Annotated in this window: 54 protein-coding genes (2 of these 54 cut by a window edge); 37 read left to right on the top strand and 17 right to left on the bottom strand. The window is 67.4% G+C overall.

What is annotated here, in order from left to right:
• On the top strand, window positions 1-1121 hold the 3' portion of the coding sequence (locus ACTHQX_RS04710) for a RelA/SpoT family protein (protein ID WP_440156099.1). 1273 nt of this gene lie to the left of the window's left edge; 1121 of the gene's 2394 nt are visible here — the last part of the coding sequence; its start codon lies off the left edge, out of view; it ends in the stop codon at window positions 1119-1121.
• Here the strand turns inward: ACTHQX_RS04710 and ACTHQX_RS04705 are convergent.
• The 3 genes from ACTHQX_RS04705 to ACTHQX_RS04695 all read right to left on the bottom strand — a co-directional run bounded on the left by ACTHQX_RS04705 (window position 1002) and on the right by ACTHQX_RS04695 (window position 4304).
• Complete coding sequence (locus ACTHQX_RS04705; RefSeq protein ID WP_440156101.1) at window positions 1002-1739, bottom strand: hypothetical protein; 738 nt, start codon at window positions 1737-1739, stop codon at window positions 1002-1004. The genes ACTHQX_RS04710 and ACTHQX_RS04705 overlap by 120 nt on opposite strands.
• 87 nt (window positions 1740-1826) lie before the next feature.
• Complete coding sequence (locus ACTHQX_RS04700) at window positions 1827-3419, bottom strand: DUF349 domain-containing protein (protein WP_440156103.1); 1593 nt, start codon at window positions 3417-3419, stop codon at window positions 1827-1829.
• 72 nt (window positions 3420-3491) lie between these two features.
• Window positions 3492-4304 carry a peptidylprolyl isomerase gene (locus ACTHQX_RS04695; RefSeq protein WP_440156104.1) on the bottom strand — a complete coding sequence of 271 codons (813 nt, stop codon included), beginning with the start codon at window positions 4302-4304 and terminating at the stop codon, window positions 3492-3494.
• A gap of 277 nt (window positions 4305-4581) precedes the next feature.
• Here ACTHQX_RS04695 and hisS point away from each other — a divergent pair, with 277 nt between their 5' ends.
• Window positions 4582-5937, top strand: a complete 1356-nt coding sequence (hisS, locus tag ACTHQX_RS04690) for a histidine--tRNA ligase (protein WP_440156106.1) — start codon at window positions 4582-4584, stop codon at window positions 5935-5937.
• A gap of 47 nt (window positions 5938-5984) precedes the next feature.
• Here hisS and ACTHQX_RS04685 read toward each other — a convergent pair whose 3' ends face one another.
• Window positions 5985-7244, bottom strand: coding sequence for an APC family permease (locus ACTHQX_RS04685; RefSeq protein WP_440156108.1), 1260 nt, complete (start codon window positions 7242-7244; stop codon window positions 5985-5987).
• 99 nt (window positions 7245-7343) lie between these two features.
• Between ACTHQX_RS04685 and aspS the strand changes: the two genes are divergently transcribed.
• The gene (gene aspS, locus ACTHQX_RS04680) at window positions 7344-9131 is read left to right on the top strand and encodes an aspartate--tRNA ligase (protein WP_440156110.1); all 1788 of its coding nucleotides are present in this window, start codon (window positions 7344-7346) and stop codon (window positions 9129-9131) included.
• Window positions 9132-9251: 120 nt separating this feature from the next.
• Window positions 9252-10043 carry a GNAT family N-acetyltransferase gene (locus ACTHQX_RS04675; RefSeq protein ID WP_440156112.1) on the top strand — a complete coding sequence of 264 codons (792 nt, stop codon included), beginning with the start codon at window positions 9252-9254 and terminating at the stop codon, window positions 10041-10043.
• A gap of 35 nt (window positions 10044-10078) precedes the next feature.
• Here ACTHQX_RS04675 and ACTHQX_RS04670 read toward each other — a convergent pair whose 3' ends face one another.
• From ACTHQX_RS04670 to ACTHQX_RS04645, 6 genes are all read right to left on the bottom strand, one after another.
• Window positions 10079-10216, bottom strand: a complete 138-nt coding sequence (locus tag ACTHQX_RS04670; protein WP_440156114.1) for a hypothetical protein — start codon at window positions 10214-10216, stop codon at window positions 10079-10081.
• A gap of 10 nt (window positions 10217-10226) precedes the next feature.
• Complete coding sequence (locus tag ACTHQX_RS04665) at window positions 10227-11642, bottom strand: MFS transporter (protein ID WP_440156116.1); 1416 nt, start codon at window positions 11640-11642, stop codon at window positions 10227-10229.
• A 10-nt stretch (window positions 11643-11652) separates the two neighbouring features.
• A complete protein-coding gene (locus ACTHQX_RS04660) occupies window positions 11653-11982 on the bottom strand; it encodes a Dabb family protein (protein WP_440156118.1) in 330 nt (109 codons plus the stop codon).
• Window position 11983: 1 nt separating this feature from the next.
• Window positions 11984-13666, bottom strand: a complete 1683-nt coding sequence (locus tag ACTHQX_RS04655; RefSeq protein ID WP_440156120.1) for an FAD-dependent oxidoreductase — start codon at window positions 13664-13666, stop codon at window positions 11984-11986.
• A 71-nt stretch (window positions 13667-13737) separates the two neighbouring features.
• Window positions 13738-14499 carry an SDR family NAD(P)-dependent oxidoreductase gene (locus ACTHQX_RS04650; protein WP_440156121.1) on the bottom strand — a complete coding sequence of 254 codons (762 nt, stop codon included), beginning with the start codon at window positions 14497-14499 and terminating at the stop codon, window positions 13738-13740.
• Window positions 14500-14617: 118 nt separating this feature from the next.
• Window positions 14618-15403, bottom strand: a complete 786-nt coding sequence (locus tag ACTHQX_RS04645) for an IclR family transcriptional regulator (protein WP_440156122.1) — start codon at window positions 15401-15403, stop codon at window positions 14618-14620.
• Between the two features lie 133 nt (window positions 15404-15536).
• Between ACTHQX_RS04645 and ACTHQX_RS04640 the strand changes: the two genes are divergently transcribed.
• The 5 genes from ACTHQX_RS04640 (at window position 15537) to ACTHQX_RS04620 (ending at window position 21164) form a co-directional block, all read left to right on the top strand.
• Entirely contained in the window at window positions 15537-17297 is a 1761-nt protein-coding gene (locus tag ACTHQX_RS04640) for an FAD-dependent oxidoreductase (protein WP_440156123.1), read from the top strand.
• Window positions 17298-17317: 20 nt separating this feature from the next.
• Window positions 17318-18070, top strand: coding sequence for an IclR family transcriptional regulator (locus tag ACTHQX_RS04635; RefSeq protein WP_440156125.1), 753 nt, complete (start codon window positions 17318-17320; stop codon window positions 18068-18070).
• A gap of 164 nt (window positions 18071-18234) precedes the next feature.
• Window positions 18235-19521 (top strand): cytochrome P450, encoded by a 1287-nt coding sequence (locus ACTHQX_RS04630; RefSeq protein ID WP_440174545.1) that lies wholly within the window; start codon window positions 18235-18237, stop codon window positions 19519-19521.
• Window positions 19514-20830, top strand: a complete 1317-nt coding sequence (locus ACTHQX_RS04625; protein WP_440156128.1) for an NAD(P)/FAD-dependent oxidoreductase — start codon at window positions 19514-19516, stop codon at window positions 20828-20830. The genes ACTHQX_RS04630 and ACTHQX_RS04625 overlap by 8 nt, the downstream gene beginning before the upstream one ends.
• Before the next feature lie 10 nt (window positions 20831-20840).
• A complete protein-coding gene (locus tag ACTHQX_RS04620) occupies window positions 20841-21164 on the top strand; it encodes a 2Fe-2S iron-sulfur cluster-binding protein (RefSeq protein ID WP_440156129.1) in 324 nt (107 codons plus the stop codon).
• Between the two features lie 99 nt (window positions 21165-21263).
• On the opposite strand, the gene ACTHQX_RS04615 is transcribed toward ACTHQX_RS04620, so the two are convergent.
• Complete coding sequence (locus ACTHQX_RS04615) at window positions 21264-21953, bottom strand: acVLRF1 family peptidyl-tRNA hydrolase (RefSeq protein WP_440156131.1); 690 nt, start codon at window positions 21951-21953, stop codon at window positions 21264-21266.
• 61 nt (window positions 21954-22014) lie between these two features.
• Here ACTHQX_RS04615 and ACTHQX_RS04610 point away from each other — a divergent pair, with 61 nt between their 5' ends.
• The 14 genes from ACTHQX_RS04610 to nusB all read left to right on the top strand — a co-directional run bounded on the left by ACTHQX_RS04610 (window position 22015) and on the right by nusB (window position 35636).
• A complete protein-coding gene (locus ACTHQX_RS04610; protein WP_236803482.1) occupies window positions 22015-23493 on the top strand; it encodes a replication-associated recombination protein A in 1479 nt (492 codons plus the stop codon).
• Window positions 23494-23662: 169 nt separating this feature from the next.
• The gene (gene rpsD, locus ACTHQX_RS04605; protein ID WP_190602692.1) at window positions 23663-24289 is read left to right on the top strand and encodes a 30S ribosomal protein S4; all 627 of its coding nucleotides are present in this window, start codon (window positions 23663-23665) and stop codon (window positions 24287-24289) included.
• Between the two features lie 145 nt (window positions 24290-24434).
• Complete coding sequence (locus ACTHQX_RS04600) at window positions 24435-24809, top strand: DUF948 domain-containing protein (RefSeq protein WP_111905421.1); 375 nt, start codon at window positions 24435-24437, stop codon at window positions 24807-24809.
• A 19-nt stretch (window positions 24810-24828) separates the two neighbouring features.
• Window positions 24829-25059, top strand: coding sequence for a DUF6167 family protein (locus tag ACTHQX_RS04595; RefSeq protein WP_236803481.1), 231 nt, complete (start codon window positions 24829-24831; stop codon window positions 25057-25059).
• Between the two features lie 106 nt (window positions 25060-25165).
• Window positions 25166-27844 carry an alanine--tRNA ligase gene (alaS, locus tag ACTHQX_RS04590; protein ID WP_236803480.1) on the top strand — a complete coding sequence of 893 codons (2679 nt, stop codon included), beginning with the start codon at window positions 25166-25168 and terminating at the stop codon, window positions 27842-27844.
• Between the two features lie 6 nt (window positions 27845-27850).
• Window positions 27851-28453 (top strand): Holliday junction resolvase RuvX, encoded by a 603-nt coding sequence (gene ruvX / locus ACTHQX_RS04585; RefSeq protein WP_236803479.1) that lies wholly within the window; start codon window positions 27851-27853, stop codon window positions 28451-28453.
• A complete protein-coding gene (gene mltG / locus ACTHQX_RS04580) occupies window positions 28450-30147 on the top strand; it encodes an endolytic transglycosylase MltG (protein WP_236803478.1) in 1698 nt (565 codons plus the stop codon). The genes ruvX and mltG overlap by 4 nt, the downstream gene beginning before the upstream one ends.
• Entirely contained in the window at window positions 30144-31004 is an 861-nt protein-coding gene (locus tag ACTHQX_RS04575) for a shikimate dehydrogenase (protein WP_440156134.1), read from the top strand. Before mltG ends, ACTHQX_RS04575 begins: the two co-directional genes overlap by 4 nt.
• 26 nt (window positions 31005-31030) lie before the next feature.
• The gene (aroC, locus tag ACTHQX_RS04570) at window positions 31031-32230 is read left to right on the top strand and encodes a chorismate synthase (RefSeq protein ID WP_440156135.1); all 1200 of its coding nucleotides are present in this window, start codon (window positions 31031-31033) and stop codon (window positions 32228-32230) included.
• Window positions 32230-32871 (top strand): shikimate kinase, encoded by a 642-nt coding sequence (locus ACTHQX_RS04565; protein WP_440156137.1) that lies wholly within the window; start codon window positions 32230-32232, stop codon window positions 32869-32871. Before aroC ends, ACTHQX_RS04565 begins: the two co-directional genes overlap by 1 nt.
• On the top strand, window positions 32868-33956 hold the full coding sequence (aroB, locus tag ACTHQX_RS04560; RefSeq protein WP_111905429.1) for a 3-dehydroquinate synthase: 1089 nt from the start codon (window positions 32868-32870) through the stop codon (window positions 33954-33956). The genes ACTHQX_RS04565 and aroB overlap by 4 nt, the downstream gene beginning before the upstream one ends.
• A complete protein-coding gene (locus ACTHQX_RS04555) occupies window positions 33956-34474 on the top strand; it encodes a tetratricopeptide repeat protein (RefSeq protein ID WP_440156138.1) in 519 nt (172 codons plus the stop codon). Before aroB ends, ACTHQX_RS04555 begins: the two co-directional genes overlap by 1 nt.
• Window positions 34475-34662: 188 nt before the next feature.
• Complete coding sequence (gene efp, locus ACTHQX_RS04550) at window positions 34663-35226, top strand: elongation factor P (protein ID WP_102972375.1); 564 nt, start codon at window positions 34663-34665, stop codon at window positions 35224-35226.
• A complete protein-coding gene (nusB, locus tag ACTHQX_RS04545; protein ID WP_003800750.1) occupies window positions 35226-35636 on the top strand; it encodes a transcription antitermination factor NusB in 411 nt (136 codons plus the stop codon). Before efp ends, nusB begins: the two co-directional genes overlap by 1 nt.
• 87 nt (window positions 35637-35723) lie before the next feature.
• Here the strand turns inward: nusB and ACTHQX_RS04540 are convergent, their stop codons facing one another.
• Complete coding sequence (locus tag ACTHQX_RS04540) at window positions 35724-36968, bottom strand: PrsW family intramembrane metalloprotease (protein WP_236803472.1); 1245 nt, start codon at window positions 36966-36968, stop codon at window positions 35724-35726.
• Window positions 36969-37146: 178 nt separating this feature from the next.
• Here ACTHQX_RS04540 and pyrR point away from each other — a divergent pair, with 178 nt between their 5' ends.
• The 13 genes from pyrR to ACTHQX_RS04475 all read left to right on the top strand — a co-directional run bounded on the left by pyrR (window position 37147) and on the right by ACTHQX_RS04475 (window position 52370).
• Complete coding sequence (gene pyrR / locus ACTHQX_RS04535; protein ID WP_236803471.1) at window positions 37147-37731, top strand: bifunctional pyr operon transcriptional regulator/uracil phosphoribosyltransferase PyrR; 585 nt, start codon at window positions 37147-37149, stop codon at window positions 37729-37731.
• A complete protein-coding gene (locus ACTHQX_RS04530) occupies window positions 37728-38723 on the top strand; it encodes an aspartate carbamoyltransferase catalytic subunit (RefSeq protein ID WP_236803470.1) in 996 nt (331 codons plus the stop codon). Before pyrR ends, ACTHQX_RS04530 begins: the two co-directional genes overlap by 4 nt.
• Entirely contained in the window at window positions 38723-40096 is a 1374-nt protein-coding gene (locus tag ACTHQX_RS04525; protein WP_236803469.1) for a dihydroorotase, read from the top strand. Before ACTHQX_RS04530 ends, ACTHQX_RS04525 begins: the two co-directional genes overlap by 1 nt.
• Window positions 40096-40614 carry a PH-like domain-containing protein gene (locus ACTHQX_RS04520; RefSeq protein WP_236803468.1) on the top strand — a complete coding sequence of 173 codons (519 nt, stop codon included), beginning with the start codon at window positions 40096-40098 and terminating at the stop codon, window positions 40612-40614. Before ACTHQX_RS04525 ends, ACTHQX_RS04520 begins: the two co-directional genes overlap by 1 nt.
• Window positions 40595-41926 (top strand): glutamine-hydrolyzing carbamoyl-phosphate synthase small subunit, encoded by a 1332-nt coding sequence (gene carA, locus ACTHQX_RS04515; protein WP_440156141.1) that lies wholly within the window; start codon window positions 40595-40597, stop codon window positions 41924-41926. The genes ACTHQX_RS04520 and carA overlap by 20 nt, the downstream gene beginning before the upstream one ends.
• A complete protein-coding gene (gene carB / locus ACTHQX_RS04510; protein WP_236803466.1) occupies window positions 41926-45270 on the top strand; it encodes a carbamoyl-phosphate synthase large subunit in 3345 nt (1114 codons plus the stop codon). Before carA ends, carB begins: the two co-directional genes overlap by 1 nt.
• Window positions 45263-46123 (top strand): orotidine-5'-phosphate decarboxylase, encoded by an 861-nt coding sequence (gene pyrF / locus ACTHQX_RS04505; RefSeq protein WP_236803465.1) that lies wholly within the window; start codon window positions 45263-45265, stop codon window positions 46121-46123. The genes carB and pyrF overlap by 8 nt, the downstream gene beginning before the upstream one ends.
• Before the next feature lie 98 nt (window positions 46124-46221).
• Window positions 46222-46545 (top strand): integration host factor, actinobacterial type, encoded by a 324-nt coding sequence (gene mihF, locus ACTHQX_RS04500; RefSeq protein ID WP_043418338.1) that lies wholly within the window; start codon window positions 46222-46224, stop codon window positions 46543-46545.
• A gap of 43 nt (window positions 46546-46588) precedes the next feature.
• A complete protein-coding gene (gene gmk, locus ACTHQX_RS04495) occupies window positions 46589-47185 on the top strand; it encodes a guanylate kinase (RefSeq protein WP_236803464.1) in 597 nt (198 codons plus the stop codon).
• Window positions 47186-47200: 15 nt separating this feature from the next.
• Window positions 47201-47461, top strand: coding sequence for a DNA-directed RNA polymerase subunit omega (rpoZ, locus tag ACTHQX_RS04490; protein ID WP_003800778.1), 261 nt, complete (start codon window positions 47201-47203; stop codon window positions 47459-47461).
• A 40-nt stretch (window positions 47462-47501) separates the two neighbouring features.
• Entirely contained in the window at window positions 47502-48794 is a 1293-nt protein-coding gene (locus ACTHQX_RS04485) for a bifunctional phosphopantothenoylcysteine decarboxylase/phosphopantothenate synthase (RefSeq protein ID WP_236803463.1), read from the top strand.
• A gap of 76 nt (window positions 48795-48870) precedes the next feature.
• Window positions 48871-50106 carry a methionine adenosyltransferase gene (gene metK / locus ACTHQX_RS04480; RefSeq protein ID WP_440156144.1) on the top strand — a complete coding sequence of 412 codons (1236 nt, stop codon included), beginning with the start codon at window positions 48871-48873 and terminating at the stop codon, window positions 50104-50106.
• A gap of 128 nt (window positions 50107-50234) precedes the next feature.
• Window positions 50235-52370: a primosomal protein N' gene (locus tag ACTHQX_RS04475; protein WP_236809328.1), complete on the top strand. Its 2136-nt coding sequence runs from the start codon at window positions 50235-50237 to the stop codon at window positions 52368-52370.
• Window positions 52371-52432: 62 nt separating this feature from the next.
• Here the strand turns inward: ACTHQX_RS04475 and ACTHQX_RS04470 are convergent, their stop codons facing one another.
• The 5 genes from ACTHQX_RS04470 to ACTHQX_RS04450 all read right to left on the bottom strand — a co-directional run bounded on the left by ACTHQX_RS04470 (window position 52433) and on the right by ACTHQX_RS04450 (window position 56815).
• On the bottom strand, window positions 52433-53509 hold the full coding sequence (locus ACTHQX_RS04470; RefSeq protein ID WP_236803461.1) for a glycosyltransferase family 4 protein: 1077 nt from the start codon (window positions 53507-53509) through the stop codon (window positions 52433-52435).
• Complete coding sequence (locus tag ACTHQX_RS04465) at window positions 53506-54435, bottom strand: alpha/beta fold hydrolase (protein ID WP_236803460.1); 930 nt, start codon at window positions 54433-54435, stop codon at window positions 53506-53508. The genes ACTHQX_RS04470 and ACTHQX_RS04465 overlap by 4 nt, the downstream gene beginning before the upstream one ends.
• Before the next feature lie 14 nt (window positions 54436-54449).
• Window positions 54450-55316 (bottom strand): aldo/keto reductase, encoded by an 867-nt coding sequence (locus ACTHQX_RS04460; RefSeq protein ID WP_236803459.1) that lies wholly within the window; start codon window positions 55314-55316, stop codon window positions 54450-54452.
• Between the two features lie 89 nt (window positions 55317-55405).
• A complete protein-coding gene (locus ACTHQX_RS04455; protein ID WP_236803458.1) occupies window positions 55406-55768 on the bottom strand; it encodes a VOC family protein in 363 nt (120 codons plus the stop codon).
• A gap of 84 nt (window positions 55769-55852) precedes the next feature.
• A complete protein-coding gene (locus ACTHQX_RS04450; protein WP_236803457.1) occupies window positions 55853-56815 on the bottom strand; it encodes a sugar-binding transcriptional regulator in 963 nt (320 codons plus the stop codon).
• Between the two features lie 141 nt (window positions 56816-56956).
• Here ACTHQX_RS04450 and ACTHQX_RS04445 point away from each other — a divergent pair, with 141 nt between their 5' ends.
• A protein-coding gene (locus ACTHQX_RS04445; RefSeq protein ID WP_236803456.1) for a glycerol-3-phosphate dehydrogenase/oxidase crosses the window boundary here: on the top strand, window positions 56957-57551 show its beginning. Its footprint extends 1193 nt past the window's final position; the window shows 595 of its 1788 coding nt (coding positions 1-595); the start codon lies at window positions 56957-56959; its stop codon lies off the right edge, out of view.

Genomic DNA, 57551 nt, shown 5'->3' with positions numbered 1-57551 from the left:
ACATGGGCTGGCTCCGCTCCCTCGTGGACTGGCAGCAGGAGACCTCCGACCCCGGCGAATTCCTCGACTCGCTGCGGTTCGAGATCAACGCCCGCGAAGTGTTTGTGTTCACCCCCAAGGGCGAGGTCATGGCGCTGCCCGCCGGGTCCACGCCGGTGGACTTCGCCTATGCCGTGCACACCGAAGTGGGCCACCGCACCATCGGAGCCCGCGTCAACGGCAAGCTCGTGCCGCTCAACAGCGAGCTGAACCATGGCGACTGGGTGGAGATCTTCACCTCGAAGGCCGAGGGCGCCGGGCCCAGCCAGGACTGGCAGCACTTCGTCAAGAGCGCCCGGGCACGCAACAAGATCCGGCAGTGGTTCAGCAAGGAACGCCGCGAAGAGGCGATCGACCGCGGCAAGGAGCTGCTGACCCGCGCCATGCGGAAGCAGAACCTTCCCCTGCAGCGCCTCATGACGCACGACGCGCTGGCCGCCGTGGCCGAGGACTTCAAGTACGTCGACATTTCCGGCCTGTACGCCGGAGTGGGCGATGGCCACACCTCCGCACAGTCCGTCATGGAAAAGCTGGTCGAAAGCCTTGGCGGCAATGAAACACCTGATGACGACCTCACCGAAGTCAGTATTCCCACCCAGGTCAGCAAGGCCCGGTTCTCGGATTCCGGCGTGGTGGTCCGCGGCGTAGGCGACGTCTGGGTGAAACTGGCCCGCTGCTGCACCCCCGTACCGCCGGACCCGATCCTCGGCTTCGTCACGCGCGGCTCTGGCGTGTCGGTGCACCGCACCGACTGCACCAACGTCGCCGGCCTCAAGGACCAGCCTGACCGGATCGTGGACGTGGACTGGGCGCCAACGCAGTCAAGCGTCTTCCTGGTGGAGATCCAGGTGGAGGCGCTGGACCGCAAGTCGCTCCTCTCCGACGTGACGCGCATTCTTTCGGAGAATCACGTGAACATCCTCGCGGCGAGTGTCCACACGTCCACGGACCGCGTGGCCATCTCAAAGTTTGCCTTCGAGATGGGCGACCCCAAGTACCTCAGCCACGTGCTCAGTGCCGTGCGGAGGATCGACGGGGTGTTCGACGTCTACCGGACCACGGGCAATCACCGGAGGAGCTAACAGCGACAGCTTCTCCAGGGCTGCGTTCTTGTGCGGCAGCCGTGGCATCGCCTCGACCGCCAGAACCAGGAGCCGGAGCCTGACGTCGAGTTCGGGCTTGGCCAGGAGCAGCCGCAGGGCAGGAACTGCCCTCTCGGCCTCCACGTGCAAGGCGATGTCCAGTGCCGTCCGGAGCGGACTCGAGACCATCAGGCCACCCAGGCTGACGACGTCGAACGGTCCGAGCCGGACTTCGTGGAGTGTGCAGCCGCGGGTGGACCGCAGGCTGGAGATTCGGCGTTTGGCGTCCACCAGGAGTGCCAACCGGTCCGGCTCCCGGGCGCACCCGTAAATCCAGGCCGCCGTCATCCGCCCCGCCACCACGCGCCGTCGCACCGGCGCCGGCACGCCGTGGGCAGCGGCACGTGCCCGCAGCTGCGGGGAAGCCGCCGTCCCGGGAACGGTGTAGCCGTGCTGATAGAGCTGCGTGAGCACGCCGTCGGACGCCATGGACTGGAGCTCCGGCCAGGTGAAGGGCAGCCCCGGCGAGTAGAGCTCCAGCAGCTGTGCGGGGGAGTCCGGGGGCGAGGAGTCGCCCCGTGTCTGCGAAAAGACAGGGGGCTGGGAGAACGGTGCCATTCCGTCATCCTGCCGGACGGCGTCTTAACAGGTAAGGCCCCGCCCCGGTTATGTGGATAACCGGGGCGGGGCCCTTAGGGCTGCTGCCTAGGAGAGCTCGCTCGCCGAACGCTGAATCTGGTCAAGCCATGCCTGGCGGGCTTCCAGGGCTTCCCGGGCGGCCTTGATCTTGCGCTGGTCGCCCTTCTTCTCTGCCTCCGCCAGGTCATCCTTCAGGCCGGCGATGGCGGATTCGAGCTGGCTCAGGGCACTGTTGGTGCGGGCCTTCGTCTCCGGGTTGGAGCGCTGCCACTTCTCGTCCTCGGCCTGGCGGACGGCATCCTCGATCCGGCGGAGACCGGCTTCGATCCGGCCCATGTCCGCACGCGGAACCTTGCCCGCCTCTTCCCAGCGGTCGTGGATGGACTGCAGGGCCTTCTTGGCGGCGGCGATGTCCTTAACCGGAACGATGGCGGATGCCTCCTCAAGGAGCGCCTCCTTGACCACCAGGTTTGCGGCGTATTCCTGGTCGATCTCGTCGTTGGCGGCCTGGCGCGAGCTGAAGAAGACGTCCTGTGCGGCACGGAACCGGGCCCACAGTGCGTCGTCATCCTTGCGGCTGGCACGCGGTGATGCCTTCCACTCGTCCATCAGCCGGCGGTATTCTCCGGCAGCGAAGCCCCAGTCGGTGGACGTCGACAGCGCCTCGGCCTCGGCAATCAGCTTCTCCTTGGCCGACTTCGCCGCCGAGTTGTTGCTGTCCAGCTGGGAGAAGTAGGCGCGGCGATGCCGGTCGAAGACGGTCCGGGCGGCGCGGAAACGCTTCCACAGCGCGTCCTCGTTGCTGCGGCCCAGCCGTACCCCGCTCTTCTGCGCGGTCTTCCAGCTTTCAAACAGCTCGTTCATACGAGCGCTGGACGTCTTCCACTGCACCTGTGCCGGATCAGTTCCGGAAATAGCCTCGGCCTCGGCCACGATGGCCTCACGGGCGGCCAGCTCGGCGGCACGAACGGCGTCGTGCTGTGCCTTTTCAGCCTTCTCCAGCTCGGTGATCTGGGTGGACAGGGTGTCCAGCCGGTTTTCTGCGGAACGGATGTCGCCCACCATGTTCCGTTCAGCGAGCTGCTCGCGCAGGTGCGTCACGGTCTTCTGCATGTCAGTGGTGGGGGCCTTCGAGGCGACGCGCTGTTCCAGCAGGACAATCTGGGCGACGATGTCGTCATACTTCCGCGCAAAGTAGGCAAGTGCCTCGTCGTTGCTGACGTCCGGGTACTGACCGACCGGGTGCTCTTCGCCGTCGATGGTGAGGAAGACGTGGCCGTCACCCTCAACGCGGCCCCAGCGGGCGGCTTCGGCCAGCGACGTCGAAGGCGGTGCCTGCACGGGAGCCGCAGTGGCGGCCGGACCTGCCTTGGGCCGGGCGGCAAAGGCGGCGGGTGTCGGCGCGGGCCGGGGTGCCGGCGTCGGACGCGGTGACGGTGCGGGGCTGGCTGCGGGCTTTTCCTGCACAGCCTCCGCCTGCGGGTTTTCCTCCGTGGTTTCGGGCGCTACCGCCTCGTCGGGCTGCGTCGCCTGCACAGGCTCGGCCGCTTCCACGGTCTGTGCTCCGTCCACGGTCTGTGCCGCCTCCACTGATTCGGGGGAAGCCTGGACCTCGGTCACTTCGGCTGCTGTTTCGTCGGATTTCTGACTGTCTGTCACCGCTAAAAGTCTTTCGCTTGGAGGAAAATACTCATTCGCAAGTCGCCGGTGGCCGCTTGCGCCACAAGGTTCCTACTTCAGAGAAAATGAGTCTATCGTGACTGGTTCCGCAGGTGCGCCGTCCGTGTCGTTTTCGCCCGCCTTAAGACCTGCCGCCGCAATCTTGGTTACTGTGTCCAGGCCAGAGGTCACCTTTCCCAGGACGGTGTAGCCGCCGGCGGAGTCGGCCGGAATGGCCGTGTCCTTGTAGACGATGAAGAACTGCGTGCCGTTGCCGTAAGCGTTGTTGCCTGTACGGGCCACCGCGATGGTGCCGGCGGGATATTTGTTGTCTGCCGGTGTGTTCTCCAGCGGCCCCCAGGTGTAGTTGGGATCGCCCTGGCCATCGCCGGTCTTGGAGCCGCACTGCAGGACGCCGAAGTTCTCACCAGTGGTGAGGCGGTGGCAGCTGACGCCCTTGTAGTAGCCCTGGTCGGCCAGGGACTTGAACACCGCGGCTGCCTGTGGGGCCTTGGTGCCGTCCAGCTGCACGCCTAGGGTGCCCCTGTTCAGCTTCAGTTCGCCGGTGAACGTCTTGCCGGCCGCCGTCGCGGGCTTCGGGATGTTCGCAGCATTGGTCGGCGCCGCTGACGGCGTGGCGGATGCGGAAGCGGACGGCGTGGCAAGGCCAGCTTCGGCGGCGGCAAATTCCTCTTCGGTCGGGTTCCCGGCAAACACCGTCAGTTGAAGCACGACGGCGAGCAGCACCGCTGCGGCTCCCGCACCTCCCGCTACCAGGTTGTCCCGCTTGCGGCGCTTCTCCTGATCACGGCGAAGCTCGCGTTTGGCCTCCATCTGCTGGATGCGCCTCTTGGCCTCGCGTGTTTCGCGTGGACTGGCCGCCACGGGTCCTCCTCATCGATCGTCCCTGCCGGACCGGGCAAGCCCCTGAAGGAACTCTCCGGCTGCAGATTGCGCTGTGTCAGATCTGAACAGCGGCAGCCCGCCACCGCCCGCCTCCCGCATTAGAGATGCAGGCGCCGAAAGCATAAACTGACTGCCGCACTTAGTTTATGCAGAACAGGCTGGACTCCCGCCGCTGCCGCCGCCGTTTGGTTCACATGTCGACGCGGAATATGGCGCGGCGGCTCCGGCCTTCGTTTACCCGAGGAGAACATCCCCCATGGCACGCACCGCCTCCCTGTCCGGATTCCCCGAGTGGCTTCCCGAGGAGCGGCTGGTGGAGCAGCACGTCCTGGACTCGCTGCGCCGCACCTTCGAACTGCACGGCTTCTCTTCCATTGAGACCCGCGCCGTCGAAACCGTGGGCCAGCTGCTCCGCAAGGGCGAGATCGACAAAGAGGTATACGGGCTGAGCCGGCTCCAGGACGACGAGGGGGAGGAAGCCGGCAAGGGCAAGCACGATCCGCACGCCCTGGCGCTGCACTTTGACCTCACCGTGCCGTTCGCCCGGTACGTCGTCGAAAACGCCGGCTACCTGGCCTTCCCGTTCCGCCGCTACCAGATCCAGAAGGTCTGGCGCGGGGAGCGCCCGCAGGAGGGCCGCGCCCGCGAGTTCACCCAGGCTGACATTGACGTGGTGGGCGACGGCGAGCTGCCCTTCCGCTACGACGTCGAGATCGCCCTGGTCATCGCGGAGGCGCTTGGTGCGCTTCCGATTCCGGAGTTCCGGCTGCGCATCAACAACAGGAAGCTCGCCGAGGGCTTCTACCGCGGTATCGGCCTGACCGACACCGCCGGCGTGCTGCGCAGCATCGACAAGCTCGAGAAGATCGGACCGGCAAAGGTAGCTGAGCTGCTCAAGTCCGAGCTCGGCGCCACCGACGAGCAGGCGCAGGCGGCGCTGAAGCTGGCCGGCATCAAGACCGAGGACACGTCCTTCGTGGCGCAGGTCCGGTCGCTTGGGGTCAGCAACGACCTCCTGGAGGAGGGCCTGAACGAACTCGAACAGGTGATCGAGGCTGCTGTAAAGCGGGTTCCGGGCAAGGTGGTCGCAGACCTCAGCATCGCCCGCGGACTGGACTACTACACCGGAACCGTTGTGGAGACCGTCCTGGTGGGCCACGAGCAGCTCGGGTCGATCTGCTCCGGCGGCCGCTACGATGCCCTGGCGAGCAAGGGCAACCGGAAGTTCCCCGGCGTTGGGCTGTCCATCGGCGTGACCCGGCTCGTCTCGCGCATCCTCAGCCAGGACCTGGCCAAGGCCTCCCGTTCCGTGCCCACGGCAGTGTTCGTGGCGCTCACCTCGGACGAGAGCTGGGGCGAAGCGCAGGACGTGGCCACGGAGCTGCGCAGCCGCGGCATCCCCGCCGAGGTGGCCGCCAAGGCCGAGAAGTTCGGCAAGCAGATCAAGTTCGCGGACCGGCGCGGCATCCCCTTCGTCTGGTTCACGGACGAGGACGGCAAGCACCAGGTGAAGGACATCCGCTCCGGCGAGCAGGTCGACGCCGATCCCGCGACGTGGACGCCGTCGGACGAGGACATCCGTGTCCAGGTCGCGGCGGCGCCGGCAAGCTGATCACCGCCGCGCGGGCTTCCTGAGCCGGCCCCGAATCAGCGCAGCCGTCACTTCCGCGAGTGTCGCTTCCGCAACGCAAGGACGACCACGCGCCCGGCGAGCCCGGCCGCTATGACGGCTGCCATGCCGAGCGCCGAGGCCGCCGGAAGTGTGAATGCCAGGATCAGGCACCCGGCCAGCCCTGCGGCGTTGAGCCACCTGGGCGCATGCCGGGGCCGGTCCCGGAGCGTGAACGCGGCGGCATTTGTCACCGCGTAATACAGCAGGACGCCGAAGCTGGAAAAGCCGACCACCGTCAGCACGTCGGTGGTCAGCAACAGCAGGACGACGACGGCGGCCACCGCCAGTTCGGCGGTCACCGGCACGGGATGGCGCCCGCCCACCCTGGCCAGGGGGCCGGGGAGGTCCCGTTCGCGGGCCATCGCCATGGCCGTGCGTCCCACCCCGGTGATGAGGGCCAGCAGTGCGCCGAGCGAGGCGGCTGCGGCGCCTGCCTGGACAAGCGGCGCTCCGGCGGCCAGTCGGGACTGTTCCACGGCGTCGAGCAGCGGCGCCGTGGAGCCGGCAAGCACATTCACGGGAAGATGCGCCAGGAGCAGCGCCCCCAGCAGCAGGTAGATGACCAGGGCGCCGGCCAGGGCTCCGAGGACCGCGCGCGGAATGACGCGCGCCGGGTCCTTGACCTCCTCGCCGAGCGTGGCGATGCGCGCGTACCCGGCAAAGGCGAAAAACACCAGCCCCGCGGCGGGCAAAATGCCCCAGCTGCTGCCGGCCTGTCCGGAGGCCGTCCCGCCGTCGGCAACATGCGGCCCCACAACGCTCGCCGCAGCCACGAACGCCAGGGTGGCCAGGACCACGGCCAGCAGGATGCGCGTCAGGAAGGCGGTCCGGGTGATACCCAGCAGGTTCACGCCGGTCAGTGCGGCGACCGCGGCTACGGCCACGGGAATGGCGAACCCCGGCGCAACGTACTGGCCGAAGGTCAGGGCCATGGCCGCGCAGGAGGCCGACTTGCCCGTTACGAAACCCCAGCCGGCGAGGAAGCCGGGCCAGTCACCGAGCTGCTTCCGGCCGTAGACGTAGGTGCCGCCGCTTTGCGGATACTTTGCCGCGAGCTGGGCCGAGGCGACGGCATTGCAGTACGCCACGGCGCCGGCCAGGGCTATGGCCGCAAGCAGCAGCCCTCCGGCCAGCCGGACTGCCGGTGCGAAGACGACAAAAACGCCGGCGCCGAGCATGGATCCGAGCCCGATCGCTGTTGCGTCGGCCACACCGAGCCTTCGTTGGAGCTGCTGGTGCTTGGTCATGGCGGGGCGGGAACCTTTCAAACGGGTAAACTCGGACGGGATCGTTTCCGCAACGATCGTCTTTAAACTTCATTCTGTCTTCCTTCTGAAAGGAATGCTGTGCTGCGCACACATGACCTCGGATCCCTCCGTTCCGAGCACATTGGACAAACCGTAACCCTGGCAGGCTGGGTTGGCCGCCGTCGTGATCACGGTGGTGTCGCATTCGTCGATCTGCGTGACGCCTCGGGCGTGGCGCAGGTGGTGGTCCGTGAGGAAGAGGTCTTCCACGGGCTGCGCAACGAATACGTGCTCCAGGTGACCGGTACGGTCTCCAAGCGCCCGGAAGGCAACGAGAACGCTGCCCTGGCCACGGGCGAGGTGGAGGTCATGGCGGACAAGGTGGTCATCCTCAACACCGCCGACGCGCTGCCCTTCCAGATCGACGAGCACGTGGAAGTGGGGGAGGAAGCCCGGCTCAAGCACCGCTACCTCGACCTGCGCCGCCCCGGCCCCAGCCGCAACATCCGCCTCCGGTCCGAGGCCAACCGTGTGGCCCGCGACCTGCTGCACGACGAAGGCTTCGTCGAAATCGAGACGCCGACCCTGACGCGCTCGACGCCGGAAGGCGCCCGTGACTTCCTGGTCCCCGCCCGCCTGGCGCCGGGTTCCTGGTACGCGCTGCCCCAGTCCCCGCAGCTGTTCAAGCAGCTCCTTCAGGTGGGCGGCTTCGAGAAGTATTACCAGATCGCCCGCTGCTACCGCGATGAAGACTTCCGCGCGGACCGCCAGCCAGAGTTCACCCAGCTCGACATCGAGGCCAGCTTCGTCGAGCAGGACGACATCATCCGGATCGGCGAGAACATCGTTAAGGCCGTCTGGAACCTGATCGACGTCGAAATCCCGACGCCGATCCAGCGCATCACCTACGCCGACGCCATGGCGCGGTTCGGCTCGGACAAGCCGGACCTCCGCTTTGGCGTGGAGCTGACCGAGCTGACTGAGTTCTTCAAGGACACCAATTTCGGCGTCTTCAAGGCCCCGTACGTCGGCGCCGTGGTCATGCCCGGCGGGGCATCCCAGCCGCGCCGTACGTTGGACGGCTGGCAGGAATTCGCAAAGCAGCGCGGTCACAAGGGACTGGCGTATGTCCTGTTCAAGGAAGACGGCGAGCTGGCCGGTCCGGTGGCCAAGAACCTGACGGACACTGAGCGTGAAGGCCTGGCCGGTGCCGTAGGCGCCAAGCCCGGCGACTGCATCTTCTTCGCCGCCGGCGAGAAGTCCGCAGCCCGCGCCCTGCTCGGTGCCGCCCGCGTCGAGATCGGCCACCGCACCGGCCTGATCGACCCCAGCGCCTGGGCCTTCTGCTGGGTGGTGGACGCGCCGATGTTCGAGCCGGCCGCTGCAGCCGTGGCCTCCGGCGACGTGGCCGTGGGCGCCGGCAAGTGGACGGCCGTCCACCACGCCTTCACCTCGCCCAAGCCCGAGTTCCTTGACACGTTCGACAAGGACCCGGAGTCCGCACTGTCCTACGCCTACGACATCGTCTGCAACGGCAACGAGATCGGCGGCGGTTCCATTCGCATCCACGAGCGCGATGTCCAGGAACGGGTCTTCGAGCTGATGGGCTTGGACCGGGCAGACGCGCAGACCAAGTTTGGTTTCCTGCTGGAAGGCTTCAAGTTCGGGGCCCCGCCGCACGGCGGCATCGCCTTCGGCTGGGACCGTGTGGTGGCCCTCCTGGCAGGCGTGGAGTCCATCCGCGACGTTATCGCCTTCCCGAAGACCGGCAACGGCTACGACCCGCTGACCCAGGCTCCCGCGCCCATCACCGGACAGCAGCGCAAGGAGGCCGGCGTCGACTTCAAGCCCGAGACCAAGAAGCCCGAAGAGAAGAAGGCCGACTAGCTTCAATAAAGCTGGTTGGCTGAACGCAGCAAGAGCTCCCCGGAAACGGGGAGCTCTTGCTCTTTACTGCACAGCTGCTCTTTACTGCACAGCTGTTTCTTTGCCGCACAGCTGCGGCGGATGGAGGATACCCGCGTGGAAGCGTTGTCTGCTCTGGAGGCGTTGATGGATGCCGCCTGGCCTGCGCCCGAACGCCACGACACCGGCGAATGGGTTCTCCGCGCCGCCGGCGGCGTAACGCAGCGGGCGAACTCAGTCTGGCCGCGGGTGCCTGCCGCAGACGGCGCCGCCGCTGTCCGGGACGCCGCTTCCTGGTACCGGCTCCGGCGGCTGCCGGTGATCTACCAGATCTTCGACCACGACGGCGCCGCCCCGCTGAATGCCGTGCTGGACAGCCTGGGCTACACCAGGCAGTCGGAAACACTGGTCATGTCCCGGCGTGCGGAGCCGCAGGACGGTCTTCCGGCAAGTGCCGGCGTCGACATCTCCGAGCATCCCTCGCCGGAATGGCTGGAACTGTGGTGGTCCGTTGACGGCCGCGGCGGCGCCCCGGAGCTGGAGATCGCCCGTGAGATTCTCACAGGCTGCCCGGCGCTGTACGCCTTGGTGAGGGACGACGACGGCGGGCCGGCCGCCGTCGGACGCCTTGCCGTTGTTCAGGGCTCGGCAGGCAGCTGGGGCGGGCTGTACTGCATGGCGACCCGGCCGGACCTACGGCGCCGCGGCCACGCCACACGGATCCAGCAGGCCTTGGTCCGTGCGGGTGCGGAGCGGGGGCTGGCCGGTTACTGGCTGCTGGTGATGGCTTCCAACGCCCCTGCCCGGGAGCTTTACGCCCGGGCAGGTTTCCGTGAAGTGTCCCGCTATTGCTACCGGCAGGAGCGGCCGCGGCGATCGCTGACCGGCTGCTGACTGTGCCTCCATCCCGCCGCGGAAGCTGCGGGGTGTTACGGGCCTTCGGGCAAGTAGTGCAGGCCCAGCCACGGGGCGGTGGTGAGCTCGCCGGGCTCCACCGATTGTGAGGGTGCCGCAAGCGCCGGCTCGGAGGCGGACGCCTCGGCGGCTTCGTTGTCGTGGGCGTTCATGGCGTGCAGGTTAGCGCACATCGACGGACGGCTGCCGCGACGGTGTTTGCTGCCCTGCTGCTTCGCCCTGCCGCCGCCGTCCAGTGCCTTCCAGGTATGGTCCTCCGAGCTCCGCAATGGGCGTGGCGGCAGTCTCCCTGGACCAGAACGCGCATCCTGCCGCAATGAGCATGCAGACGGTGCCGAAGACGGCCACCGGCACCCAGCCCCAGACTCCGGGAGCCAGCAGCATCCCGGCGATCATCGGGCCAAAGCCGGCGAGGACCAGGCCGAACTGGTTCCCCAGCGCCATACCGGAGTACCGGACGGGCGCCGCGAACTGTTCGGCGAAGAATGCCGGCCAGGTGCCGTTGAAGCCCGAGTACAGCACCGTCATGTTCACGAAGGCGGCAAGGAAGACCAGCACGATGTTTCCGGAGGACAGCGCCAGGAAGTAGAGGAAGATCGTGACGGAGCAGCCGATCGCGGCCGTCAGCAGGAGAGGGCGGCGGCCGATCCGGTCGGACAGCCTGGCCGCCAGCGGCATGGCGAACATGGACAGGCCGATGGCCACTGCGTTCACAGTCAGGATGGCGGCCCGGTCGAATCCCGCGCCGGAGGTGGCGTAGGCGAGTCCAAAGACCGTGAAGATGGTCTGCATCACGGACATGATGGACATTCCCGCCACCCGCAGCACGTCTGGAGCCTGGAAGCGGAGCACTTCCTTGACGGGCATGGGGGCCACCTGGCGGCGTTCCTGGGCCTCCTCGAAGACTGGTGTTTCGTCCAGATGCGTGCGGACCCAGTAAGCGATGGCCAGCACCACGATGGAGAGCCAGAACGGGATGCGCCAGCCCCAGCTCATCATGGCCTCCCGGGGCAGTGCCGTAACCGGGATGAAGACCAGGGTGGCCAGCACCATGCCGGACGCGTAACCCGTCATCACGAAGCTGGTGAAGAACCCGCGCCTGCCTTCGGGCGAGTGTTCCAGCGTCAGGGTGGAGGCGCCCGCCGATTCCGCGCCGGCGGAGAAGCCCTGGGCCAGCCGGCCTGCCACCAGAAGGATGGGGGCCCAGACGCCGAGCTGCTCGTAGGTGGGCAGGAATCCGATGCCGAGGGATGCCAGGCCCATGATGCCGAGCGTCAGCAGCAGGATTTTCTTGCGGCCCAGCTTGTCGCCGAAATGGCCCATCACCAGTCCGCCAACAGGCCTCGCCACATACGCGACGCCGAAGGTGGTGAAGGCGCCGATCAGACCGATGGCCGCGTCCGCGGAGGGGAAGAACAGATGGGGGAACACAAGTGCGGCGGCGGTGCCGTAGATGAAGAAGTCGTAGTACTCCAGCGTGCTGCCGAGGAAGGAGGCCAGGGCTGCTTTTCGGGGCGTCTTCCGCGCGGGCGGCTGGGAAGCCTGCAGCGGAACCTGCGGTGATGGGGTAGTGGTCACGGGAATCTCCTTAAGACTGCGTTGTCTCAATGGGTGCCGGCGTAGTGTCCGGAAGGTGGAAGTCCACCGCGAGGATCTGACGGCTGTTGGGGAACGAGTACGCCTTTAGCGGCTCGTGGAGGGGGTGCGTGTTGTAGACGGCGATGTCCTCGACGCTTTCAAAGTCGGCCACGATGGCGTAGTCGAAGGAGCGTTCGGTGTTGAGGACGTCCGGGCCGTGGCTGAGGCTGAGCATGCCGGGGATCTTCCCGGCCATGGTGTTGAGCCCGTCAATCCAGGCCTGCCGGTCGGCGGGCGGGAAGCCGGGCTTGAACTGGAAGAGCACGGTGTGGCGGATCATTTCAGACGCCCACCTCGACAAGCTCGACCACCGGTGACCGGTACTCCGGGGACTTGCCGGCCAGGGTGCAGCCGGCGAGGTAGCCCATGGTCATGATGGGCCCGAGGGTGGCGCCGGCTCCGGGATAGCCTGCCGCATAGGCGTTCTCGGTTGTGTTGCCGGCGGCGAAGAGGCCCGGGATGGGGCGGTTGTCGACGTCGAGCACGCGGGCTGATCCGTCGGTGGCCACGCCGCCGTTGGTGCCGAAGGCGCCGTTCACCACCTCCAGCGCATAGAACGGGCCGGACTCGAGCGGGCCCAGCGACGGGTTCGGCCACGGGCAATCGGCGTCGCCCCAGTACTTGTCGTAAGCGCTTTCGCCGCGGCCGAAGTCAGGGTCTTCGCCCCTGGCCGCGAACCCGTTGAACCGGGCCACGGTGGCTTCCAGGTTTTCGGCGGGAACGTTGATCTCCGCGGCGAGGTCCGCCAGGGTGGGCGCCTCGATCAGGTAGTCCGGCGTCGGCTGGCCGGCTCGGTGGGCAAGGATGCCGTAGCGCTCCAGGTAGCCGCGGTCCACGATCACGTGCGCCGGCGTATTCAGCGTGTGGTTGGCGGCGGAGTCCCAGGACTGCAGGCTGCGGGCGAGGTCGTTGTAGTTCTGGGATTCGTTGGCGAAGCGACGGCCGTGGCGGTTCACCATGATGGACCCCGGGCCCTGCCGCTCGAACCGGAGCAGGGTGCCCACCGGCTGGCCGTCGCGGGTGTCGCCGGTGACGGACATCGGCGCCCACCAGGCCTCGCGCGTGCCGCGGGTCTGGCCCCCGATGCGCTGCGACATCCGCAGCCCGTCGCCGGTGTTCGAGGGCGGGGAGCACATCGTGTAGAGCCGGGACGCGAGCATGGAGTCGGCCAGGGCCTTGTCCCATTCGAAGCCGCCGGTCGCGAGCACCGCGCCGTCGCGGGCCTGGAACACTTCGCCGGTTTCGAGTTCGACGCCGGTCACCCGGCCGCCGTCCGCGGGCAGGCCGTCGGTGAGCAGCCGGTGCGCCCGTGCCCCCGTGACGAGGGCGGCCCCGTCGCGGACCAGGCTGGCGAGCAGCATCGAAACGAGCGCCTGCCCCTTGGCAACCAGGCCGTCCCTCTGCCGGCCGGCCAGTTCCTCCCACGGGAATTTGGTGAAGGCGCCCCACTCCTCGTATTCCTGCATGGTGAACGGGGCACGGCCGTCGCTGCGCACATGCTCCCTGAGGCCGCCCAGGGCTTCGGTGCTGTTGAACAGCTCGGGTTCCACGGTGCGTCCGCCCGTCATTGCGCCCGGGAGATCCTGCCGGTAATCGGGAAAGTTGTCGAGGAAGATGAAGCGGACGCCGCACTCCTCCTCGACGAAGCGGAGCATCTGGTCGCCGTAATTCAGCGCAGCGTCCAGCAGTTCCTCCCGGCCCCTGCCGCGGGCGACGGCGCGGACATACTGCGCGGCCGCTGCCTTGGAATCGGTGATCCCGGCCTTCCGCGCGTGGTGGTTGTCCGCCACCCACAGCATGCCGCCGGACACGGCTGAGGTCCCGCCAAGCAGGTCACTCTTTTCGAGGACGACGACGGACTTGCCGGCGCGGGCGGCGGTGGCTGCGGCGGTGAGCGCGCCCGCACCGGAGCCGACGACGACGACGTCGTAAGTTTCCGCGGGGGTGCCGTTGACAAATTTCATGGGGTGTTGCCTTTCAAAAGGAAGATGATGCGTGCGGCGGCAGTTTGGGTGCTGCCGGGGAGGGGGCGGCGTCAGACAGCCGTGTAGCCGCCGTCGATGACCAGCTCGGAACCCGTGGTGAAGCGCGACTCGTCCGAGGCCAGGTAAAGGACGCCGTAGGCGATCTCGTCGGGTTCACCCTGGCGGGGCAGCGGATTGGAGCCCACCAGCTGCTTGTAGTAGGCCTCGGGACCGATCTCTGACTGCTCCGCAGAGCGGCGGCTCATCCGGGTGTTCATGGACCCAGGGTGGATGGAGTTCACCCGGATTCCGTAGCCGCCGTAAGCCGCGGCGTCCGACTTGCTCAGGAGCCGCACGGCGCCCTTGGTGGCGTGGTATAGCGGCACGTTCCGGCCGCCGGTGAGGCCGTGGATGGAGGAGAAGTTGACGATGCTTCCGGTGCCTTTTTCGATCATGCCGGGCACCACGTGCTTGGTCATGAGCCAGACGCCCTTGACGTTGACGTTGAAAATCGTGTCGAAATCGGCCGTCGACGCGGTGTGTGACGCGCCTGCCGGGCCGATGATGCCGGCGGCGTTGACCAGGATGTCCGGCGTGCCCAGTTCGTCACGGACCCGGCGGATGGCCTCGGCGACGCTGGCCTCGCTGGTGACGTCGACGTCGAACTCACTGATGTTTTCGTGGGCGGCGGCGGCCGGGATGCCGGCAACGTCCAGGCTGGCGACCTTCGCGCCGTGTTCGGCAAGGAGGGCGGCGGTGGCTGTGCCGAGGTCTCCGCGGCCTCCGGTGACGATGGCGGTCTTTCCGGCCACGCGGTTCTGGATGGGATTCATGTGGTGCTCCTCGTGATCCTGCAGCCTCTTCGCTGCTTCCCAGCCAGCGTGGCAGAGGGCGTGTGAGCGGAACCACACGATTACCGATGAACGGCAAAAGCGCCCCTAGTGGCTCTGTTCAGTGGCTCTGGCGAAGCGTGCCCTTCAGCTCGCCCCGCCAGCCCAGGGCGCGCGAGATCCCGCGGGCCGCCGCCATCAGGACGGGCACCCGGGCAGGTGCGTTCTCCTCGTTGCGGGGCACCACCACGCTGAGCGCGGCGCGGACCGTGTTGTCGGGGCCGAAGACCGGCACCGCGATGCCGCTGGACTCGGGCACGATCACCCCGGGCATGGCAGCGAAGCCGCGCTGCCGGATCTCGGCCAGGTGGCGCCGGAGCGCGGCCGGCTCGGTCAGGGTGGTCTCGGTGAATTTGGTCAGGGGCCGCGCCAGGAAAGAATCCTGGTACGCGGCGGAGGAGTGCGCCAGCAGCACCAGTCCGGAGGACGTGGCGTGGACCGGCAGCCTGCCGGCGATCTTGGTGATGTCCACGATGGTCTTGTCCGAGCCGAGCCGCTCAATGTACAGCACCTCGTCGGAGTCGAGGATGCCCAGCGTGGTGGAGTGCTGCACCACGGCCTGGACGTCCTCCATGAACGGCAGGGCTGCTTCCCGCAAACCGAGCATCTTCGAGCCACGCGACGCCAACTCCCACATCCGCGTGCCGATGTGGATATCCCCGCCAGGCTCGCGTTCCAGCAGCCGCTCGAGCAGCAGGTCGTTGACCATGCGGTAGGTGGTGGTCACCGGCAGGCCGGTGCGGCGCCCGAGCTCGGCAACGCTCATGACGGGGTGACGGTCATCGAAGGCGCTCACGATCTTTACGAACCGGCCGATGATCGACTCGCCGGATGCGGAGTTGGCCACTGTTCCTCCTGTCGATTCCCGCTCAATGGTAATCCTCCTCCCGGGCGGCAGCGCCCGGGGGTCTACTGGGGGTTTGTCAGTCAACGCCTGCCGCCGCACAGGAGTGGTCCGCAGGCAGAACGGAGCAGGAACCATGACAGAAACCGCAAAGACGGCGGTCTGTGACGTCCTCGTCATCGGCTCGGGCGTGGCCGGGATGGCCGCGGCCTTGAAGGCCGCCTCGCAGGGAATGAGCGTGATCGTCGCGGAGCAGGAACAGTACTTCGGCGGAACCACAGCGATTTCGGCGGGCTGGGCCTGGGTCCCCGGCAACAGGCGCGGAGTGGCGCAGGGCGACACCCGCGACGACGCCGAGACCTACCTGAAGCACCTTGCGCCCGAGACCTTCAACGAGGCCGGGGTACGGAACTTCCTGGACACCGTCCCCGAGGCGATCTCGTTCTTCGAAAACGAAACCGACGTGAAATTCACCTATCCGGAGAAGGCCCCGGACTACCAGATGGACCTGCCCGGGGCGAAGCTGTCGGGCCGGGCCATCCTGCCGCAGGATGTGGACGCACGCGTGCTGGGGGACAAGCGGCTCCTGATGCAGCCGTACATGAGTTCCTACACAGTCTTCGGCTACATGCCGCAGGTGGGGCCTGACATCAATGAGTTCTTCCACGTAAACCAGTCGCTCAGGTCCTTCATCTACGTCGCAAAGAAGCTGCTTCGCACCTGGGCCGATGCCGCCCGCTACAAGCGTCCGGTCCTGCGCTCCAACGGCAATGCCCTGATGACTCGCATGGTCAAGAGCGCCGACGACCTGGGCATCCGGCTGTGGAAGTCCTCACCGGCGCTGTCCCTCACCAGGGACGACGCCGGGACCGTCACCGGTGCGGTCATCGGGGGAGAGCACTCCGTCACCGTCACAGCGCGCGCCGGCGTCATTCTCGCCGCCGGCGGATTCTCCGGGAACAGGGAACTGCGGCAGCGTTATTTCCCGCATGACGCCGGCGGTGACGACCACTTCACGCCCACCGTGGGCCACGGCGGAGACGCGGCCACGCTGGCGATGGACGCCGGCGGCTACATCGACGACTCCGTGTTCAGCGTTGGCTCCTGGGCGCCGGTGACCGTGTTCAGGTACCTCAACGGGGAACAGCGGCTCTTCCCGCATCTGCGAGCTATAGGCCTGCCCGGGCTGATCGCCGTCGACCGCCACGGCAGGCGCTTCGGCAACGAGGCCCTGAGCTACCACGACTTCGGCGGGGCCATGATCGAGCACAACAAGGACGAGGACGGAACCTTCGGCTACGTGATCGGCGATGCGAAAACGATGCACAAATACGGCATCGGCTATGCCAAGCCCTGGCCGATGCCCCGCGGCTACTTCTACCGGACCGGCTACCTGGTCAAGGGGAATACCCTTGCTGAGCTGGCCGGAAAGCTCGGCATCGATGCAGCGGGCCTGGAAGCCACCGTCGCCGGATTCAACCCGGCTGCTGAGCGCGGCGAGGATCCCGACTTCGGCCGCGGCTCCACCCAGTACAACCACTTCCGGGGCGACCTCGAGCACAAGCCGAACCCGAACCTCGCGCCGGTGGGCAAGGGCCCGTACTATGCGGGGAAGATCCAAATGGGCGATCTGGGCACGTTCGCCGGCCTCGCCGTCAACGAAAACTCCGAGGTGGTCACGGCCGACGGGTCGGTGGTTCCCGGACTCCTGGCCGTGGGCGCCGCCGCGGTGAGCGTCTTCGGCGGCGGGTATCCCGGCTACGGCTCCCACATCGGGCCGGCTTTGGTGTTCGGCTACCGTGCCGGACGCGACATCGCCAGGCTTGCGGGGGAGCGCAACTCGGACCGGACGGGGGACCACGCCGGGTCACGGACTGCCAACGCAGCGGCGAACTAGGCGCCGGGCCGGAGACAGCCATGGCCAACTCGACATCGGGGGAATCGGTAATCAGCCGCGTGGTGCGGCTCATGGGCGCCTTCGACCGGGACCTGCCGGCCATGACGCTCTCCGGCCTTGCCCGCCGCGCCGGCCTCCCTCTGACCACCGCGCACCGGCTCGTGGATGACCTGGTTCTCCACGGCCTGATTGAGCGGCTGCCGGACGGGAACCTCTGCTCCGGGATGCGCATGTGGGAGCTCGCTGCCCGCGGCTCGCGTGCGCTAAACCTGCGCGAGCTGGCGCTGCCCTTCATGGAGGATGTCCAGGCCGCCGTCCACCAGCACACCACCCTGGCCGTGCTGGACCACGGCACTGTGCTGTACGTAGAGCGGCTCTCCTCTCCGCACTCCAGCCTGGACGCCGCCCACATTGCGCAGCGGATGCCCGTCCACGCCGCCTCGTCGGGCCTGGTGCTGCTGGCGTTCTCGCCGCCGGCAGTCCAAGCCGGGGTGCTCGCGGAGCCCCTGAAGGCCGTCACCCCCGAGACCATCACCGATCCTGCGCTTATCCGCAGGCACCTGGCCGATATCAGGCAGCGCGGCTACGTGGCCCTGCCCGGCATAGGCGTCACCGAATGGACGGGCGTCGCGGTGCCTGTCTTCGGGCCCGGGAACACGATCGCTGCGGTGCTTAACGTGATCGTGCCGCGGCAGGAGGCGGCGGTTCCGTTGATCGTCCCCGCCCTGCTGACCGCTGCGCACGGGATCTCCCGCGCGCTGAAATCCGTTTAGTTGTACTGCCTGGCGGCTTGAATCCGCCCGGCCCGGCCGGCCGGCAGACATTCGCAACCGATGAACGGAAGACCTGTGGGGGCGGGTGCGGCGGATCCCGCACTGTGGAGTGAGAGGCGGATCGCATCCGATGACGCCGAAGCCAACCGGAAAGAAGGACGATGATGTCTTGCCCACTGACAGCAACACCCCCGGTCTCCGCACTGTCCCCGACCACAGTGCCGCAGACGGCGCTGCCCCCGTACTCGCACGAACTTGACTGGCCGGAGGGCCTGGCGCCCTTCAAAGTGGTGGACGACGGGACCCAGGGCGATCCCTACCGCCACTACCAATGGATGCGCGAGAACGCGCCGGTGCTCCGTGCCCATTCGCCAGTATCGGATGTCTGGTTCATCTCCCGGTACGACGACGTCCGCCGGGCCACGCGGGCACCGAAGGTCTTCTCCTCGCAGGTTGTGGCCCCGGTCCCGCTGACGTTCCTGACGCTGTTCGACGCCCCCAACCACACGAGGCTCCGCCAGGTGGTGGCGCAGGCCTTCATCCCCAAAGCCATCGCGCGATTCGAGGACCGGGTGCGGGAGAACGCCGAAAAGTACCTGGCGCCGATGCTCGCCGCAGGCGGCGGGGACGCCGTGGACGACTACGCCATCCCGCTGAGCATGTCCACCATCAGCGCCCTGCTGGACGTTCCGGCTGAGGACTTCGAGAAGATGAAGTTCTGGTCTGACGAGACCTTCAGCTACTTCGGCCGCCTGGCCCGCAACGCCCAGGGCACCGGCACCGACGAGCAAAGCACCTTCGAGTTCTTCGCCTATCTCAAAGACACCATGGAGCGCCTGTACCGCGAGGAGAGCGACTCCGTCGGCGGACACATCGCCCGGATGTGGAAGGAAGGCCTGCTCAGCGAGAAGGAAGCCAAGGAACTGTGCGCCTTCGTGTTCGTCGCAGGGCACGACACCACCACCATCCTGCTGGCCAACGCCTTCCGGATCTTCAGCGAACACCCCGACCTGCTGGACCGCATCCGCCGGAATCCGGACGACGCCGACCTCTTCGTCGAGGAACTGGCCCGCTACCGCGGCACCGTCCAACGGGCGAGCCGGATCACCACGGAGGAGGTGGAGGTTGCCGGCGTGACGATTCCCGCCGGCGCCATCGTCCGGCTGCTGCCCGCCGCCGCCAACCGGGACAGCAGCAAGTACCCCGACGGCGAACGCTTCGACATCGACCGCAACACCGACGGCCACCTCGGCTTCGGGCACGGCGTCCACAGCTGCCTCGGCGCGCCCCTCGCCAGACTTGAGGTCCTGGTCACCGTGAAGCTGCTCGCGGAAAAGCTGGCCTCGCTAACGCTGCACCCGGACAAACCCATCGAGTACGTGCGCGGCAACAACCTGACGAACTCCGGCCCCGAGCACCTGCACGTAGTTCTGGAGGAAACCAATGCATAACGGGACAGGCACAGAGGGCTGGGCAGACACACAAGCGCCGGCAGGGGCCAAGGACCCGGTGGTCATCATCGGCTCGGGACACTCCGGCGTCGCTGTCGCAGCGGGGCTCCGCACCCGCGGCTGGGAAGGCGGCATTCTGCTGATCGACGCCGAGAGCGGTCTGCCCTATGAACGGCCTCCGCTCTCCAAGGAACTCCTGAAGGACGGCGCCCCCGACGACCCAGCCGTGCTCCGCAAGGAGAAGTTCTATGCGGAGAAGGGCATCGCCAGGCTTACCGGCGTCACCGCGGAGTCCATCGACAGGGACGGCCGGACCGTGCTGCTGTCTGACGGGACGCGGCAGGCCTACCACCGGCTGGTCATCGCCACGGGTTCACGGGCGCGGCCCTTCACCATGCCGGGGGCCGGCCTTCCCGGAGTGCGGTCCCTGCGGACCCAGGACGACGCCCTCGAACTCAAAAGGCTTCTGGTGCCGGAAGCCCGCGTGGCCATCATCGGCGCCGGGTACATCGGACTGGAGGTGGCCGCAGCGGCGGCCGCGAAGGGCTGCGAAGTCACGGTGCTCGAATTCCAGGACCGTGTGATGAGCCGGGTAACGTCAGCCCCGGTCTCGCGCCACTTCGAACAGCTCCACGGGCGGCACGGGGTCCGGTTCGTTTTCGGCGCTGCGGTCACGTCGATCGACGGCGCCGAACGGGCCGAAAACGTGACCGTCGCCGACGGCACCGCCTTTCCCGCCGACGTCGTCCTCGCCGGCATCGGCGTCCTGCCCAACCAGGAGCTGGCCGCGGATGCCGGCCTCGAGTGCCGGGACGGCATCCTCGTGGACGGCGACGGCCTAACCTCCGATCCCGCCATATACGCCAGCGGGGACGTCACGCGGTTCACCAGTCCCATAGACGGCGCCAGCCAGCGGCTCGAGTGCATCCAGAACGCGCTGGCGCAGGCAGGCAGGGTGGCAGCGCACATCACCGGTCAAGCAGCCGCCGAACCGGAAGTTCCGTGGTTCTGGACCGTCCAGCACGGTGTCCGGCTGCAGACCGCCGGCGTCCGCCATCCCGAGGACGAGGTGGTCGTCCGCGGCGAACCCGCCGGTGGCAAATTCTCCGTGGTATACCTCCGCGACGGCGCCCTCGCCGCCGTCGACTCCATCGCCAACCTGGCCGAGTTCCGCGCGGCCAAACGGCTTATAGCCCAGGGAGCCCGGATGGACCCGGTGCTCGCCGCGGACCCCGCCATACCCCTCGCCGAAGCCGTCTTCGGCACACCCAACCATGCAGCCGCTGACCTTGCGGCAGCCCGATCCTAAGGAAACCGGCATGAGCAACAACAAACTGACCGTCGTCGACCGCGAAGGCGCCACCCATGACCTCGAATGGGAGCCGGACCAGAGCATGATGGAGGCCCTGCGGGACAACGACCTCCCCGTGCTGGCATCCTGTGGCGGCACCGCCTCCTGCGCCACTTGCCACGTGTTCCTGGAGCAGGAGGTCTTCGACACCCTCGAGGACCGCAGCGAGGACGAACTCGAGCTGCTCGTGGAGGCCGAAGGCTACCGGGAATGCGGCTCGCGGCTCTCCTGCCAGGTGGGCTTCAGCCGGGACCTCAACGGGGTCACCGTGACGCTGGCGCCAGAGGGGTAGACTGCTGCGCTCCGTTTCGACGGTTCCCTGCCCACACGACGTTGCGCAGCGTCTAACGGGCGGGGAACCGTCGAAATGGCGGTGGCTCCGGCGGCAGGGCTACCGGGGAGGCGGGTCCGTCACCGTCACCCGCACCGCGCAGGCGTCCGCCGCGGCCTTCTTCAGGACGGCGGCCCGGGGATCGGGGACGTCGAGGTAGGCCAGGCGCGGCAGGCCTGCCCAGGGCTTCAGGGCAGGGTGCGCCAAAACTTCGTCAGCCAGGCCGCGGTCGCCGCCCGGGAGGATGTATTCGAAGACCTGGCCGCCAAAGATCAGCCGCGCCTGCTCCGCCACGGCCTCCACCATGGCGTCCGCCTGGTTGCCGCGGCGCCGGGCGAACCGCTGCTGCGACTGGCCGCCCGCGGCGGTGCGGGACTGCACATACTTGGAACCGGTTTTGGCAGCGAGGATGACCCCCTCGCTGGCCACGGCCACGCCATACCCTCCGCGGCGGACCAGCAGCAGGCCCACCGTGCGCGGCTGGGATGCCAGGGAAGCCAGCCGTTCCACGAGGCCGGATCCCCGCCCCGGCCGCCCGTCGTCGGGCCACGGCGCCACCAGCAGCGCGGTGGCGCCGTCCGCGGCAGCCAGCCGTACGCCGTCGTCGTGGTCCTCATAGCCGAGGTCACCGTGGCTGGCGGCGAACCGTTCAACCCAGCCGGCCAGCCGCGGGCCGGGGACGAACGCAGTCCTCGTGGACGCTGCCCGTCCTCGCACTGCATGTCCCTGTTCCGGACGGCTGCCTGGCATTCCCGATTCCCCGCTTTCGTGGCCGGATTTTTCCTGCTGATTCTGGAAGTAGCCTATCTATGTGGATGATCTCTTTGGTTCGGCGTTACAGGACAGCGACGACGGCGACAACGACGACGCCGCCGAATCGGCCCAGTCCCGGTCCGGCCAGGCCCGTTCCGCGCAGGCCCGTTCCACCCAGCCGCGCGGCCCGCTGGCCGTCCGGATGCGTCCCCGCACGGTGGACGAGGTGGTGGGCCAGCAGCATCTGCTGGGCCAGGGTTCCCCGCTGCGGCAGCTGGCAGCCGGGGCCGAAGCCGCCGGGCCGGCCGGCCCCAGCTCGCTCATCCTGTGGGGGCCGCCGGGCACCGGGAAGACCACGCTGGCCCACGTGATCGCGCGGGGTCCCGGGCGCAAATTCGTGGAACTGTCCGCCATCACCGCCGGCGTCAAGGATGTCCGCCGCGTCATGGACGACGCCCTGACCGCCCGTGACCTGTACAAGACCACCACCGTCCTGTTCCTCGACGAGATCCACCGCTTCAACAAGGCACAGCAGGATGCGTTGCTGCCCGGCGTCGAAAAGGGCTGGGTGGTGCTGGTGGCGGCCACCACGGAGAACCCGTCGTTTTCGGTGGTGTCGCCGCTGCTCTCCCGCTCCCTGCTCCTGACGCTCAAGCCGCTCACCGACGCGGACATCGAGGGCCTGCTGGTGCGGGCCGTTGAGGATCCCCGCGGGTTGAACAACGACGTCCGGCTCAGCGACGAGGCACTGGAACATCTCGTCAGGCTTTCCGGCGGGGACGCCCGCCGGGCGCTGACGGCGCTGGAAGCCGCCGCCGGCGTTGCGTTCGGTGACGCGGACGACGTCGACAGTTCAGTTGCGGCGGAAGGTGACACTGCTGCAGATGTGCCGGGCCAGCCGGTCACCGTGGAACTGCGGCACACCGAGCGTGCCCTGGACGCCGCAGCAGTCCGCTACGACCGCGCAGGGGACCAGCACTATGACGTGGCCAGCGCGTTCATCAAGTCCATCCGCGGGTCAGACGTTGACGCAGCACTGCACTACCTGGCGCGGATGCTGGAAGCGGGGGAGGACCCGCGCTTCGTGGCCCGGCGGATCGTGATCTCGGCCGCGGAGGACGTGGGCATGGCGGATCCGACCGCCCTGCAGACCGCCGTGGCCGCGGCGCAGGCCGTGCAGCTCATCGGAATGCCAGAGGGCCGCATCGTCCTCGCCGAGGCCGTGGTCCACCTAGCCACAGCGCCGAAGTCCAACGCGGCCTACATGGGCATCAACAAGGCCATCGCAGACGTGCGGGCAGGACTGGGCAACGGCATCCCGGCGCACCTGCGCGATGCGCATTATCCCGGGTCCAAGCAGCTCGGCCACGGGGTGGGCTACAAGTACGCCCATGATGCGCCGCATTCGGTGGCCGCCCAGCAGTATCCGCCGGACGACCTCGTGGGCCGCGACTACTACGAGCCCACGGCCAACGGCGCGGAGCGGGACATCGCCGTCCGGCTTGAGCGCCTCCGGAAGATTGTCCGGGGCCAGTGAGGTTCTGGTAAGATTGATCCTTGTCTGGCAAGGCTCGGACGCACAATCCCACCAATTCACGTTGATGAGGTTATGCCCTGCGCCCAGTAGCAAAAGGCAGCGGTTGGCCGATGCTCTCCATCTTGGAGGCCAGTAACACTGACACACCGCAGATATTGGAAGGACACAAGTGGCTAACAACACTCGTGCTCGCCGTACCGCACGCCTCTCGCGTGCACTCGGCATCGCTCTGACCCCCAAGGCCGCCAAGTACATGGAGCGCCGTCCGTACGGCCCCGGCGAGCATGGCCGTGCCCGCAAGAAGCAGGACTCCGACTACGCCGTACGTCTGCGCGAAAAGCAGCGTCTGCGCGCCCAGTACGGCATCCGCGAAGCCCAGATGACCCGTGCCTTCGAAGAAGCACGCCGCACCAAGGGCCTGACCGGTGAAAACCTGATCGAACTGCTCGAAATGCGTCTCGACGCCCTCGTGCTGCGTGCAGGCTTCGCCCGCACCATCGCCCAGGCCCGCCAGCTGGTTGTGCACCGCCACATCCTGGTTGACGGCATCCGCGTTGACCGCCCGTCGTTCCGCGTCGGTGAAGGCCAGCTCGTCCACGTACACAGCCGCAGCGAGACCATGGTCCCGCTCCAGGTTGCAGCAGCCGGCGCACACCGCGACGTCCTGCCCGCCGTGCCGGCTTACCTGGACGTCAAGCTGGACGCCCTGCAGGCCCGCCTGGTTCGCCGCCCGAAGCGCTCCGAGGTCCCCGTGACCTGCGAAGAGCAGCTCGTCGTCGAATTCTACGCACGCTAAATTCCGGCAGCGTATCCAAAGAAGCCCGTGGCAAGCGCCGCGGGCTTCTTTGTATGTAAGGTACTTGGGGGACATTTGCGGCTCCACTACTTTTGCCGCCGCGCGCCCCGTACGGTTCCACGGAGTTTCAAGGAGATGAACGTCTATGTCTGGTGGCGATATTGCCGGCCTGATCGCGGCCGGGGTATTTGCGCTCCTGGTCCTGTTGCTTGCTGTGCCCATCCTCAAGCTGGGGCGGGTGTTCGACGAGGTGCGGACATCCATCCGCTCCATCAGCGACGGCGCCACCCCGCTCATGGACGAGGTCACCGCAACGGTCTCCACCACCAACCAGCAACTGAAGAAGGTGGACGGCATTGCGTCCAACGTTTCGGACGCCTCAGCGAACATCTCCGCGCTGTCCTCCCTCGTGGCCGCAACCGTCGGCTCGCCGCTGATCAAGGTGGCCGCGTTCAGCTACGGCGTCCGCTCCGCGTTCGCCGCCCGCAAGAAGCCCGCCACCGGCCGCCGCAGCCGCTAAGCCCACCCGGAGAACTGAAATGAAACGACTTGTCTGGATGGGAATCGGCGTGGCCATCGGGGTCATCGCGTTCCGCAAGGTCACCGAGGCGCAGTCCGCGCTCGGGCCCGAGGGCCTGAACCGGGCCGTGGGCCGGCTCGCCGACGGCGTGTACGACTTCGCCGACGCCGTCCGCGCCGGCATGCGCGAACGGGAAACGGACCTTCGCACCGCGCTGGGTGTTGAATCCCAGGACCTCGCCCGCCGCTAAACGCGCGAGAATTAAAACCTGCAGTGCCGTCCGACACCGGGACTGCCTTTGAATCAAACTCTCACGCGCCAGCATGCGTGAACCAAGAAGGGTAAGTAATCAGCTCATGAAGTCGCAGGAGATCACAAAGCGCTGGGTGGATTTTTTCGTCAGCAAAGGCCACACGGCGGTTCCCTCCGCATCGCTGGTCTCCAGCGACCCCTCCCTGCTGTTCACGGTTGCCGGCATGGTTCCGTTCATCCCGTACCTGACCGCACGCGAGGAACCGCCCTACTCCCGGGCCACCAGCGTCCAGAAGTGCATCCGCACCGGTGACATTGAGGAAGTGGGCAAAACCGCCCGCCACGGCACCTTCTTCCAGATGTGCGGCAACTTCTCCTTCGGGGACTACTTCAAGGAAGACGCCATCAAGTTCGCGTGGGAGCTGCTCACCACGAGCGTCGCCGACGGCGGATACGGCCTTCCGCCGGAGCTGCTGTGGGTGACCGTGTACGAAGAGGACGATGAGGCCGAGGAACTCTGGCTCAAGAACACCGGAGTCCCCGCCGAGCGCATCCAGCGCATGGGCAAGTCGGACAACTACTGGTCCACCGGCCAGCCCGGCCCGGCCGGCCCCTGCTCGGAGATCTACTACGACCGCGGCCCCGCCTACGGCGCCGAGGGCGGACCCATTGCCGACGAGAACCGGTACGTGGAGATCTGGAACCTCGTGTTCATGCAGTACCAGATCGACAACGTCCGCTCGAAGGTCGAGTTCGACATCATGGGCGAACTGCCCAAGAAAAACATCGACACGGGCCTGGGCATGGAACGCCTCGCCATGATCCTGCAGGACGTCGAGAACATGTACGAGACCGACCAGGTGCGCCCGGTCATCGACATGGCCGCCAAGCTCTCGGGCAGGGAATACACCTCCGCCGAGACGGAGGACGACCCGCACCACACCGACGACGTCCGCATGCGCGTTGTTGCCGACCACATCCGGTCCTCCCTGATGCTCATCGCCGACGGCGTCACGCCCTCCAACGAAGGCCGCGGCTACGTGCTGCGGCGCCTCATCCGCCGCGCGGTCCGCTCCATGCGCCTGCTGGGCGTGGAACAGGCCTGCCTGCCGGACCTGCTGCCCGCCTCGCGCGACGCCATGAAGGGCGTGTACCCCATCGTGGACACGGACTTCGACCGCATCAGCCGGATCGCCTACGCCGAAGAGAAGGCGTTCCTGCGCACCATCGCCTCCGGCACTGCCCGCCTTGAGGATGCCGTCAAGGAATCGAAAGCTGCCGGGCGTTCCCTGTCCGGCGCCGACGCGTTCGCGCTGCACGACACCTACGGCTTCCCCATCGACCTGACGCTCGAAATGGCCGAGGAAGCCGGCCTGAAGGTGGACGAGCCCGAGTTCCGCAAGCTCATGCTCGAGCAGCGCCAGCGCGCCCAGGCCGACGCCAAGGGCAAGAAGGGCGGCCATGCCGACCTCTCCGCCTTCCAGGAACTCCTGGCAGAAGGCGAAACCGTCTTTACGGGCTACACCGACCTCGAGGGCGAATCCCGGGTCCGCGGCATCCTCAGCGCCGGCAGCAAGGTGTCCCAGGCAGCCACCGGCGACGAAATCGAACTGGTGCTCGCCGAGACTCCGTTCTACGCTGAGGCTGGCGGCCAGGCAGCCGACACCGGCCTCATCACCGGTGACGGATTCGTCGTCGAGGTACTGGACGTCCAGCGTCCGATCAAGGGCCTAAGCGTGCACAAGGCCATCGTCCGCGAAGGCGAGATCGCTTCTGACGCACTGGTCCGTGCCGCGGTGGACCGCGAACGGCGCCACGCTGCACAGCAGGCGCACACCGGAACGCACATTGTGCACGCGGCGCTGCACCAGATTCTCGGCCCGCAGGCCACCCAGCGCGGTTCGTTCAACAAGGCCGGGTACCTCCGGTTCGACTTCGCCTGGGGTGAAGGACTGAGCGCCGCCACCAAGTCCGAGGTCGAGGAAGTCTCCAACCTCGCCATCCGCAACAACTTCCACGTGGAGACCAAGGTCATGGGCCTCGCCGAGGCCAAGGCCCTCGGTGCCATGGCGCTGTTCGGCGAGAACTACGGCAGCGAGGTCCGGGTTGTGGAGATCGACGGCGCGTGGTCCCGCGAGCTGTGCGGCGGCACCCATGTGTCCAACACTTCCCTGATCGGCAGCCTGTCCCTGCTCGGCGAACAGTCCGTCGGATCCGGAAACCGCCGCGTCGAGGCCTTCGTCGGCATGGACGCCTTCCGGCATCTGGCCGCCGAACGCGCCCTCGTGACCGAACTCACCGAGATGCTCAAGGTGCCCTCCGGGCAGCTGGCGGACCGCATCTCCGCGACCCTCACCAAGCTGAAGGCCACGGAAAAGGAACTCGAGCGGCTCCGCAAGGAACAGCTCGCGGCCGCTGCTGCCCAGCTCGCCGGAACCGCCGTGGACGCCGCTGGCGTCCGGGTTATCGCGCACGACGCCGGCCAGGTCAGCGGTGCCGACGACATCCGCGGTCTGGCCCTGGACCTGCGCAGCCGGCTCGGCTCCGACGCCGCCACGGTTGCCGTGGCCGGCGTCAGCAACGACCGCCCGGTCATCCTGGTGGCCACCAACGAAGCCGCCCGTGAAGCCGGAGTCAAGGCCGGCGCGCTGGTCCGGCTCGCTGCCGGGATCCTCGGCGGCGGCGGTGGCGGCAAGGACGACGTGGCGCAGGGCGGCGGCACCGACGCCTCCAAGGTGGGCGCCGCACTGTCCGCCGTCGTTGATTCAATCACCAGGCGCTAACAAACCGTGACTTCTTCCGCTGAGCCGCACGTCCACCCCCGGGGCATCAAACTGGGGGTGGACGTGGGGACCGTCCGCGTTGGCGTCGCCATCTGTGACCGGGACGAGATCCTGGCCACACCGCTGAAGACACTGGACCGCAATGCCAAGAAGAATTTGGACGTCCGGATCATCGCCGCGCTGGCGGCGGACCGGGGAGCCGTGCAGATATTTGTGGGCCTGCCGCGGACCATGAAAGGCGAGGAACACGCCTCAGCCCGGATGGCCACCGAGTACGCACAGCTGCTGGTTGAAGAGCTGGAGCGATCCGGTTCGGACGTCCCGGTACACCTGGTTGACGAACGGCTCAGCACCGTCACGGCCCACCGCAACCTTCACGAAGCTGGCATGAGCAGCAAAAATCACCGTAAAGTGGTGGATCAGGTTGCGGCTGCGGGAATATTGCAGCACGCCATCGACATGCAAAAAGCCAGGGGAACGGATGTGGGGAGCCGTGTGCACGCGCTTCCCCGTACGGGGCTGCCCGGACACGCCGCCGCAACAGAAACTGCTGCACGGCCGTCTCCGGAAAAGGAAACACGATCTTCAGAGGATGGAAAGCTACAGTGAGCCCGGTCAATAGCGACGACTCCTCCGGCGACCCCTTCACGGACGCCGGACTGCCCCTGACACGCAAGGAGATCCGCGCCCGCGAGAAGGCCGTCACCGGCGATGCCGTGCCCGAGCAGGCCTACGAGTCCGGCGATGCCGTGCCCGAGCAGGCCCACGAGTCCGGCGAAGAGGTGCACGCTGGAGCGGGAGCCGCACAGCGGACCGGGGCTTCCGCTTCAGTCTCCGCTCCGGCCCCGGTTTCCGGTTCGAACGCCCCCCGGACGGCGGCCATGCCGGCTGCTCCGGCGGCGAAGCCGGTTCCTGCTGCCGAGCCTCTTTCACCCGATGAGGTTCCAGACGCTCCGCCGGTTCCGCCCACCATCCACGATCCCGTCGCGGATGCGGACGCTGGGCCCGAGGTCCACGACGCCCAGTCGGAGGTCCACGTCGCCCAGTCGGAAGATGCGCCGCACTTCGCCGAATTCGCGCAGGGCCACCATGCCGAGTTCGAGCCCGGCCACCTTTACGAGGATGGCCACCACTACGACGAGCACCACGAAACTTACGAGGAGCATGAGCACTACGAGCAACAGGCCGCGGGGCACCAGCTCTTGGCCGGCGCCCAAGACGTAGCCACGGTGGCCCGGCCATCCAAGAAAGTCCGGCGCCGGCGCCGCCTTGTGGCGCTGCTGCTGACGCTCACGCTGTTCGTCACCGCCACCGTTGTCGGTGCGCAGTTCCTGAAGCCGCTGCTGGGGAACGACAAGCCGGGCGACTTCCCAGGTCCCGGCACCGGCCAGGTCAAGGTGTCGGTCGATCCGGGCGAAGGTCCGGTGTCTGTTGCTGCCAAGCTCGAAGACGCGAAGGTGGTGGCCAACGCCGAAACCTTCATAGCAGCCCTGACCGCATCCGGCGGTACCCTGTCGCCGGGGGAGTACGACTTTAAACAGGAAATGAAGAACTCCGACGCCGTCTCCGTACTTCTCAACGAGGGACAGGCGAAGGTCATGTACTTCGCCCTCAACGCGGGCCTGCGGATTGATGAATCCCTGCAGGCGATCTCGGAGGGGTCCGGTCTTTCGCTGGCGCAGCTGAAGGCACTCAGTGACGCGCCCAAGCAGTTCGGACTGCCCGCGAAGGCAAAGAACCTGGAAGGGTTCCTGGCGCCGGGGGAGTACCGTTTTCCGCTGGAAACCACCGCCAGGGAGATCCTCACCAAGCTGGTGAAGACCACCCAGGATGAACTGAAGGCACAGGGCGTCACGGATCCCGCCAAGCAGTACGACGCCGTCACCGTTGCCAGCATCGTGCAGGCTGAGGGCGGCCAGGCCGAGTACAAGGACGTCGCCGGCGCCATCTACAACCGGCTGAAGCCCACCAACACCGAAACGAATGGCCTGATTCAATCGGACGCCACAGTGACGTACGGCCTGGGCAAGAAGACGTTCCACATCGACGAGGCCGAGAAGGCAGACAAGTCCAACCCGTACAACACGTACGCCATCCAGGGCCTGCCCGCCGGGCCGATCGGATCGCCGGGCAAGAATGCCATCGACGCGGCCGCCAAGCCGAACGACAACGATTACCTGTACTGGGTGACCATCAACCTCGACACCAAGGAGACGAAGTTCTCCAAGACGCTGGCCGAGCACAACGGCTACGTCGAGCAGTACAACGCCTGGTGCGAGGCCAACCCGGGCCGCTGCGTATGAGCCTGCGGGCAGCCGTCCTGGGGCACCCCATCGGCCATTCGAAGTCACCGGCGCTCCACCTTGCCGCTTACGCGCGGCTGGGCGCGGACATCGGCTACAGCGCCATTGATGTGACTGAAGAGTCACTGCCGGCGTTCATGGACTCCATCCGCGCCGAGGCCGGCTGGCGGGGATTGTCCGTCACCATGCCGCTGAAGAAGGCCATGGTCTCCGAGGTGGACGAGGTCCGGGGCGTGGCCCAGGTCCTGGGCGTCATCAACACCGTGGTGTTCGAAGGTGCCGGGGAGGCCACCAGGCGGATCGGCTACAACACCGACGTTGCTGGGATAGTCAACGCCCTCCGCAACGCCGGCGCCGCCGACGGACCCTCGGGCGTCATTCTTGGCGGCGGCGGCACCGCCGCCGCGGCAGTGGCTGCCCTGCAGGAGCTTGGCGCGGTGTCCGTGGACCTGTATGTCCGGAACACCGCCCGGGCCGAAGAGGCCAAGGCCGCAGCCAGCGGGCTCGGCATGGACATCACCGTCCATTCCCTCGAAGGTGCGGTCGACGCGATGGCGGGCGCCGGCGTCGTAGTCTCCACGCTGCCGCCGCGGGCGGCCGACGGGATGGCCACAGAGCTGGAGGCGCTCGGGCGGCGCACTGACGGCGTCATGCTGGACGTCGCCTACGATCCCTGGCCCAGCCGGATTGCCGCCGCGTGGCACGCCGGCGGCGGAACAGTGGTTCCCGGCCTTGAGATGCTGCTCTACCAGGCGGTGGAGCAGGTCCGGCATTTCACCGGCCTGGCAGAGGCCGGCAGCGCCGGCGTCATAGATGTGATGTGCGACGCAGTCGGGGCACCCCGGCGGGTGTCCTGACCGCCAGACATGGCAGGATGGTTTTTATGTTGCGTTGGTTGACCGCCGGTGAGTCCCATGGCCCGGCACTGGTCGGAATTATCGAAGGCGTCCCCGCAGGTGTTGAACTCACCAGCGGGCAGATCGCCGATGCCCTTGCCCGCCGGCGGCTCGGCTACGGCCGCGGGGCACGGATGAAGTTTGAGCAGGACGTCGTCACGATCCTCGGCGGTGTCCGCCACGGCATCACCCAGGGCGGCCCCGTCGCCATCCAGGTGGGCAACACCGAATGGCCCAAGTGGGAACAGATCATGTCCGCCGATCCTGTAGCCCCCGAGGAACTCGAGGGACAGGCCCGCAACGCCCCGCTGACCCGGCCGCGCCCGGGGCACGCCGACTTTACCGGCATGCAGAAGTACGGCTTCGACGAGGCCCGTCCCGTGCTTGAGCGCGCCAGCGCCCGTGAAACCGCCACGCGTGTAGCCATGGGCACCGTTGCCGCACAGTTCCTGAAGCACCTGGGCATTGAGCTTGTCAGCCACACCGTCTCCATCGCCAGCGTGACCGTTCCCGAGGGCCGGCCGCTGCCGGTGCCGGACAACGTGATCGCGCTCGACGCCGATCCGCTGCGCTGCTTCGACCGGGAAACGTCCGACGCCATGGTGGCGGAGGTGGACGCCGCCCACAAGGAAGGCGAAACCCTCGGCGGCGTGGTGGAGGTTCTTGCCTACGGACTGCCCCCGGGACTCGGCAGCTACGTCCACTGGGACCGCCGCCTCGATTCGCGCCTTGCCGCCGCCCTGATGGGCATCCAGGCCATCAAGGGCGTTGAGGTGGGCGACGGTTTCCTCACCGCCGCACGCCGCGGGTCCGCCGCCCACGACGAGATCGTCAAGGAAGCCAACGGCAGGATCATCCGCACCAGCAACCGCGCCGGCGGCATCGAAGGCGGCATGAGCATCGGGGACGTCCTGCGCGTCCGCGCCGCCATGAAGCCCATCGCCACCGTGCCGCGCGCCCTGAAGACCATCGACATCAGCACCGGCGAGGCGGCCAAGGCCCACCACCAGCGCTCGGACGTCTGTGCGGTTCCGGCCGCCGGCGTGGTGGCCGAGGCCATGGTTGCTCTGGTCCTGGCTGAGGCCGTGACCGAAAAGTTCGGCGGCGACTCCGTGGCCGAGACCGCCCGCAACATCAGGGGCTACCTCGAGAACATTCCGGCGTCGCTGGATACGATCGGACTCTAGTGCCCCGGAGCAAGACACCCTGCGCCGCAGGGGACCGGCCCATTGTGCTCATTGGGCCCATGGCGGTCGGCAAGTCGGCGATCGGGCAGCAGTTGGCGCAACAGCTGGACGCCCCGTTCGTGGACACCGACGCGGTCATTGTGGAGGGCCACGGTTCCATTGCGGATATCTTCGCCAGCCGCGGCGAGCGTGCCTTCCGGGAGATTGAGGCCCGGACCGTTGCCCGCATCATCGAAGCCGCTGCCGGCACGCCCACGGTGGTCTCCCTCGGCGGCGGCTCGGTCCTGGACTCCGGCACCCAGCAGCTGCTGGATCGGTGCACGGTGGTCTATCTGGAGTGCGATGCCGATACCGTCGCCGCACGGATCGCCAAGAATTCCGGGCGTCCGCTGCTCGCGGGTGACGGCATCCGCCGCTGGAAGGCGCTGTTCGCGACCCGGAAGCCTGTCTATGAACGCCTCGCGGACATCGTGCTGGATGTCCGGCAGGGAACCGTGCCGCAACTGGGCCTGAAGCTGGAGGCAGCGCTGTGCGACTTCGCCACCGGCAAGTCAACCGGACCCACCACCGGCAAGATCAACAAAACCGCGACGACGGCAGCCAACGGAAGCGCCGCCGCGAAACAGGAAGTTGAAAAGTGAGCGAATCAACCGTCATCAAGGTCACCGGCCAGTCTGCCGGGGACAACTACGACGTCGTAGTTGGCCGCGGCTTGCTCGGCACCTTGCCGGGACTGCTGGGGGAGCGCGTCCGCCGCGTCCTGGTCATCCACCCGCGGGCCCTCCGGCTCACCGGCGACACGGTCCGGGATGAACTGGCCGCTGCCGGCTTCACCGCCGTCACCGCGGAAATCCCTGACGCTGAGGAAGGCAAGCACATCCAGGTGGCCGCGTTCTGCTGGCAGGTGCTCGGTCAGAACGACTTCACCCGCTCCGACGCCGTGGTCTCCGTCGGCGGCGGCGCCGTCACCGACCTCGCCGGTTTCGTGGCAGCCACCTGGCTGCGCGGCGTCAAGGTCATCCACATGCCCACCAGCCTCCTCGGCATGGTGGATGCGGCGGTGGGCGGCAAGACCGGCATCAACACGGCCGAAGGCAAGAACCTCGTGGGCTCCTTCCACCCGCCCGCAGCCGTCCTCACCGACCTCGACACCCTGAAGACCCTGCCCCGGAACGAGATCATCTCCGGCATGGCCGAGGTGATCAAGTGCGGCTTCATCGCCGATCCCGCCATCCTGGACCTCGTGGAGAAGGATCCCGAGGCCGTCACGGATCCCGGCTCCGACGCCCTGCGTGAACTCATCGAACGGGCCATCGCCGTCAAGGCCCGCGTCGTTTCGGAAGACCTCAAGGAATCCGGGCTCCGCGAAATCCTCAACTACGGCCACACCCTGGGCCACGCCATCGAACTCGTGGAACGCTACTCGTGGCGGCATGGCGCTGCCGTCTCGGTGGGCATGATGTTCGCGGCCGAGCTGTCCCGCAGCGTGGGCCGGCTCAGCGACGCCGACGCGGACCGGCACCGCAGCATCCTCGAATCCCTGGGGCTGCCCGTCACGTACCGGCGCGACCGCTGGCAGGGGCTCCTCGACGGCATGCGCCGCGACAAGAAGTCGCGCGGCGACCTGCTCCGCTTCGTAGTCCTGGACGGAATCGCCAAGCCGGGAATCCTGGACGTGCCGGACACCTCTCTGCTCTTCGCCGCCTACCAGGAGATCGCCTCCTGATGCGCGACGACCAGGGCGGAACCACCGAATGGCCCGACGGCGGATTCCCGGGAATCCGGATCAACCCTGTATCACTGCTTCCTGAGATCACCAGCGAGGAGGCATGTGCCGCCGCGCTCGAGGCGTCCACCGACCCCGCCGACCGGGTCCTGGTGCTGCTGGTGGAGGGTCACGCCGGCGACGCGGCCGAAGTGCTGGCCGAGGCCCGCTACAAGGACCCCGAATCCTTCCGGCTCCGGACCTACGAGGCGGATGTCCTGCGCGTGGCCCACCGCTACGACCGTGCCATTGAACTCTTCCGGCAACTCCTCGGAGAGGCGCACGGCACGGCCAACGAGGCCCTCGCCCACCAGTACCTCGGACGGACGCAGTTCGTCGCAGGGAACATCGGTGCCGCGGTGGAATCCTTCTCCCGCGCGCTGGACCTGCGCGTCGCCCAGTCCGCCGATGCGGCCCTCATCTATTCCTCCACGGTGGCGCTGCAGCGGGCCCGGGACGTTCTCGAACTGGCCTCCTGACGGGTCTTCCTGCTGTACCTGACTGGTCCTCCGGCCGTGCCGCCAAAAGGCCCCGAAAACTGTGCCTGCCTTTTCCGCTAGAATAGTTTCTGGATTTTTGATAACTACACGCTGGCGCGCCGTTCGGCATGCCTGCTTGAAATAACAGCTGGCAGCCAGAACCAGTCAGACACAACCAGAGGAAACCAGTGGCAACCACAAACGACATCAAGAACGGAACTGTCCTGAAGCTTGAGGGCCAGCTCTGGAACGTCATCGAGTTCCAGCACGTCAAGCCGGGCAAGGGTGGCGCGTTCGTGCGCACCAAGATGCGCAACGTCATGTCCGGCAAGGTCGTCGACAAGACCTTCAACGCCGGCCTCAAGATCGAGACCGCCACCGTGGACCGCCGCGACTACCAGTACCTGTACCAGGACGGCGCCGACTTCGTCTTCATGGACACCTCGGACTACGACCAGATCACCGTTTCCGGCGCCACGGTGGGCGACGCCACCAACTTCATGCTCGAAAACCAGATGGTCAACATCGCCATCCACGAAGGCAACCCGCTGTACATCGAGCTGCCGCCGAGCGTTGTCCTCGAAATCACCTACACCGAGCCGGGCCTGCAGGGCGACCGCTCCTCCGCCGGCACCAAGCCCGCCACCCTGGAGACGGGCTACGAGATCCAGGTGCCCCTGTTCGTCGAGAACAACACCAAGGTCAAGGTCGACACCCGCGACGGCAGCTACCTGGGCCGGGTCAACGACTAGTGAGCGCCCGCGGTAAAGCCCGCAACAGGGCTCTTGAGGTCCTCTTCGAGGCCGAGCAGCGCTCTGTCTCGGCCTTCGACGTGCTGCGTGCGCGCCGCGAGAGGACCGACCAGATTGTCAATCCGTACACCCTCGAGATCGTTGAAGGCGTGGTGTCGATGCAGGCCACCATCGACGAATTCCTGGAGACCTACTCGCAGGGCTGGACCCTTGAGCGGATGCCGTCCGTGGACCGCATCATCCTGCGGATCGGCACCTGGGAGCTGCTCTACAACGACGACGTTCCCGACGGCGTCGCGGTCAGCGAAGCTGTCGCGCTGGCCAAGACGCTCTCCACCGACGAGTCGCCGTCGTTCATCAACGGCCTCCTGGGGCGCCTTCAGCAGCTGAAGCCGTCCCTGCTCGCCTGAGCTGAGTATTGCGCAGAAAGCCCTGCCGGGTTCCCGGCAGGGCTTTCTGCATTACTGCTGGACGCCCAGTTACTGCTGGACTGTTCCTTACTGCTGGACGGCGGCCCGAAGTTCGGTCAGGTGGCGCAGCTGCTGCACCTCGTCCTGCTGGTGGGACTGTACATCCCTGCCGCTGAGGATCCGCTGCCGGGTGAACGCCAGGCGCGTCGCCGCCTTGACGAACTCCTTCATCTGATCGCCCCGGTTGTAGGACCCCGCCCAGCGCACGGCCTGCCGGCGGCCTCCGGGAGTGGACAGCAGCTCCACCTCGGCCGGCGCGAACCATCCCGCGGCGGCGTACTCCTGAAGGCGCTGCCGGGTGAGGCGTGTTTCCGCGACCCGCAGCACCACGATGCAGGCCACGGCCAGCAGGAAGATTGGGACCTGCACCAGCACGTACTGGGCGAGGAAATCCTGTCCCATGCTGTTCCACCGGTTGTGCAGGATCATGGCGGGAACCAGGCCCACGAAGAAGGCGAGCACGGAGACGCCGGAATGCCAGCGCCGCGCTGCCAGGCCCATGATCAGGCCGGTGGTCCCGGTGAAGATTGCGTGCGCAAACGGCGACATCACCCCGCGCAGGAAGAAGATCTGGACAAGGTCGCTGCCGGGCGTGCTGGACTCGGCGATCGCCCGCCCGAAGTACAGGATGTTCTCGGTGAAGGCGAAGCCGCCCGCGATGGTGAACGCAAACACCACCCCGTCCACGGGGCCGTCAAAGTTGCGGCGGGCGAAGAGGAGGAGCAGCAGCAAGCCCAGGGACTTCGCGAATTCCTCCACTACCGGTGCCTGCACCGTGGTCATGAAATCGCGGAATGACGCCTCATCGGTGGCCGGGGCCGCGAGGGCGAAGACCGGCTGAATGAGCAGTGTCACGGCAATGGACACGGCTGCGCCCCAGGTGAAGGCGAACACCAGCAGGCGCTTGGGCTCGGGTTCCCAGCGGTCAATGACGGCGACGGCGAACAGCACCGCCGCCAACGGGATGAGGGAGGCAACAAAACCGATGACGAAGCCGGTGACGCCGGTGCTGGACAGGAGGAACGGCACCACGAGGAAAAGGCTGACGAAGGCAAGGATCCCGCCACCCACCACGAGCCCCAGCGTCCCTGCCCCCGGGCGGGCGGCCACGGTGGACGCGGCCTCCGGGATGACCTGGTACACGGCACCGCCGCGGTGCCCGGGCGCCGGCCGGTAGTTCTGCGGCTGGACGTGGCCCATCCAGCTGGGATTCGTGGGCTGCCCGTTGAACTCAGGTCCGGGGAACTGCCTCTGCTGCGGGTTCATCGACATAGACAGAGCCTATGTGCCCCGCTGTGGGCAACAAAGCACAGGGTTACGAGAAGCCCCGCGGTGTGACGGACGACGCTCTCTGCCGGGGGTCGGGGACAGACGCCCGTGTGGTAATTTTGGAAGGCAAATGTTCCTTTTTTAATTCCGTCCCGTGAGGCGGGGAAAGGGGAGACGAGCGATGACTTCTGTCACGCAGGCACCGGTTCCGGCCAGGGTTGTTCTCAACCAGGCGGACATCGACCGTGCCCTCACTCGTATCGCCCATGAAATCCTCGAGGCCAACAAAGGCTCCCAGGACCTGGTGCTGCTGGGCATTCCCCGCCGCGGCTACCCGCTCGCCGTCCGGCTCGCCCAGAAAATCGCCGCCGCCGATCCCACCGTGGACGCCGCAGCCATCGTCGGCCAGCTGGACGTGACCATGTTCCGGGACGACCTTTCCCACCAGCCCACGCGGCCGCCGCACCGTACACAGCTGCCGCTGACGGGCATCGACAATAAGGTAGTCGTGCTGATCGACGACGTCCTGTACTCCGGCCGGACCATCCGCGCTGCCCTGGACGCGCTCGTGGACCTCGGCCGGCCGCGCATTGTGCGCCTGGCCGTCCTGATTGACCGGGGCCACCGCGAACTTCCCATCCGCGCCGACCACGTGGGCAAGAACCTGCCCACGTCCTCCGCCGAGAAGGTTCGGGTCCGGCTCGAGGAGACCGACGCCATCGACGGCCAGGAAGTCAACGAAGTGGTAATCGAGGGCGGCGCATGAAGCACCTGCTCTCCACTGAAGACCTCAGCCTGTCCAACGCCGTCCGCATCCTCGACACCGCCGAAGAGATGTCGACCGTGGGGGAGCGCGAGGTCAAGAAGCTTCCCGCCCTGCGCGGACGGACAGTGGTGAACCTCTTCTTCGAGGATTCCACCAGGACCCGCATTTCCTTCGAAGCCGCAGCCAAGCGGCTCTCCGCCGACGTCATCAACTTCGCGGCCAAGGGATCGTCGGTCTCCAAGGGCGAGTCCCTCAAGGACACCGCCCAGACGCTGTCCGCCATGGGTGCTGACGCCGTCGTGATCCGCCACTGGGCCTCCGGTGCACCGCACCGGCTGGCAGCCACCGACTGGATCGACGCCGCAGTGATCAATGCCGGCGACGGCACCCACGAACACCCCACCCAGGCGCTGCTTGACGCGTTCACCATGCGGAGGCACTGGACCAAGCTCTCCGGCCTGCCGTCCACGGGTGCGGACCTGCGTGGCATGCGCGTCGCCATCGCCGGCGACGTCCTGCACTCCCGCGTGGCGCGGTCCAACGTCTGGCTCCTGCGCACGCTCGGAGCCGACGTGACCCTGGTGGCGCCACCCACACTGCTGCCCATCGGCGTCGAACGCTGGCCCTGCAGCATCAGCTACGACATTGACGAGACCTTGGAAAAGGGCGTCGACGCGGTCATGATGCTGCGCGTCCAGGGCGAGCGGATGAACGCCTCCTTCTTCCCGTCCACCCGGGAGTACTCCCGCCGCTGGGGTTTCGACGACAACAGGCTCCGCGCGCTGGACAGCCTGGGCCTCAAGGACACCATCATCATGCACCCCGGCCCCATGAACCGGGGCCTGGAAATTTCCGCGGCCGCCGCCGATTCGCCCCGTTCCACCGTGCTCGCGCAGGTGAAGAATGGTGTGTCCATCCGCATGGCCGCCCTGTACCTGCTGCTCTCCGGGGATACCCGTGAACCAGCCGCCACCCTGAAGGAGAGCAACTGATGGCTGAAGAAACCACGTACCTTATCCGCGGTGCAGCGATCCTTGGCGGCGACGCCGAGGACCTGCTCATCCGCGGCGGCGTGATCACGGCCCGTGGCGCCAACCTGTCAGAGACAGTCACAGCTGCGGACGCAGCTGAGGGCGCCACCGTGATCGACGCCGGCGGACTCGTCGCGCTGCCGGGCATGGTGGACGTCCACACCCACCTCCGCGAACCGGGCCGCGAAGACGCCGAAACGGTGGAAACCGGAACCCGCGCCGCAGCCCTCGGCGGCTTCACGGCCGTGCACGCCATGGCCAACAGCACCCCGGTGGCGGACACCGCCGGCGTGGTGGAGCAGGTGTACAGCCTGGGCCGTGCCGCCGGCTGGGTGGACGTCCGCCCGGTGGGGGCCGTCACTGTGGGTCTTGCCGGCGAGCAGCTCGCCGAACTCGGCGCGATGGCCGACTCCCGCGCCCAGGTCCGCATGTTCTCCGACGACGGCATCTGCGTTCACGATCCCGTCCTGATGCGCCGCGCCCTTGAGTACGTCAAGGCGTTCGACGGCGTCGTGGCCCAGCACGCGCAGGAACCGCGCCTCACCGCCGGTGCCCAGATGAACGAGGGCGAAGTCTCCGCGGTCCTGGGCCTGACCGGCTGGCCGGCAGTGGCCGAGGAAAGCATCATCGCCCGCGACGTCCTGCTGGCCCAGCACGTGGGCTCCCGGCTCCACGTCTGCCATGTGTCCACCGCAGGCTCGGTCGAGATCATCCGCTGGGCCAAGAGCCGCGGCATCAACGTCACTGCCGAAGTGACCCCGCACCACCTGCTGCTCACGGATGACCTGGTCCGCAGCTACGACCCCGTCTACAAGGTCAACCCGCCGCTGCGCACCAACGACGACGTCCAGGCGCTGCGCGCGGCCCTTGCCGACGGCACCATCGACGTCGTCGGCACCGACCATGCCCCGCACCCGAGCGAGCACAAGGAATGCGAGTGGGCACAGGCGGCCATGGGCATGACCGGGCTGGAAACGGCGCTGTCCGTGGTGCAGCACGCCATGATCGAGACCGGCCTGATGACCTGGGCCGACTTTGCCCGGGTCACCTCCATTGCGCCGGCCGGCATCGGTCGCCTCTCGGACCAGGGCCGGCCGCTCGAGAAGGGCGAACCCGCCAACATTGTCCTCGTGGACCCGGCCGCGCGCTGGACCGTGGACCCTTCCGCGATGGCCACCATGGGACGCAACTCGCCGTTCCGCGGCATGGAACTCCCGGGCAAGGTAGTGGCCACGTTCTTCAAGGGCCACCCCACGGTCCTGGATGGCAAGCTGAACACGCCCTACCGCTACCCCTCGGAAGCGCCGGTTGCCGGCGCCGCGGGCGCGAACTGATGGAAAAAGTCCTTCCCGGACTTGCGATGCTGGCGGTAGTCGCCGTCGTCTTTGTCCTGATCTGGATCGGCTGGCGCAACCGGCTCCGGCGGCAGTCCGACATCGCACAGCTGCCGGCGGTTCCTGCCGGGCTGGGCGAGCCGCTGGTTTCGGCGGACGGCCAGTACGTGGCCTCCACCACGGCGGGGGACTGGCTGGACAGGATTGCCGTGCACGGCCTCGGCATCCGCACCAACGCGCAGATAACCATCCACCCGGAGGGCGTGCTGCTGGACCGCTCCGGCGCAGGGCCGCTGTTCATCCCGGCGTCCTCATTGGCCGGTGTTCGGCAGGACAGCGGGATGGCCGGTAAATTCGTGGAAAAGGACGGGCTGCTGATCCTCAGCTGGACGCTCGGAACCCACGCCCTGGACACCGGCTTCCGCACCCGCCGCGCCGCGGACAAGCCGGCCGTCCTTCAACAACTTCAGGAAATGATCTCCCCAGGCCCCCAGGCAGGTGCCCATAGTGGAAAGTAATAAAGTGACGGAAACCGAAGTGACAGTAAACGCAGGAACTGCGCCGCAGGCCGCAGCATCCGCCCCCGCCGTCCTGGTGCTCGAAGACGGCCGCCTCTTCCGCGGCCGCAGCTACGGCGCGCAGGGCACCGCCCTGGGGGAAGCGGTCTTCGCCACCGGCATGACCGGCTACCAGGAGACCATTACCGACCCGTCCTACGCACGCCAGCTGGTGGTGCAGACGGCCCCGCACATCGGCAACACCGGTGTAAACAGCGACGACGCGGAATCCCGCCGCATCTGGGTGGCCGGCTACATTGTCCGGGACGCCGCCCGCCGCCCGTCCAACTGGCGCTCTGAGCGATCTCTTGACTCCGAACTCGTCGAGCAGGGCATCGTCGGCATCCAGGGCGTGGACACCCGGGCCATCACCCGCCACCTGCGCGAGCACAAGACCATGCGCGCGGGCATCTTCTCCGGCGAGGCCGCCAAGGCCACGGACAAGGACCTCGTCGACGCCGTGCTCGCCAGTGAGCCGATGGAAGGCGCCCGGCTTGCCGAGGAAGTCAGCATCGACGAAGCCTACGTGGTGGAGCCGAAGGACCACGGCTGGGACGGCGACGCGCGCTTCAGCATCGCGGCGATCGACCTCGGCATCAAGGCCATGACGCCGGTGCGCTTCGCCGAGCGCGGCGTCCGCGTGCACGTGCTGCCCGCCACGGCCACCATCGACGACGTCAAGGCCGTCAGCCCCGACGGTTTCTTCATGTCCAACGGCCCCGGCGACCCCGCCACCGCCGACAACCAGGTCAAACTGCTCCGCACCGTCCTGGACGAGAAGCTGCCGTACTTCGGCATCTGTTTCGGCAACCAGATCCTGGGCCGCGCCCTCGGCTTCGGCACCTACAAACTGCGTTACGGCCACCGCGGCATCAACCAGCCCGTCATGGACCGCCGCACGGGCAAGGTGGAAATCACCTCGCAGAACCACGGTTTCGCCGTCGACGCCCCGCTGGACGGCCCCACCAACGCCCCGGAAGAGCGCTACGGACGGGTCGAGGTCAGCCACGTCAGCCTGAACGACGAGGTCGTTGAAGGCCTGGCCTGCCTGGACATCCCTGCGTTCTCTGTCCAGTACCACCCGGAAGCCGCCGCCGGACCGCACGACGCCGCCTACCTCTTCGACCGTTTCATCGAGCTGATGGAAGGGTCCCGGGACGGCCGCACCGCCAACCTGTCCAAGGAACCGGTGGACGCCCAGCACCCCGCAGAGGCCCGGCAGAACGACGCCGAGCCGACCACGACTGACAACAAGACTGAGGACAAGAAGTAATGCCCAAGAGAACTGACCTTAAGAGCGTCCTGGTCATCGGTTCCGGCCCGATCGTCATCGGCCAGGCCGCTGAATTCGACTACTCCGGCACGCAGGCCCTTCGCGTCCTCAAGGAGGAAGGCCTGCGGGTCATCCTCGTCAACTCCAACCCGGCCACCATCATGACCGACCCGGAGTTCGCCGATGCCACCTACATCGAGCCCATCACCCCCGAGGTGGTGGAAAAGATCATCGCCAAGGAGCGCCCGGATGCAGTGCTGCCCACCCTGGGCGGCCAGACGGCGCTGAACACCGCCATCGCGCTGGACAAGAACGGTGTGCTGGAGAAGTACAACGTGGAACTGATCGGCGCGAACATCGCCGCGATCGAGCTCGGCGAGGACCGCGAGAAGTTCAAGGGCGTCGTGGAGCGCTGCGGCGCGGAATCCGCCCGCAGCCACATCATCCACACCATGGACGAGGCGCTGAAGGCAGCCGAAGACCTCGGCTACCCCATGGTGGTCCGCCCCTCCTTCACCATGGGCGGCCTCGGTTCCGGCCTGGCGTACAACGAAGAGGACCTCCGCCGCATCGTCGGCCAGGGCCTGCAGTACAGCCCCACCAGCGAGGTGCTGCTTGAAGAGAGCATCCTGGGCTGGAAGGAATACGAGCTCGAAATGATGCGGGACAAGAACGACAACGTGGTTGTCGTCTGTTCCATCGAGAACTTCGATCCCGTGGGCGTGCACACCGGCGACTCCATCACCGTGGCCCCCGCACTGACCCTCACCGACCGCGAATACCAGCGGCTCCGCGACATCTCCATCGCCGTCATCCGTGAAGTCGGCGTGGACACCGGCGGCTGTAACATCCAGTTCGCCATCGATCCCGCGACCGGGCGCGTGGTGGTCATCGAAATGAACCCGCGCGTGTCCCGTTCCTCGGCGCTGGCGTCCAAGGCCACGGGCTTTGCCATCGCCAAGATCGCCACCAAGCTCTCGCTCGGCTACACCCTGGACGAGATCCCGAACGACATCACGCAGAAGACCCCCGCCTCCTTCGAGCCCACGCTCGATTACGTGGTGGTCAAGGTCCCGCGGTTCGCGTTCGAGAAGTTCCCCGCTGCCGACAACACCCTCACCACCACCATGAAGTCTGTGGGCGAGGCCATGGCCATGGGCCGCAACTTCACCGAAGCCCTGCAGAAGGCCCTGCGCTCCCTCGAGCAGAAGGGCTCGCAGCTGGACTTCAGCTCCGTCCCCGAATGGGAAGTCCCGGAGCTCATCGAGAAGGCCAAGCGCCCCACGACGGAACGCCTGCACCAGGTGCAGCGCGCCCTGCTGGGCGGCGCCAGCGTGGAGGACCTCTTCGAGGCCACCAAGATCGACCCGTGGTTCCTTGACCAGCTGCAGCTGCTCAACGAGATCTCCCAGGAGATCCGCCGCTCCGGCGCCCTCACCGAGGACATGCTCCGCAACGCCAAGCGGCACGGCTTCTCCGACGAACAGATCGGTGCGCTGACCCACAACTCCGAGGCTGTTGTCCGCGGTGTCCGCCAGGCACTGGGCATCCGCCCGGTCTACAAGACCGTGGACACCTGCGCCGCAGAGTTCGCGGCCTACACGCCGTACCACTACTCGGCCTACGACGAGGAGGACGAGGTGGCGCTGCACTCCAAGCCGTCCATCCTCATCCTCGGCTCCGGACCCAACCGCATCGGCCAGGGCATCGAGTTCGACTACTCCTGCGTCCACGCCTCCATGGCCCTGCGCAAGGCCGGCTACGAGACCGTCATGGTCAACTGCAACCCGGAAACCGTCTCCACGGACTACGACATCTCCACCCGGCTGTACTTCGAGCCGCTGACCCTCGAGGACGTCCTCGAAGTCATCGCGGCCGAGGAACGCACCGGCGGTGTGATGGGCGTCTTCGTCCAGCTCGGCGGCCAGACCCCGCTGAAGCTGGCCCAGCAGCTGGCCGACGCCGGCGTGCCCATCCTGGGCACCTCGCCCGAGGCGATCGACCTCGCCGAGCACCGCGGCGCCTTCGCCCGGGTGCTGGACGAATCCGGCCTGGTCTCCCCGAAAAACGGCACCGCCGTTTCCTTCGAGGACGCCAAGAAGATCGCCGACGAGATCGGTTACCCGGTCCTGGTCCGCCCGTCCTACGTCCTGGGCGGCCGCGGCATGGAAATCGTCTACGACGAGCCCAACCTGTCCCGCTACATTGCCAACGCCACCGAGATCACCCCGGACCACCCGGTGCTGATCGACCGCTTCCTCGAGGACGCCGTCGAAATCGACGTCGACGCCCTCTTCGACGGCACGGACATGTACCTGGGCGGCATCATGGAGCACATCGAGGAAGCCGGCATCCACTCCGGCGACTCCGCGTGCGTCCTGCCGCCCATCACACTGGGCAACAACGTTCTCGAACGCGTCCGCACCGCCACTCGGGCCATCGCGGAGGGCGTGGGCGTCCGTGGCCTCATCAACATCCAGTTCGCGCTGGCCTCCGACGTCCTGTACGTCCTGGAAGCCAACCCCCGCGCGTCCCGGACCGTGCCGTTCGTGTCCAAGGCCACCGGCGTGCAGATGGCCAAGGCCGCAGCCCTGATCGGCACCGGCGTGACCATCAACCAGCTGCGCAGCGCCTACAAGATGCTGCCCGAGACCGGTGACGGGTCCACGCTGCCGCTGGATGCTCCTGTCTCCGTCAAGGAAGCCGTCCTGCCGTTCAGCCGCTTCCGCACGCTCGAAGGCAAGGTCGTGGACTCACTGCTCGGCCCGGAGATGCGTTCCACCGGCGAGGTCATGGGCATCGACAAGCACTTCGACACCGCCTTCGCCAAGAGCCAGGCCGGCGCCAACAACGCCCTGCCCACCGAAGGCAAGATCTTCGTGTCCGTGGCCAACCGGGACAAACGCTCGGTGATCATGGGCGTCAAGCGCCTCTCCGACCTTGGCTTCGAGATCGTCTCCACCGGCGGCACCGCCGACGTCCTGCGCCGCAACGGCATCCAGGCCACTCCGGTGCGCAAGGTGGCCGAGGGCAGCAGCGCCGAGGGTGAAGGCACCATCGCCGACCTCGTGGTGGCCGGCGAAATCGACATGGTGTTCAACACCCCGTCCGGCGGCGAGGCCCGCAGCGACGGGTACGAACTCCGTGCGGCCGCCACGTCCATCGGCATCCCCTGCATCACCACCGTGGCCGAGTTCAACGCGGCCGTCCAGGCCATCGAGGCCCTGCGCACCTACGCCTGGTCCGTGACCAGCCTGCAGGAGCACGCCGCAGCCCTCGCTGCGTCGCAGGAGGCCGCCCTGCAGAAGGCAGCGGCGCAGAGCCCGGCAGCGCAGAATGCCTGAGGCAACGACAGGTACCGGCCGGGAGTCGTTTGGCTCCCGGCTGGGCCGCGCCATGGCGGACCGCGGTCCGCTGTGCGTCGGGATTGATCCCCACCCTGCGCTTCTGGCCAGCTGGGGCTTGGACGACGACGTCGCCGGCCTGAGGCGCTTTTCGCTCACCGCCCTGGAGGCGGTGGCTTCGCTCGCTGCCGCGGTCAAGCCGCAGGTGGCACTGTACGAACGGCACGGGTCGGCCGGAATGGCAGTCCTCGAAGAGGTTCTCGCCACCGCCCGGGACGAGGGCGTGCTGACCATCGCCGACGCGAAGCGCGGCGATATCGGTTCCACCATGGCCGCCTACGCCGACGCCTGGCTCCGGGACGGCTCTGCCCTTGCCGCGGATTCCGTGACGCTGAGCCCGTACCTGGGTTTCGAGTCGCTCCGGCCGGCACTGGATCTCGCTGCGGAACACGGCCGGGGCGTGTTTGTCCTGGCTCTGACCTCCAACCCGGAGGGAGCTTCGGTGCAGCACGTGGGCGGAAGCGATTCCGTGGCACGCCGGATTGTCCAGGCCGCGGCGGGGGAGAACGAACGCTACTCCGGCGCCATGGGCTCGGTGGGCCTCGTGGTGGGAGCCACGGTGGGCACGGCTCTGGCGGACCTGCAGCTTGACCTGGGCACCGTACGCGGGCCGATCCTGGCCCCGGGCCTGGGCGCGCAGGGGGCGACACCCGCAGACCTGCGGAAGACCTTCGGCGCCGCCTATCCCCAGGTTTTGGGAACGTCCAGCCGGGACATCCTCAAGGCCGGCCCGGGCGTCCGGGAGCTGACCGAGGCGGCGGAGCGCACCCTCGCCGGACTCCGCTCGGAATAGTCCATTGATTTCTCCGGCCGGCAGGGAGTAGGTTCAGGACAAATCCGTGGCTGCTCCAACGCCGCCGGCCGCGGATCCGTTGGCTGACCCCAGGGGAAATGACCGTGAGCTTGCGACCCTTGTCTCCGCAGGAACGTTCCGACGCACTCAGGAAGGCCGCGGCGGCAAGGGCCGCCAGGGCCTCGGCCAAGGAGCGGCTCAAATCCGGAGAGCTGACCGTGGCGCAGATCCTCGACTCCGGCGGCACGGAGGAGGCCATAGCGCGCATGCGCGTTTCGGAACTCCTCGAGGCCCTGCCGGGGATCGGGAAGGTCCGGGCCGCAGCCATCATGGACAGCCTGGGCATCGCCGCCTCCCGCAGGGTCCGGGGCCTGGGCATCCACCAGCGCCGGGCGCTGGTAGATTTTATGAACGAGAAATAGCTTCATCCGAACAGAGTCATCTGTAGACCGTCCAAAGGAATACGTGAGCAACAAACCCGGACTGACAGTCCTCGCTGGTCCTACGGCTGTTGGCAAAGGCACCGTGTCCACCTATATCCGCGACACTTATCCCGAGGTCTGGCTGTCCGTTTCGGCCACCACCCGGGCTCCGCGGCCCGGTGAGGTCGACGGCGTGCACTACTACTTCAAGTCCAAGGAAGAGTTCGAGTCCCTCGTGGCCGCCGGCGAATTCCTCGAGTGGGCAGTGGTGCACGGACAGAACACCTACGGGACCCTGAAGAGCACCGTCAACCAGGCCATTGCCGAAGGCCGTTCGGTGCTGCTGGAGATCGACCTGCAGGGCGCACGCCAGGTCAAGCAGGCCGTTCCGGATGCCCAGTTCGTGTTCCTGGCACCGCCCAGCTGGGAAGAACTGGTGCGCCGGCTGGTGGGCCGGGGCACCGAATCGGCCGAGGAACAGCAGCGCCGGCTGGAAACCGGTAAAGTAGAACTTGCTGCTGAACCGGAGTTCGACCACACCGTCATCAATGACGACGTCCGCCGGGCAGCGGACGAGCTTGTTTCACTCATGGGGCTGACCCCGCACCCGCGCCAGACGCAGACGCCGTCAGCCCGTTAGAAATTTGGAGAATTCGTGTCCACGAACCTTGAAGGCATCATCAACCCGCCGATCGATTCGCTGCTCGAGGCGGCTGATTCCAAGTACGGCCTGGTGATCTTCGGTGCCAAGCGTGCACGCCAGATCAACGCGTACTACGCCCAGCTGCACGAGGGCCTGTTCGAGTATGTCGGCCCGCTGGTCGACACCAAGCTGAACGAGAAGTCGCTGTCCATCGCCCTGCGCGAGATCAACGAGGGCAAGCTGGTTTCCACACCGATCGAAGCTGCAGAGTAACTTCCGCAGAGTAAACAGACTGCCTGCTGACGGAGTTCACGTGCGCATAGTCCTCGGAGTCGGGGGAGGGATCGCCGCCTACAAGGTGGCATCGCTCCTCCGGCTTTTTACTGAAGCCGGCCATGCCGTCACCGTCATCCCCACCGAAGCTGCCACTCGCTTTGTCGGCGTTGCCACTTGGGAGGCCTTGTCCGGAAACCCGGTGACCAACAGCGTCTTCGACGACGTCGACCAGGTGAAGCACGTCCGGCTGGGCCACGAGGCAGATCTCATCGTGGTTGCGCCGGCCACCGCCGACCTCTTGGCCCGCGCCGCCACCGGCCAAGCCAGTGACCTGCTAACCAACACGCTGCTCATGGCGAGCGGCCCGGTGCTGTTCGCCCCTGCCATGCACACTGAAATGTGGCAGCATGCGGCCACCCAGGCCAACGTCGAAACGCTGCGCAGCCGCGGCGTGACAGTCCTGGAACCCGCCAGCGGGCGGCTGACCGGCAGCGACTCCGGCCCAGGACGGCTGCCCGAGCCTGAAGCCATTTTCGAAGCGGCCATGGCCTTGGCACACGGCCTCCAGACGGAGGCACCGCTGACCCCGGCGGCGGACGTAACCGCAGGCGCTGCCGGAACCGGCGGCGCGCGGCTCCTCCCGCTGGCCGGCCGCACCGTGACCATCAGCGCCGGCGGCACACGGGAGCCCCTCGACCCCGTCCGGTTCCTGGGCAACCGTTCCTCCGGCAAGCAGGGCGTGGCGCTGGCCGCCGCGGCCCGCGACGCCGGAGCCACAGTGCGGCTCGTCGCCGCCCACATGGAGGTGCCCGCCCCGGCCGGTGTCGAACTGATCGCCGTCGAAACTGCCCTGCAGCTCCGCGAGGTCATGCTGGCAGCGGCAGCCGGGTCCGACGTCGTCATCATGGCGGCGGCGGTGGCCGACTTCCGGCCGGCGGAGGTGTCCGGAAGCAAAATCAAGAAGCGGGACGATACCGCCGACCCCGTCATCACGCTGGTCCGCAACCCCGACATCCTGCACGAGCTCGTGGAGGTCCGTGACGCCGCGGGCAGCAGCCAGCTCGTGGTGGGCTTTGCCGCCGAGACCGGCGACGAGCAGGGCGATGTGCTGTCCTACGCCGAGGCGAAGCTGAAGCGCAAGGGCTGCGACCTGCTGGTAGTGAACCACGTGGGCGCTGACAAGGTGTTCGGCCAGGACAACAACTCCGTGGTCATCCTCTCGCGGGCCGGTTCCGAACCCCAGTCGGCGTCAGGCTCCAAGCAGGACGTCGCCGCCATTGTCATTGACCGCGTCGGCTCCGAACTAAGCCGGGTCTTTCCGCGAACGTGATGGGCGTAAGCAACGTCTCCTTAGCACGGGGACACACGCTGCCGCCCCGCCGTTTGCCAACAAGTAAGGTAGTTGAGTGACTTTACCGCTGCACATTCCAGAATCCCACGGGTCCGCACCCGCCGCGCTTCGGCTCTTCACCTCGGAGTCGGTCACCGAAGGGCACCCGGACAAGATCTGCGACCAGATCAGTGATGCGATCCTGGACGCCTTGCTGGACAAGGACCCTGAGTCCCGCGTCGCCGTCGAGACCATGGCCACCACCGGCCTGGTCCACGTGGCCGGCGAAGTGACCACAGACGCGTATGTCGAAATTCCACAGATTGTCCGCGAGACCATCCTGGGCATCGGCTATGACTCCTCGGCCAACGGCTTCGACGGCGCACGCTGCGGCGTTTCCGTGTCCATCGGGCAGCAGTCCAACGACATCGCCGGCGGTGTCTTCAATTCGTTGGAGGCCCGTGAAGGCCGCCAGGAGGACGACTACGACCTGCAGGGCGCCGGTGACCAGGGCCTGATGTTCGGCTACGCCAGCGACGAGACCCCGTCCTACATGCCCACGCCGATCTGGATCGCGCACCGCCTCTCGGAGCGCCTCACCGAGGTCCGCAAGAACGGCGAACTCGCCTACCTCCGCCCGGACGGCAAGACCCAGGCCACCATCGGGTACGACGGCGACCGGCCGGTTTCCGTGGAAACCGTCGTGATCTCCAGCCAGCACGCCGACGGCTTCAGCCTCGAGCAGCTGCGGGCCGACCTCGCGACGCACGTCATCGACCCGGTACTCGCCCTCGCGGATCTGGACATTTCGCGCACCAACAACATCCTGAACCCCGCCGGCGCCTTCGTGATCGGCGGTCCGGTGGGCGACGCGGGACTCACTGGACGCAAGATCATCGTGGACACCTATGGCGGCATGGCCCGGCACGGCGGCGGCGCCTTCTCCGGCAAGGACCCGTCCAAGGTGGACCGCTCCGCCGCGTACGCCATGCGCTGGGTTGCCAAGAATGTGGTGGCCGCGGGACTCGCCAAGCGCGCCGAGATCCAGATTGCCTACGCGATCGGCCAGGCCCGCCCGGTGGGAACCTACGTGGAAACGTTCGGGACCGAGACCGTGGACCCGGCGAAGATCAGCGCCGCGATTGCCGAGATTTTCGATCTGCGCCCCCGCGCCATCATCGACGCCCTGGACCTCAAGCGCCCCATCTACGCCAAGACGGCCGCTCACGGCCACTTCGGCCGCGATGATCCGGACTTCACCTGGGAGCGCCTGGACCGCGTGGACGACCTGAAGGCGTACTTCAACGCCTAAGCCGGCCCGTCCGCACCCGTACGGGAGCAATGTCAGACCCGTGTGGTTGGCTGATATTTAACCCAGGACGGAGGTGAGGCGCCATGTCTTCAAACGCCATGTCTTCAAACGCCATGTGTTCTAACGCCATGTCTTCGCACCCCACGCCGGAGCCGCTGCAGCTGTCACTGCTGCAGGGGTTCCCGGTCACGGTCAGGACAGCCGGCGGCCCGCCGCTGGCTGCCGTCCGTCCGGTGGCGCGCGTGCTCATTGAGTCCCCGCTGCCGCACCTGGACCGGCCGTTCGACTACAGCGTTCCCGCCGAACTGGATGATGACGCCCAGCCGGGCGTCCGTGTCCGGGTCAAGTTCAGTGGCCAGGAACTGGGCGGCTACATCCTGGACCGGGTCGAGGAGTCCGACGCCGGCCAGCCCCTCGTCCCGCTGCACAAAGTCGTCTCGCCGGTTGCCGTGCTCACCCCCGCGATGCAGGAACTCACCGGGCGCGTGGCCGCACGCTACGCGGGCACCGTCAGCGACGTGCTCCGCGTGGCCATCCCGCCGCGGGTGGTCAAGGTGGAGAAGGAACTTGCCGGCGCCGAATCGGCCGCTCATTCCGGACCGGCAACACAGCCCGGGGCGGCCCATGACCTGCCCGGCTCCGCGTGGACCAGGTACCGGAACGGCGGCGCCTTCCTCCGCCATCTCGCATCGGGAGGCGCACCCCGGGCCGCCCTTAGTGCGCTGCAGGGTTTCGGCCCGGACGGCTGGCCGCGCCTCATTGCGGACGCTGTGGCGGCGGTCCGGGAATCCGGACGTGGCGCCGTCGTCGTCGTTCCCGACTACCGCGACCTCGACCGGGTCCAGGCTGCCCTCGAGGACATCCTGCCCGCCGATGACGTTGCCCGGCTGACGGCGGACGACGGCCAAACACCCCGGTACCGCAACTACCTCAGGATCCTCAAGGGCACGGCGGGCGTCGCCGTAGGCACCCGCTCGGCTGCCTACGCCCCCGTGCCGAACCTGGGTCTTGTGGTGTGCTGGGATGACGGCGACGACCTGCATGTGGAGCAGCGTTCCCCGTATGCCCACACCCGCGAGGTGCTGCTGCTGCGTGCCGAACAGGAGGGGGCTGCCTGCCTGCTGGCCGGGCACGCGCGCAGCACGGAAGTGCAGCGGCTGGTGGACGCCGGCTGGGCGATGCCCGTCGACGCCGAACGCACGGTACTCCGCCGCACGGTTCCGCGGGTCCTCAACACGGCGGACAGCTTTGAACAGGAGCGGGACCCGCTCGCCCGGCTGGCGAGGCTGCCGGGGGCGGCGTGGCGCACGGCCAAGGACGCACTCGAGCGCGGTCCGGTCCTGGTGCAGGTTGCCCGTGCCGGCTATGCGCCGTCGCTGGCGTGCGAAACCTGCCGGGAACCCGCGCGCTGCCCGTCCTGCCAGGGGCCGCTCGCCATCGCAGGCAGCGCAGCTGTGCCCCAATGCCGCTGGTGTTCGACGCCGGCACCTACCTGGCGCTGCGCGCACTGCCAGGGCACCCGGCTGCGCCGCGGCGCGGCGGGTGTTCTCCGCACGGCGGAGGAACTGGGCAGGGCGTTTCCCGGCAAAGCCGTGGTCACCTCCTCCGGCCAGAACGTCAAAGCCACGGTGCCGGATGCGGGGGCGCTGGTGGTGGCCACCGTGGGCGCCGAGCCCGTCGCGCCGGGCGGATATGCCGCGGCGCTGCTGCTCGACGGCGATTCACTGCTGCGCCGGGAGAACCTCCGCGCGGGCGAAGACGCCGTGCGGCGCTGGTTCAACGCCGCTGCCCTCGTCCGGCCGGCCACCGAGGGCGGGATGGTGGTCATCACCGCGGACGACACCGCCGCGGTCGGAGCATTGCTGCGGTGGGACCCTTCGGGCTATGCCCAGCGGGAGCTGGGCCTGCGCACTGAGCTGCAGCTGCCCCCGGCGGTGAGGGTGGCCGCCGTCACCGGCGGCAGCACCGCCGTCGGGCATTTCACGGCCTCAGCCACAAAGCTGCTGGCCGCCGAGGGCGTCGAGCTGCGTATTGCGGGCCCGGCGCCGCTGCTCCAGACGGCAAGCATCCCGACCCCGAGCATCCAGGCACCGGGCGTTCCGGCGCCGGGCCCGGACAGCGTGGACGTGCGCACTTTGCTGTTCATCCCGTACGCGCAGGCCGCCACCGTGACCAGGGTGCTTCGGGCCGCGAAAGCCGCGGGCGCGGCCAAGCGAACCGAGGACCCGGTGCAGCTGCGGCTCGACGGCGTCGACGTGCTCTGACAGTTCGGGGCTAACAGGTCAGCGCCGGCCGGTTCGGGGCTGACCGGTTCCGGGCTGCCCGATTAGCGCCGGCGGAGTGCTATGACCTCTGCCGCCACGTCCACCAGCTGGCGGGCGGATTCGTCCCAGCTGAACTGCTCTGCCCGCCTCACGGACCGCCGCGAGACGTCCTGCCAGTGCTGCCCGTCGCCGAGGCTGCGGACGGCGGCGGCGAATTCCGTCGCCGACTCCGGATTGACGTAGGTGGCGGTGTCCGCCCCCACCTCGCGGAAGATCGGGATGTCGCTGGCGATCACCGGTGTGCCCAGCGCCATCGCCTCAACCAGGGGCAGGCCGTAGCCCTCGGCCTTGGACAGGGTGACCAGCGCGGTGGTGCGGTTCAAGAGCGCCGTGTATTCGTCGTCGGTGACACCGTTATGGAACACCACGCTGGCTCCGGAGGGGATCTGCGCTTCAAGCTCGGCGCGGCGGTGCGGTGTGACCCGGCTGAGCAGGTGCAGCGTGTAGTCAGGCAGTTCGGCCATCCCGGCGAGCATGGTTTCGACGTTCTTGTAGGGCATGAACGAACCCATGTAGAGCAGCGTCTTCTCCGGCGCCGCCGCCGGATCACGGGGCTGCTGGGCCGGCTGCGGGGCGTTGCTGACGATGCGCACCGGACGGCTGGTCAGGCGGTACTTGGCCATCAGCGCCTCCGTGGTCCTGCTGATGGTGGCGACGACGTCGGCCCGGTTCAGCAGGAGGCGCTGGGGCCAGAACGCCTTGTGGTACAGGCGCCACAGGATCCGGACGGGGGCCGGCAGGAAGCCGGGAGGTGCCGGGTGTTCGTAGTAGATGAGGTCGTGCAGAGTGAGCACCAGGCCGTACTTGCGTCCCCACGTGCCCATCGTCTGCATCGGGCAGACCACCACGTCCGCGCCGAGCCGATTAACCTTCCGGGCCACGAAAAGCTCGGCGGGGGAGAGCGGGCTGCTGATCAGCGTGTACGGAACGTCGGGAAGCAGTGCCAGCTGCCGGAGATCACTGATGAGCATGGACACATCGGCGATCTTTGAGACGGCGGCAATAAGGCTGGAACCGTAGCGGCTGATCCCGTCGTGGTGGTCCGTCCGGGTGAAACGGGCATCGATGACTATCTTCACGCGGGGTGGTCCTTAAGGAAGCGGCGGATGAATCCTGCGGCAGGTTCTGGCGTTTCGTAGTGGATCAGGTGGCCGACGCCCGGGATGACGTCCAGCGTTGCGTCGGGGAGCAGTCCGGCCAGGCGGTGCTGGTCCCGCAGCAGGGCGATTTCGTCCTTCTCGCCGGCGATGAGCAGCACGGGCAGGGTGAGCGCGGGCGCGACTTCGGCCACGTTGCTGCTGACGGACGCCGTGAACGATTCCAGCAGGCTGTCCCGGTTGGCGAACGCACTGAAGTAGGCGTGGTGCTGCCCGTGGATGAACCGGAGCAGGTCCTTGTCCTTCGTTTTTGCCATGGCCATGCTCATCACCCGCACAATGAGCGGGCTGCGGAGCAGGGCCAGGCCAAGAGGGCGGGGGAGGCGCGCGGAGAGGCGGTAGTACAGAACGGCCAGCCGGGTCATGAGGCCCTTGGGGCCTTCGAGCGCTGGCGCCGCGATGGGGTTGACCAGGATCAGCGGGCGGACCGCGTCCGGATGGGCCGCTACGAAATGGGCGGCCACGATGGATCCGAAGGAGTGTCCCAACAGTACGGTCTCCGGCCCGAGTCCGAGGGCCGCCATGAAGTCGCTGATGAACCTTCCGTAGCGCTCCACGCTGTGGGCGCCGTCGGTGAATGCGCCGGAGCTGCCAAACCCGGGGAGGTCCGGCATGATCAGGCGCATCCCGGGCAGCTGGTCGGCAACCCGCAGCAGCCCGTGATGGTCGCCGCGGAAGCCGTGGATGACCAGGATGGTCCGGGTTTCAGCCGTGGGCTTTTCCGGTTCGTAGACCCAGTAGGCAACGTTGCTGCCCGCCAGTTGCACCGTGGATGCACGCGTGCGGGCGGCGAGTCCGCTGCTGACGAAGGATGGTGCGGTAGCGGGCTCGGAGTCGGCTGTTTTCATGTGCTGGGGGAGTCCTAGTTGACGTTGTCGGGGTGGGAACCTGTGCGGTGGCCGCGCTCCAGGGCTTCGATGTCTGCCATGTCCAGCGCCGAGAGCTCGAAGCCGAAGACGTCGAGGTTCTCGCGGATCCTGGCGGCGGAGCTTGCCTTCGGAATGGTGACGTTGCCCAACTGCAGCTGCCAGCGCAGGATAATTTGTGCGGCGCTCACCTTGTGCTCGGCCGCGAGGGCGCCGATGACGGGATCCTCCAGTACCTGGCCGCGGCCCAGCGGGCTCCACGCCTCGGTGAGGATTCCCAGCCCGCGGTGCTTTTCCCGGAGCTCGGCCTGCTGCAGCCACGGATGCAGCTCGACCTGGTTGACGGCCGGCACCACCTCGGCTGTTTCCAGCAGCTGGTCCAGGTGCTGGGGCTGGAAGTTGGACACGCCGATGGCCCGGACTTTGCCCTCGCGGTACAGCGTCTCCATGGCCCGGTAAGTTTCCTGGAAAAGTCCCCGTTTCGCGCACGGCCAGTGGATCAGGTACATGTCCACATATTCCAGCCCGAGGTTGATCATGGACCTGTCGAAGGCCCGCAGCGTCGCGTCGTAGCCGTGGTCGTCGTTCCACACCTTGGTGGTGATGAAGAGGTCCTCGCGCGAGGTGCCGCCGGCCTCTCCGGAACCGCCGGTGGTTGCTTCCGCGGCGAACACCTCGACCAGGCCGCGGGCCACCCCGGATTCATTCCCGTACATGGCCGCTGTATCGAAATGCCGGTACCCGGCTTCCAGGGCTGTGGCCACCAGGTTGGCGGTGTCTTTCGCCGGAACCTTGTATAGCCCGAAACCCAACTGGTCGATCAGCACGCCGTTGTTCAGGCTTAGCCGGGGTGAGGTAGTCATGATTACGACTCTACCGATACCGCGGCGCGCCGCGTGTGACCGGCAGGCGCAGTTTCAGTCCCGGCTCAGGCCCGGCCCGAAGAAGTTCGTCAGCCCCAGCAGAGGCAGAACGGGTGGCCGGCAGGGTCCGCATAGACCTGGAAGCCCTCGGCGGAGGTGATGTCCTCGGCGGGCTTCAGCAGGCGTGCACCGAGGGACAGGGCCTCGTCGTGGGCGGATGCGACGTCCTCAACATACAGGTCCAAGTGGATCTGCTGTGGGTTCCCGTCGGGCCATTCCGGCGGCACGTGGTTGGGTGCGAGTTGAAAGCCCAGACGCGGTTTTCCGTCGACACTGACGGTGTGCCAGTCATCCTCTGCGTCCACGGTGCCGCCCAGGAGGCCGGCCCAAAAGGCGCTCTCGGCAGGAAGGTCGGCGGCGTCGAACACAACGATCTCTCTGGTGATTTTCATGCCGCCATCCTTGCACGGACCCCATGATATTCCGAGAGCTTCACACCAGTTTTAGGCGGGTGGTCCCGGCTGGCAGGGCGTCTCTCAGTTCCCATTTTTAAAGCTGACCAGCCGCCGGGCCGAGGCCTCATCGAGGATCAGATCCGTGGCCAGCCCGGCCACCAGTGCCCCCCGGAGCCCATTGATCTTGGACGCGCCGGACACCACGCAGATCCGCCGGCGCACCTGGCGGAGCTGGTCCAGCGAAGGTCCGGTGGAGCGTTCATTCAGCGTGATGCCGTCAGAGGAGCCGTCGCCGCGGAAAAAGACCGTAGCCACGTCACCGACGACGTCGGACTTCGCCAGGGTGACCAGGTCGTCCTCGTCGAGGTAGCCGCCGGCGTACACATGGCTGGGGTAGTCGGCGTCCACCGAACCCACGCCAAAGATCGCAATGCTCATGCGGGACTGCAGGTCGAGGATTCGCTGCACGCTCCGCTCATTCCACATCGCGGTCTTCGTGGCGGCATGGTCGAAGAAGGCCGGCACGGGAAACTGTTCAACCCGGGCGCCGTAGGCGCTGCCGAAGCGCCGCATGATGTCGCTGGCGTAGGTGATGCCGGTGGTCTGCATGTTGCCCGCGCCGTTCAGCTGCACCACCACGCTGTCGTGGGTGATTTTGCGCGTCAGATGCCGGCTCACCGCGCTGAGGGTGGAGCCCCACGCCACCCCGATGATGGCGTTGGAGTCCACAAGCGGTCCGATGGTTCGCGCGGCCTGCATGGCCACGCGGTCCAGCGTCTCCGCTTCGTTCAGGGTGTCCAGGACGGGCACCACGTGCACGTCCACCTTGTACTGCGCCCGGATCAGCCGCTCCAGTTCCGGCCCTGTGTCCAGGGGGCTGCGGATCTGGATCTGTACCAGGCCGGTCTCCCGCGCCGTCGAGAGCAGCCGGGAAACCGTGGAGCGGGAGGTCCGCAATTCCCGGGCGATGGCGTCCATGGTGAGGTCCTGCATGTAGTACAGCTGGGCGGCGCGCAGCGCTTCGGAATGTCGGGGACGGGGCATGCATGGTTCCGTTCTGCACGTTTGTGCATAGTGCTTGACGTTATTTTCCAATAATTCAAACAATAGTGGTGAACGGCCCCGCACCATCCGGTGCGCGGCCTGCAACAAGCGCTATTTCGAACCAAACCCAAAGGAGCAGATTTGGGACTCAAGGATCCATCCGGCCATACCAACAGCGCTGCCGCACCAGCTGCGGAGCGCGAGTCCGTCTCCCGATTGCACCGGCGGCCCAACGCTCGGGTCCTGATCATCGGCGGCGGAATCAACGGCGTCGGAACATTCCGGGACCTCGCCCTGCAGGGCGTCGACGTGGCACTCGTGGAACGCGGCGATTACTGCCAGGGCGCCAGCGGCGCCTCGTCGCACATGATTCACGGCGGCATCCGTTACCTGGAAAACGGCGAATTCCGGCTGGTCCGGGAATCCGTGGTTGAGCGCAACAGGCTCCTGCGGATCGCGCCCCACTACGTCAAGCCGCTGCAGACCACGATCCCGATTTTCAGCACATTCTCTGGTGTGCTTGCCGCGCCCCTGCGGTTCCTGACCCATAAGCAGCAGGGCAAGCCCAAGGAGCGCGGCGCGTTCCTGATCAAGCTGGGACTCAGCCTCTACGACTCCTTCTCCCGCGACGGCGGCAGCGTCCCGCGCCACCAGTTCCGCACCCGGCAAAAGGCGCTGGCCGAACTCCCGATGCTGCACCCCGGCGTCAAGTACACAGCCACCTACTTCGACGCGT

The sequence above is a fragment of the Arthrobacter sp. SAFR-023 genome (genome assembly GCF_051965295.1).
Lineage (GTDB): Bacteria > Actinomycetota > Actinomycetes > Actinomycetales > Micrococcaceae > Arthrobacter.
Note: the sequence above shows the minus strand (reverse complement) of the source record. Positions and strands in the feature narration are given on the sequence as shown.

Bases quoted from the DNA above. Each gene is read 5' to 3' on its own strand.
- ACTHQX_RS04705 (WP_440156101.1), bottom strand. From the start codon at position 1,739: ATGGCACCGTTCTCCCAGCCCCCTGTCTTTTCGCAGACACGGGGCGAC.
- hisS (WP_440156106.1), top strand. From the start codon at position 4,582: ATGGCACGCACCGCCTCCCTGTCCGGATTCCCCGAGTGGCTTCCCGAG.
- ACTHQX_RS04685 (WP_440156108.1), bottom strand. From the start codon at position 7,244: ATGACCAAGCACCAGCAGCTCCAACGAAGGCTCGGTGTGGCCGACGCA.
- ACTHQX_RS04675 (WP_440156112.1), top strand. From the start codon at position 9,252: ATGGAGGATACCCGCGTGGAAGCGTTGTCTGCTCTGGAGGCGTTGATG.
- ACTHQX_RS04670 (WP_440156114.1), bottom strand. From the start codon at position 10,216: ATGAACGCCCACGACAACGAAGCCGCCGAGGCGTCCGCCTCCGAGCCG.
- ACTHQX_RS04660 (WP_440156118.1), bottom strand. From the start codon at position 11,982: ATGATCCGCCACACCGTGCTCTTCCAGTTCAAGCCCGGCTTCCCGCCC.
- ACTHQX_RS04655 (WP_440156120.1), bottom strand. From the start codon at position 13,666: ATGAAATTTGTCAACGGCACCCCCGCGGAAACTTACGACGTCGTCGTC.
- ACTHQX_RS04650 (WP_440156121.1), bottom strand. From the start codon at position 14,499: ATGAATCCCATCCAGAACCGCGTGGCCGGAAAGACCGCCATCGTCACC.
- ACTHQX_RS04640 (WP_440156123.1), top strand. From the start codon at position 15,537: ATGACAGAAACCGCAAAGACGGCGGTCTGTGACGTCCTCGTCATCGGC.
- ACTHQX_RS04635 (WP_440156125.1), top strand. From the start codon at position 17,318: ATGGCCAACTCGACATCGGGGGAATCGGTAATCAGCCGCGTGGTGCGG.
- ACTHQX_RS04630 (WP_440174545.1), top strand. From the start codon at position 18,235: ATGTCTTGCCCACTGACAGCAACACCCCCGGTCTCCGCACTGTCCCCG.
- ACTHQX_RS04625 (WP_440156128.1), top strand. From the start codon at position 19,514: ATGCATAACGGGACAGGCACAGAGGGCTGGGCAGACACACAAGCGCCG.
- ACTHQX_RS04620 (WP_440156129.1), top strand. From the start codon at position 20,841: ATGAGCAACAACAAACTGACCGTCGTCGACCGCGAAGGCGCCACCCAT.
- ACTHQX_RS04615 (WP_440156131.1), bottom strand. From the start codon at position 21,953: ATGCCAGGCAGCCGTCCGGAACAGGGACATGCAGTGCGAGGACGGGCA.
- ACTHQX_RS04600 (WP_111905421.1), top strand. From the start codon at position 24,435: ATGTCTGGTGGCGATATTGCCGGCCTGATCGCGGCCGGGGTATTTGCG.
- ACTHQX_RS04595 (WP_236803481.1), top strand. From the start codon at position 24,829: ATGAAACGACTTGTCTGGATGGGAATCGGCGTGGCCATCGGGGTCATC.
- alaS (WP_236803480.1), top strand. From the start codon at position 25,166: ATGAAGTCGCAGGAGATCACAAAGCGCTGGGTGGATTTTTTCGTCAGC.
- ACTHQX_RS04575 (WP_440156134.1), top strand. From the start codon at position 30,144: ATGAGCCTGCGGGCAGCCGTCCTGGGGCACCCCATCGGCCATTCGAAG.
- aroC (WP_440156135.1), top strand. From the start codon at position 31,031: ATGTTGCGTTGGTTGACCGCCGGTGAGTCCCATGGCCCGGCACTGGTC.
- ACTHQX_RS04555 (WP_440156138.1), top strand. From the start codon at position 33,956: ATGCGCGACGACCAGGGCGGAACCACCGAATGGCCCGACGGCGGATTC.
- ACTHQX_RS04540 (WP_236803472.1), bottom strand. From the start codon at position 36,968: ATGTCGATGAACCCGCAGCAGAGGCAGTTCCCCGGACCTGAGTTCAAC.
- pyrR (WP_236803471.1), top strand. From the start codon at position 37,147: ATGACTTCTGTCACGCAGGCACCGGTTCCGGCCAGGGTTGTTCTCAAC.
- ACTHQX_RS04530 (WP_236803470.1), top strand. From the start codon at position 37,728: ATGAAGCACCTGCTCTCCACTGAAGACCTCAGCCTGTCCAACGCCGTC.
- ACTHQX_RS04525 (WP_236803469.1), top strand. From the start codon at position 38,723: ATGGCTGAAGAAACCACGTACCTTATCCGCGGTGCAGCGATCCTTGGC.
- ACTHQX_RS04520 (WP_236803468.1), top strand. From the start codon at position 40,096: ATGGAAAAAGTCCTTCCCGGACTTGCGATGCTGGCGGTAGTCGCCGTC.
- carB (WP_236803466.1), top strand. From the start codon at position 41,926: ATGCCCAAGAGAACTGACCTTAAGAGCGTCCTGGTCATCGGTTCCGGC.
- pyrF (WP_236803465.1), top strand. From the start codon at position 45,263: ATGCCTGAGGCAACGACAGGTACCGGCCGGGAGTCGTTTGGCTCCCGG.
- mihF (WP_043418338.1), top strand. From the start codon at position 46,222: ATGACCGTGAGCTTGCGACCCTTGTCTCCGCAGGAACGTTCCGACGCA.
- ACTHQX_RS04475 (WP_236809328.1), top strand. From the start codon at position 50,235: ATGTCTTCGCACCCCACGCCGGAGCCGCTGCAGCTGTCACTGCTGCAG.
- ACTHQX_RS04465 (WP_236803460.1), bottom strand. From the start codon at position 54,435: ATGAAAACAGCCGACTCCGAGCCCGCTACCGCACCATCCTTCGTCAGC.
- ACTHQX_RS04460 (WP_236803459.1), bottom strand. From the start codon at position 55,316: ATGACTACCTCACCCCGGCTAAGCCTGAACAACGGCGTGCTGATCGAC.
- ACTHQX_RS04455 (WP_236803458.1), bottom strand. From the start codon at position 55,768: ATGAAAATCACCAGAGAGATCGTTGTGTTCGACGCCGCCGACCTTCCT.
- ACTHQX_RS04450 (WP_236803457.1), bottom strand. From the start codon at position 56,815: ATGCCCCGTCCCCGACATTCCGAAGCGCTGCGCGCCGCCCAGCTGTAC.